Source organism: Pseudoalteromonas sp. RB2-MNA-CIBAN-0110, assembly GCF_040309305.1.
Taxonomy (GTDB): Bacteria; Pseudomonadota; Gammaproteobacteria; order Enterobacterales; family Alteromonadaceae; genus Pseudoalteromonas; species Pseudoalteromonas arctica.
Genome location: NZ_JBEOOQ010000004.1, coordinates 1 through 57,671 on the forward strand (window position 1 = coordinate 1; position 57,671 = coordinate 57,671).

Sequence of the window (57,671 nt, forward strand, 5' to 3'; positions counted from 1 at the left end):
CCTCTTAACCTCTTTGTGAATAAATTACTTAAAACCTTATTGCACAAAGAGAAGCAAAAGAGGAGTAAATGAGAAGAGACTAAAGCCTAGGAATTACGAGCTTTGCTCGCCTACAAGTAAATTTAACCACGGCGTCAAATTTTACCGGTAGGCGTAAAGCTTGCTCACGCGAAAAGCGCAGATTTTAATATTTATACTTAATAAACTACCTACTTTGCCTTCACTAAAGCGCAGCGCCCTCTTAACCTCTTTGTGAATAAATTACTTATAAATCTATTTTTTGTAGGTATAACTTATTAAATGCGTTAACCACCTGCTTTATAGCAAAACACTACATACAAAAATGCGCTCGAATTTAACGCATATTCTACCCCTGCGAATGATAGCTTACTCCTATATGTCCACACTAATATATCGCTTTTTCCTTCCTTACTTAGGCGTTTATTGCTAACCTCGCGTTAACGTTTTTACTTAAACAAATTTTTGCTAACGGAATAATTATGCTCAAAAAAATATCACTGTTTATCGGGATGGCAATCAGTGCAAATGCTGTTGCTAAAGGTGGCGTGTCACCTTATTTACCTTTAAATCAAGCCCCAGAACTTGAGCACCAAGTACAACGACTTTTAGCCGTAAGTAAAAACACACATATTATGAGTAAGCCTTATAAAGCTCATGATATTTATAGAGTGCTGCAAACAGTAAGGCATACTTACCCAGAACTATATCAAACACTTTCGTACCAACTTAGCCCTTATATTCAAAGTGATGCGGGTACATTTGCAAAAGTAACGCTTGCTGCTGGCACAAAAGATAAAACACTGCCTAACCAACGCGGCCAAACCACTAAAACCAACTTAATTGTTGAAGGCGGCGCTTACGCTAACTTCGGGCGTTATTTTGGTGTAAGTGTTGCTGGTATTGCCAACGAAGACGAAATATTACCTACACAAAGCTTTTTTTACCTTGGTAATAAATACGCGCAGTTAGATGTAGGTTATCGTGAGCATTGGTACTCACCTTTTAACGACAGTGCCATGTTATTAAGTACACAAGCTAAAACAACGCCTTCTATAACGCTTAGTAATGTAGAGCCAATAACCAGCTTTAATATTCGTTACGATATGTTTATTAGTAAAATGACAGAGCAAAGCGGAATTTTAAAAGAAGGTAAGCAAACAGGTGTGGCAAGAGTTTATGAACCAGGTAAGCCATATTTATTTGGCTTACATACTAGTTTTGCAGCAACCGATAACTTAACAATAGGCTTAAGCCGCTTAATGCAGTTTGGTGGCGGTCCGCGTAGCGTTACATTAAAAGACTTTGCGGAAGGTTTTTTTAGCCCTGGTAGCAAAGATAATGTAGGCAGTAATGATGCTGATGAGTTTGGTGAAAATTTTGAGCTTGGGGATCAACTAGGCTCAATTACATTTGCTTATAATAATAGTATTTATGCGCTACCGTTCGAGTTTTATGGTGAGGTAGCACTTGAAGACACCCTAGGCGGCTCTCGTAATAATGCATATAGCTTTGGCCTTTATTTACCATTTATTGCTAACAACCATAGCCTACGTTTTGAGCACAGTAATTGGCAATACCTTTGGTATGCCAATGGTCTATACCTAGACGGCAACCGTAACTCAGGCAATGTAATTGGCCACTGGGCGGGTGACGAGCACGACTACACGGATTACACTCCTGCTAAATCGATGAGCGTAAACTGGCATTGGCAATTAAGTAAAATAGAAGGCTTAAATACTACTATTCGTATGCTTGAAAATAAAAATGAAGGCTATAAAACAAGTTACGAACTGCAAACGGCATATACTCGTAAGTTAAGTAAACCTATAATGGGCGCAAAAAGTTGGGGAGCTGAGCTATATCAAGGAAAAGATGTATACGGGGAAACGTTTGCTAGGTTAGGTGTATTTGCCAATTTTTAACACCCTGTAGGTGCGAATTTATTTCGCGCCCATCTAACTTAACTTTACTAAAGCGAGGTATAAAACCTCACCTACAATACACTGAAGGTGCGAATTTACTTCACGCTCATGTGATTTAACTTTACCAAAAGTGAGGTATAAAGCCTCACCTACAATACACACCCGTAGGTGCGAATTTACTTCGCGCTCATCTAACTTAACTTTACCAAAGTGAGGCATGAAACCTCACCTAGGGAATATAAATTAACTATGTTATTAATTTTTACCATTAACAAAGGTATTTATATACTGAGTGAAATTTTTACCTAGCTTTTCATCTCGCATTGAATATTCAACAATTGCCTTTAAATAACCTAACTTATCGCCACAATCGTGCGAAGCGCCACTCATATGGAATGCTTCAACCGTTTCTTGTGTCATTAACGCATCAATAGCATCGGTTAATTGAATTTCGTCACCAGCGCCTACAGGCGTTTTAGCAAGTAATGGCCAAATATTTTTACTAAGTACATAGCGACCAACAACAGCAAGATTTGAAGGTGCAACATCTGCAGCCGGTTTTTCAACCATTGTTTTAATTGCTGCACTCATACCTGGAGCAAGTTGCACACCATTAATATCGGCAATACCGTATTTACTTACATCCTCCTGCGCTACAGGCTCAAGCATAATCTGGCTTGCTTGTGTTTCGCTAAAGCGCTTAATCATCGCAGCTAAGTTTTCAGTTTTTTGATCTGCTGTATATGCATCAAGTATTACATCTGGAAGTAACACTACAAAATCGTTATTACCTACAATGGGTTTGGCGCATAAAATTGCATGGCCTAAACCTTTCGCCTCACCTTGGCGTACACTCATAACGGTTACGTCTGGCGGGCAAATTGAACGGACTTCATCAAGCAGCGCACGTTTTACTCGTTTTTCGAGTGTGGCTTCTAGCTCGTAGCTTGTATCAAAGTGATTTTCAATTGCATTTTTAGAACTATGCGTTACTAAAACAATATCTTTTATGCCAGCAGCAACACATTCACTAACAATATATTGAATAAGTGGCTTGTCTACAATTGGCAGCATTTCTTTAGGAATTGCTTTAGTCATAGGTAGCATACGTGTACCAAGGCCTGCAACAGGAATAACGGCTTTCATGGGTAGTCCTTTATTTGTAAATTAATAATGTTTGAAGTTAGTAGGTTAAAAGTAGGTGGGTGGTAAATAAAAAGTAACTTTCAGCTCATCAATGGTTTAATGTGTTTAGGTTAACTAATCTAAGCACATTAAAAAACACTGCCTTAAATTTAAAACAGTGTTTTTAAATGACTTGAAAATTGTAACCTTTATTTATAAAAGTCTTTATACCACTTAATAAGCTCACTTACGCCTTGCTTAACCCCAACCTGCGCTTTATAGCCTGTTGCATTAAATAAATCTGTAGTATCAGCATAAGTTTTATAAACATCGCCAGCTTGCATTTCACGGAAGTTCTTTTTAGCTTCAGTACCTAGCTCAGCTTCAATAGCTTCAATAAACTTCATTAAGTTTATTGGGCTACCGTGGCCAATATTATAAACCGCATACGGAGCAGAGCTAGAAGCAGGCGAACGTGTTTCAACTCTCCAATCAGGGTTTGCAACTGGTATAACATCAGCAGCACGAACAACACCTTCGACTATGTCATCTATGTAAGTAAAGTCACGCCACATATCGCCATTGTTGTTTATATCAATAGTGTCGCCGGCAAGTATTTTTTTAGTAAAAATATACGGTGCCATATCAGGGCGACCCCATGGGCCATAAACGGTAAAAAAGCGTAAACCTGTTGTAGGTAAGCTATATAAATGAGAATAACTATGCGCCATTAGCTCATTCGCTTTTTTAGTCGCAGCATAAAACGACACTGGGTGGTCAACACTGTCGGTTGTTTCAAACGGTGTTTTTTCGTTTAAACCATATACAGAGCTAGATGAAGCATAAACCAAGTGCTTAACTTTATTATTACGACACCCTTCAAGCACATTTAAGTGCCCTACTAAATTAGAGTCTGCATAAGCATCAGGGTTTTCTATTGAATACCTGACACCGGCTTGCGCTGCCAAATGTATTACTTTATCAAACTGCTGTGCTTTAAATAATTCGCTCATTGCTGGGCGTTCACTTATATCAAGCTTAATAAATGTAAACGCTTCATGGCTTTCAAATTGCGCTAAACGAGCTAGCTTTAAATTTACATCGTAATAGTCGTTAAGGTTATCAATACCGACTACTACATGGCCAGCCGCTAACAATTTTTGGCATGTTGCCGCACCAATAAAACCAGCAGCACCCGTTACTAAATATTTCATAATTTCCTAATCTTTAAGCTGATAAAGTTGAAAGTTGAAAGTTGAAAGTTGAAAGTTGAAAGTTGAAAACTAAAAGCCTAATCCCAAGTTTCAATAGTTTTCATTAAGGCAGATATCATTTTTGATAACTGCCTAGACTCTTCTATCCAAGTCCGTACTTTTACCTCAATGCCTTTAACTTTTAAAGCTATGCTTATTTGCTAACGCGCCAGCAAGCAAGACGCCTACAACAATAACATCGTAATTATACGGCTGAGTCGTAGGCGTAAAGTTTGCGCACGCACGAAAAAAGCCTAAACGCGCCAGCAAGCAAGGCGTCTACAACAATAACATCGCAATTATACGGCTGAGTCGTAGGCGTGAAGTTTGCGCACGCACGAAAAAAGCCTAAACGCGCCAGCAAGCAAGGCGCCTACAACAATAATATCGCAATTGTTCAGCTGAGTCGTAGGCGTGAAGCTTGCTCACGCACAAAAAACACTAATTTCAACTATAAGCCTTTAACCTTTAGTCTTTAAACTTTGTTTATTAATCACTACCAAACAAGTCGCGAGTATAAACTTTGTCAGCAATATCACTCAACTCTTCAACCATGCGGTTAGATACAACAACGTCAGATATTTGCTTAAACTCGTTTAAGTCTTTAATTACACGAGAGTGATAAAACTCATTTTCTTCAAGCACTGGTTCGTAAACTACAACCTCAATACCTTTAGCTTTAATGCGCTTCATAATGCCTTGGATGGCAGAGGCTCTAAAGTTATCAGACCCTGTTTTCATTACTAAACGATACACACCAACCACTTTAGGGCTGCGCTTAATTATTGAGTCTGCAATAAAGTCCTTACGCGTCGTATTAGCATCAACAATTGCACCAATAATATTATTAGGTACGTTTGCATAATTTGCACGTAGCTGCTTAGTGTCTTTTGGTAAGCAGTAGCCGCCATATCCAAACGATGGGTTATTGTAATGATCACCAATACGTGGGTCTAAGCTAACACCCTGTATAATTTGCTTACTGTTTAAGCCATGTGCTTCAGCGTAGCTATCAAGCTCATTAAAATAAGCCACACGCATAGCTAAATAAGTATTCGAGAACAGTTTAATAGCTTCAGCTTCAGTTGAATCAGTAAACAATACTTCAATATCTTCTTTGATAGCGCCTTGCTTAAGTAAGTTTGCAAACACAGTTGCACGCTCACTTTGCTCACCAACAACAATACGTGATGGGTATAAATTATCGTGCAGCGCTTTACCTTCACGTAAAAACTCTGGCGAAAATATTAAGTTATTAATGCCAAGTTTTTCTTTAATATCTTTTGTAAAGCCAACGGGTACCGTTGATTTAACAACCATAACTGCGTTTGGGTTATGTGCTGTGGCATCTTTAATTACAGCCTCTACAGAGTTTGTATTAAAATAGTTGTTTTCAACATCATAATCGGTTGGTGTAGCAATAATTACAAAATCAGCATTTTTATAGGCTGCTACTTTGTCGGTAGTTGCTGTAAAGTTTAAGTCACTACGTGTTAAAAACTCACTTATTTCGGTATCAACAATTGGTGATTTTTTATCATTTAAAAGTGCTATTTTGTGTTCGTCAATATCTAATGCAACCACTTCATTGTGTTGTGCTAGCAACATAGCGTTAGAAAGGCCTACATAACCTGTACCTACTACGGCAATTTTCATATTAATCCTTTAAGATTAGTTAATAAGTAATAAAATGATTCTATCAGAGTTATAAATTAGGCTCTAGATAAAAACTTTACCTAGGCATAATACTAACGAGTTTTTGCCAAACACTAAAAATAAGAAAGGGATCAACATACGAAAGTTTAAACTAATCATTATATAGAGCTTTACCCACACTTATGTAATATAACTTAGTAGAACTCAAGGCATTAAAATCACCTATAGTTTAATCATCTCAAAAAAATTATGGGTATATACTTTATAATAAATATTACTGAGCTCTTCAACTTCACTGTTAAATACAAGTACCTTGGCTATTTACCTACACCAAATGCAGCCACTTAATTAAAAAGTGCTGGCAACATAGCATAAGTAAAAGTCTATACATTGAGTAATTATTATAGTCACATTCATTTTCGTTCTCTCCAAAAATTATTAATTCCAATTTTAGTTTTATTTATCCAAAAATCTTCTGTAGTCTTTGCCGCCATTTCAAAAGCGCCGCGCTGAACTGTTGAATAAACAATCGCATCACAAATTAATTCCATCATTTTTTTTAATTCGGTATATCTACCATCATAAATAAGGCCATTTCCCATATGCTTTACTAGGGAGTGAATCCCACCTACGTCTGAAACAATCACAGGAACACTACGAGACCAAGCCTCTAAAATAACACGTGGAAAGCCTTCATATTTATTCTTTGAAGGAACGATTAAACAATGAGAATCATCAATGTATTGATACAATAAGTGATTAGGTTTGGGGCCAATAAAGTCAATAGTTCGAGTGTCTTTATATTTATGTAGTAGATCATCCATAAGCACCCCTGAACCAATAATTTTCAACTCGAATTTACTTGAATCTAGCTCTGAAAATGCTTTAAGCAACTCATATAGCCCTTTATCCTCTTGAATTCTGCCAATAAATAAAAATTTAAATGGAGAATCAGTATGCTTAATATTCTCTTGTATATTTTTTATATTTGAGTCAACTAATTGCAGCGTATTATGATTTTTTTTAATACAGAAAGCCTCAAGTTCAGCCCCAGTGCATAAATTTAATGTATTAAAGTTTTTAGCTATGTTATGAACACAAAGTTTAAGAATCTTGGAGAATAAATATGCCGTAATTTTTGTAATACCTTTATACTTCTCGTTATCCCAGGCTTCCATTCCATTTGCACACATATGATTGTAAACTACTCTTTTTTTACGAAGAGCACATAGAGAAAATATTACAGCCCCAATTGTAGGATTACGAGCCCAAACTTGAGCATCTGGATAACGTTCTAATATTTGATTACAACGTTTTATATAAGTAAAAAAATAAGATGGCTCTCGAAGTGATCTCTTAAAAAAATCAGCTATGGAATCATAACTCGGGACAACTTCAAAGTTACTATCTTGAATACTAGCACTCGCTGCTAGGGGTTCGTTATTAGATAAACGCCCTACACAAACAACCCTTTCACTATGAAAGCATTTAGTTATAAAATTTACAGAAGCTTTCGATGAAATAAACAATTCATCTTTTTTAAAAAAAGGTTCAGCCAGAAAAGCGATTACAGTCATTTCGATCTCTCTATTGGCTTTGCCGGAACTCCAGCTATAGTACAGTTACTTCCATAGCTCTTAGTTACAACAGCCCCAGCGGCTACAATAATATTATTTCCTAAGGTTACTCCAGGCAATATAGTAACTCCATGTCCGATCCATACATTATCACCGATAGTGACTTTTTTTAGTATCTTAGGGCTTGTTCCAATCGAGGAGCCATTTTCAGCATGATTCATTGTAGCAATCATTATATTTGGACCTAAGCGGACATTACTACCAATAGAAATGCCTCCGATAGCATCTATTATATTATTTCTACCAAAGCCAGAACCATTCCCAACTTCTAAATTTTCAGGATGATATATTTCAACATTTTCTTTTACTGTAAACGACTTTCCACATTTTTTTATAAAAAAAGAAAAGGCTTTGCCTCTTACTTTATGCCCAATTCTTCCAGGTATAAAAAGAAAAAGCCACTGGTATAATGACCAAAGCTCTTCAAGCAATACTCTTTTAAATTTTTTCATAGAGCTCCTTTAAGTTTATAAAGAATAAGATACATGATAAAAACAGGATTAAGATTGAATTTGCCCTTACCCTTTGAGTAGAGAAATGCATTAAACTTACTTATTGTATAAAATGATAATTTATCCTTATGAATTCGCAGAAACATTCTAATTCCACCTAATTTTTTTTCAGAGGTGCTAATTCTAGAACGTTGAGGGCTTAAATCCATATAATATGATTCATCAAAAATATTTCTACCTGGACCATACTCTTCGACAAGGCGAAGCCATAAATCATAATCTTGCCAAGCAGCCAGCTTAGGCTCAAAACCTCCAAGGTATTTTAAGCGTTCAGTATATGTAAAAACTTGATTACCGATAACATTATACTTCGACAAGTTTTTTAAAGTAATATTAGATAATGAATTAAAACCCGTAGCAACTACTTTTTGGGAACTACCTAAATCATGAAAAAAAACAGTTGCTGAAGAAATAAAGCTATACTTTTTGAGTAAATAAGATTTTTCTATAAATCTTTCTATTCGCTCAAATAAAAAGTAATCATCGTCATCTAAACCTGTTATAAAAGTTCCTGTTGCTTGCTTAATTGCAATATTTCTTGCATTACAGGCTCCACTTGGGGAAGGTAAATTAACAACTTTCACCCTACAATCCTGACTTAATACTGTATCTAAGTACTCTTTTGTAGAATCAGAAGAGCCATCATTAACAATTATAAGTTCAACATTTGAGTAAGACTGATTTAATACAGAGTCAATAGCTCGTTTTAACAGCTCACAACGATTATGAGTAGGGATATATATACTTACTAAATCATTTTGATTCATACACATTCTCTTGTTCTTTCCCTAGATAGCAGATAAATGGAAAGATTATAAAAATAAAGGGTTCAAAAGGCCTTAAATATGAAAAGCCCAATATAAAGAATAGGCATAAAAAGATATAAAATCTTACATTTAACTTAAGGGGAATTATGAGAGCCAAGTAAAATAGAAGTGGTACTAAGCCAATGTAATAAATTAAAAACACTATCATGGAATGACCAAAGACACCATCAATCCCTGTATTCCAAGGATTAAATATATCAGATGCAAGGCCTTTACCTAACATTAAGTCATAGCCATCAGTTATAGATAAATACCTAATTAAATTAATAAAAACTTCAAATTTACTGTCGAATGAACCACCATAAAAAAAGAAGCCATATATACTGCCACCAAACAAAGTAGCGAGTAAAGAAAATAAGATAAGAAATCGTATGGAATAAAAAGAAACAATTAAAATTATACTAACTAAAATAGCAGCACGAGAAAAGCTTAAAACTACAATTACAAAAAGTATGATGGAAATAATCTTTAAGGCTTTTTGATCATATTTGCTGTTTAAAAATAATGATAAAGAAAATGCAAGAAATGCTATAACACCAACGCCGTTAGAATCGAATCTTAAGTATGAAAGAATTTTGTATATATAAAAGCCACCAGAATCAGAATCCATCATCCCCTGTAAACTCTCATACTTTGCCCCGGCTATATATTTAGCAAGTATAACCGGTGAGAATATCCTAGAAATAGACTCAAACAATAAAAAAAACAATATGACTACAAGAAGTTTAACGATAAGTGAACGTTTCTGGTCAATTGATAGTCGATCTATTAACGAAAAGATAGACAAAAAAATAATCAAAGGAGACATCAAAGAGAAAAAATAGCCAAAACCTCCTTCGGAGCCATTTAGCGTCCATGATATAAGTACGAAAATTAAAATAAAAAAAACTAATAAAATTCTTTTAAATTCATCTTTATGAAGAGAACCGTTAAATAATTTAGTTATGTATAATATGGAAAATAAAACCATGGATGTAACAAAATTTAATAACTGGAAAATATGCTCACCATAAGCCACATTAAATATATAACTTCCTGCGGTAAAGTTTAATATTACAATTATAAACAGCATGAAAACTGATAAATGACTAGTCACTACAATGATTCCAGCAAAAAACGTTCTTTGCTTTGCATATAATCAATATTAAACTCATCAGATAAATTAGGGCAAATGTTATTACACAGTTTTTCATATATTTTCTCTGCAAATCTTTTTTCGAAATCATCACCGAGAGGAACAATAAAGTCCTTTGGTAGTATTTCTTTAATACCTCCAGCGTCACTCGTAACAGGGGGGACCCCCAAAGCTAAAGCCTCAGCAATAATTAAGGGCAAGCCTTCATTTAAGCTTGGCAGAATCAATACATCAGTTTTCAACAAAAGTTTATTAACATCACAACTATCTATGTGACCTAAGAAAATTTTATTCTTCATCTTTGTATTTAAATACTCGAAAAGCTTGCCTTCACCTGCAAAAACAAAAATATAATCTTCGATCATAGATTGCAGATACAGTTCAACCATAGGTAAAACAGTCAAATTTTTAACGTTAGTAAAGTTACCAATAAAGGTTATAATTTTTTTATTTTTAGGGATATGTTTCGCATTACAAAACGATTGAATATCTTCTTCAGTACTTTTAACAGGCTTAGGTATTCCATTATAAATCACTTTAAAGTTATCTCCAGAGTAACCTAACTTTTTAGCCTTCTGATAAAGATCGTTGCTCACAAAAATATTAAAAGTGGAATTTCTCATAGCAACCAAAGTTGCCCTAACCAAATTTTTTCTATCCTCAGGTATAGAATGAATATCGCTGCCATGAAATGTTATCACGTTTTTAATTTTCAGTACTTTAGCTATGTGTGAAGAGAGTATTCCTGCAGTTAATCCCCAGTGCGCAGAAATAACTTTGCCATCGATTTTTGGTGCGATGTTTTTAGCGTTAATTTTGACAGCAAAGGAGTTTAACCCTAATAAAATGAGTAAGTAATGTAACAATCCTTTTTTTATGTGTAATGCAGAAAAAAGAATATCATTATAATAAAAAGATTGCTTTTTGTTATGTACTGCTACGCCAGCAATTTTTTTAAGTAGAACTATTAAAAAACTATCGTAGTAGGATATATTAAAAACTCTAGCTTGATCTTTAAAAGGAGAAATTCTAAACACTACAGAATAAAATAACCCTGCACGAACCCCTTCCCTTAAATCTACTAAAAAACTATATTTCTTTTGTCCACTCATAGTAAAACTCTTTTAAGTTAGGCATAGTAAAAAAATCATATAAAACATAAATCAGTAATAAAAACATTAATAACAAAGAAAAATAATAACTAATAAAAACATTAAAAAAGCTAATAATCAGAATAAGCGTACAGAGTACATATGTTTTTAACCCAGTCTTTATATTCTCAGGGGTAAATCTGTTAGATAGAATACTTTTTATTAGAAAATAAAAATAAAATGTTACAGCTAACGAAGCAGCAGCACCTAAAGCACCATAAACTGGCACAAACCACGCTAACGATGATAAATTAATAATAGTAGTACTTATCATTATTGGAATCATGAGCTTAGTTTTCTTTGATAGATTAATACCAATTCCTGAAACTTCTGTTATTGTATAAAATAATGGGTATAGAGAAACAAAAGATAACATCACTATAGAATCATAATAGCTTTCTGGAATGAAAAATTTAATTAAAGGTGAAAACAATAATATTAAAAAATATATAAAAATCAATATCAAAACGACTAATTTTTCTGTATATGAATACAAGAAACTCGCCGACTTTTGTTCATACCACTTATAGATAATAGGAATCCAAATAGTTGAAAAAATTGTTTGCACTATAATTATAATTGCTGCAAAACTTACTGCTAACGAATAAACCCCTAAGTCAGACATACTAGTAAAATAACTAATATAGAAACGATCTAAGCTAGTTAAACCCCAGAAAAGAAGCCCTGAGAATGTTAAAGGCCAACCAAATGAAAAGCATTTTTTAAATTTTTTACTTCTACTATATTTAAAGCTCTTAAAGAATGGGAATAAAACAAAAAAACTAAATATGGTTGTAATTAAAGCACTATATAATTGTAGATTAATTACATTTATTAAAGACTCAAAAAGGTTGTTTTTATACAGGTAGAAAGAAACAGACAGAGTAATTAAAATACTTAGCTTTCTGACTATTTGTGTTAGAGAGAAGGCTAAGGCATATTCTTCCATCCTCATAACAACCATATTAAACCTTATTAGGAGTAAAAGAAAAGCTGTTAGAAATACTTCAAACAATATATTTTCTGTAAAAATTTTATTTTTTAGTAAAGTCTCATTTTCAATACTGAATAAAATAAAATAGGTAATAATGAAGACTAAGCTAATATAGAATAAAATTTCCATGACTAATGGAAGAGCTTTACTCCTTTCATACTCTCTTATTAACCCTTGATCTAAACCAAAAGAAAAAACCAAAGTTATACCTGTGACTATAACTAAAAATAAATTCATTTCACCAAGCTGACTTGGTGAAAAAACCCAGCTAAGTAAAGGTATTGTGATTAGTCCCAATATAGGAGTTACAACTCCACCGATTGCATATCTAAAAAACTTACCTTTTGGCATTATTTTACCTGAAATGTTTATAGAGTATAACTCGGAGAAAATGAGGCAAAATACGACTAATTGCTCTGATAATAAAAAAACGATAGAACTCTTTTACATTAAGAAAGCTACACTCCCTTAATTTTTTTGCTATTATGAGGTCGTAAGAGATGTATTTTATCCCGCCTCGTCTTTTTATCATCTCAGGCGTTACTCTAAATGACAACAAACACTCAGATGTATTTTTTAATTTATATCCATTACTAGATAGCCGAGCCCATAACTCATAATCTTGGCCATTTTTTAGGTTTTCATTATACCCGCCACATGCCAACACAGATGACTTAGAATAAATAACTGATGGATGATTAATAGGGTTACGCTGTTTCATCATTTTTTTAATATCACTATAAGACTCAGGCACTGTTCTGATCCGCCTTTCATCATTAAACTCATTAAACTCCTGAACAGTACTACCAATAACTGCATAGTTACTTTCTTTAATTTCATTGTAAAGTACTTCAAATCTGTTATTGTGATTAATATCATCAGCATCACATCTGACAACAAGATCATACTTACATCGGCTGAGTCCCAAATTCAACATTGTCGGTAAGCCTAAGTTCTGTTTTTCATAAAACAATTCCAGCTCACTATACTCTTTTTGATAACTTATAATAATTTTATCTAAATCACTTCCTATTGGACCATCAACCATCATTACGACTTGTCGAGCTCTTAAAGTTTGATGAAATATACTTGATAACGCTTCATCTAAATGTTCTGCCCTATCGTTTTTATAGACAGATATTAAAACACTAAATTCATTCATCATACATCACTTTTAACTTTCTCATTATTAACGTCCCATACCAAAAAGTACCGTTTTTGCAGTAAGTAACAAAATCTTAAAGTCCAACAAAGCAGAATGATGTTTAATATAATGAATATCATATTTATGCTTCCAAATTGCATCCTCCACAGATGCTCCATATGGATAGCTGACTTGCGCTAGACCGGTCACACCTGGCTTTACTGCATGACGAAAGCGATAGTATGGTATTTCTTGTTCTAAATCTTCTATAAAAACTTCGCGTTCAGGCCTTGGTCCTACAATTGACATAGAGCCCTGTATAACATTTATAAGTTGAGGGATTTCGTCTATGCGGGTTTTTCGTATGAATTTACCAACTTTGGTCACACGAGCATCATTTTTTGAAGCCCATTGCGCACCATCTTTTTCTGCATCGTTACGCATTGAACGAAACTTATATACTTCAAATTCTTTATTGTACTGTCCTGTGCGCTTCTGCTTAAAAAGTATAGGGCCAGGGCTTTCAAGCTTTATTAATAAAGCTGTAATTATAGAGAAAGGGAATGTTAATATTAATAATACAATGGCACTAAAAACATCGACTAGGCGTTTAGCGATTTGTGTTCGTTTATTTGATAAAATTGAAAATGCTTTTTGATGCAAAAAATAACTGCTGTGCAGTAAGCGTACTTCTGTATATTGAAGCCTTTCATCTAAATAGCTTACTAATGGCTCAACCCACGCACCACATTCAGTAGCGCTTACTAAAAATTTGCGCTGCGCTTTAGTCAAATGTGCACTCTGATAATGACACACTACTTTATTAGTAAAGTCATTAATAGAGTAGTCATTCATGATTATATCAAAAGAATAATCGTCAATAATACTGCCTATTTCTTTGGCGCACTCAGGAGGGCAAAACACATAGATCACATTTTGCTTAAGCGCTTCTGATTTAGACTTAAAACTATTTGTGATAAAAATGGGCTCTAATTTATCTAATTTACTAACAGAAGAGTGATTTTCACTTCCTGCCATTTTTACTTCGAGGCTCATTATTCTACCACCCGATTATATGTATTATTCAACATAAAAATTGCAGCTATCATATATCTCTCGCTTTATTACCACGTTTTAATTCCATTTAACTTGCTCAAAACCATAAATGCGACATCGCCGCTGGATCGTTTTGTAAACTAAAAACCCATGTGAAATTAAGCTCCGATGGGTTAATGTATGTAAAAATTGACTAAAAACAATAAAACATCTCAGGTCTTCATTAAGCCATTGAGACACTTATTCCTATAGTGAGACAGTAATCTTTAACTATCTCACTGTAATACCTTGTTTGGTAATTCTATTTAAAATTGCCTAATAGGTCTTAATTTAAACTAAAGGCTATTTATCGCTTTTGTATTCGTAGTTGTAGTATCCATAATACCCATACGCGTTACTCGCTTTTTTAAGAACACCGTTAAATACTACGCCTTTTACATCTATGCCATTTTGTTCAAAACGGTTACGCGTTAGGTCTATCTCACGTACATGGTTTTGTCCAAAACGTGTAACAAGTAAAGTAGTACCAGAATGCGCACTTACAATCGCAGGATCGGTTACTGCTAGTATTGGAGGTGTATCAATAATTATAATGTCGTAAGCTGCGCTTACTTCTTCAACTAATTTGCTAAAGTTGCTATGCATTAATAATTCAGACGGGTTTGGCGGTATTTGCCCACGCGTAATAACACTTAAGCCTTCAACTTTGGTTGGTTTAGTAACTTGCTCTAGGTTTAAACGGCCTGATAAGTAATCACTTAATCCATCATCCCACTTTAACCCAAACTGGGTTTGTAAGTAGCCTTTACGCATATCGGCATCAATAATCAGTACTTTTTTACCGCTTTGCGCAAGTACTGATGCTAAGTTAACCGATATAAACGATTTACCTACGCTTGGGCTTGGACCCGATATAGCAATAATGTTGTTTTTAGCTTCCATCATCGCAAAGTGCAGGCTTGTACGTAAACTACGCAGTGCCTCAATTGCTAGGTCGGCCGGGTTATCGAGCGCTAATATGCTTTTAGGCTTGTTCGTTTTGTTTTTGCGGGCTCGTTCAGCAAAGCCACTTAGTTTATCTTGATAATCTGAGTGCGGTACACTTGCGTATACAGGTAAGCCTAGCGCTTCAATTTCTGCAGGGTCTTCAACGCCTTTGTGCATTGCTTTTTGTATAAGCACAATAGCCACGGCTAACATGCCACCAAGCATAGTAGCCATTACCACTATTAATGCTTTTTTAGGTTTAACTGGCTTGCTGGTATTTACCTCTGCGTAGTCAATAATACGTACGTTACCTACAGTGCCTGCGCGAACTATATCAAGCTCTTGTGTTTTACTAAGCAATAAAGTGTAAATTTGGTTACTTACCTCAACATCGCGCTTTAAGCGTAGTAGCTCTTGTTGAGTTTCTGGCAGATTACCTACCTCGCCTACAAGCTCTTGCTTTTGGCTTTCAACTGCTTCTATTTGCTCAAGTATACCTTGGTACGAAGGGTGATCTTTTTTAAACTTTCGGCCAATATCTAAACGCTTTAAGTTTAGCTCTTGTAACTTGGTTTCAAGCTTTACAACTTGCTCAAGCACGCCTTGTGTTTCGAGCGTTATGTTTATCGATTGGCGCTTTATTTGGTAGTCGTTAAAGCGTTGTTCTGCGTATTCAAGCTGCTTTTTAATTTCAGGTAATTGTACTTCTAAAAACTCTAGCGACTTTTGTGCCTCGGCGCTATTACGTTCAACATTGCGGCGTACATAAATAGCGGCTACTTTATCAAGCACTTTTTCAGCGTAGCTTGGTTTAATACTTTGTAAGCTTAGGTTAATTATGCCTGAGTCTTTACCTTTTTCGCTTGCGCCAATAGCTGTTTGCAAATCTAAAATAGTATTTAAGCGATCTTTACGGGTAATTGTAAATTCTGTACCAGGGCGTGCATTTAAAGTACGAATAGTTAAGTTAAACTTACCGTTTGTAAGCTCCTCACCCACTTTACCCGATAATATTTTCTCACCGTCACCATTTAAAAGTACAAGGCTATTATTAGCCTGTGCTATCAAGGTAAACCCTTGATTAATTGCAAAACGTGGTACATCAAATCTAAATACATTTATACTTTCACCGCCCCATGCGTAGCTGCTTGCTCCAAAACTAGGTTCAGCTAAGTCGCCATCTTCCATTGGGGTAAAAGTACGGTAAGCTCGGCTACCTATAAATGGGAATAGCTTTGGCTCTGCTATTACGTCAAGCTTTAAAGTGTCTACTGCCTCACCTATTATACTGCGCGATTTTAGTAGCTCTATTTCGGTTATTGCAGCCGATGTACTTTCAAACATTCCTGCCATATCGTCAAAACCAGGAACTGATGCGCCGCCGTCTTCAACTTGTATCATGGCTGTTGCTTGGTAAACAGGAGTACTTAATACAGCATAAATAACACCTACAAACATAAACAGCGCAGTTACGGCTACTATAAAATATTTGCGATCGAGCAAAGCGCCCAATAGCGCCATTAAATCAATCTCTTGCGTTGGTTGTGTGTTATTAGTACTTTTATTATTAGCGCTACTAGCGCTGTTATTCGGCTGGGTATTCATTAAATTAGCCATTCCTTATAAATACTTTTGCCAAGCGCTACATGCGCTGTCGATTAATGTATAAACGTGTTCAAAAGCCTCTTGGCTTTGGCGGTACGGGTCTGGTATTTCGGCGTTATTAATCCACTTACCGAGTAAAAACGTTTTACCGCGCGCCTCTGGGTAGCGAGCATGTACGTCGTTTAAATGGCGTTCTTCCATTACGAGTATTACGCTGTTTTGCGCTACTAAGCTTGATGTAAGCTGTTGCCCTTGGTGGGCATCCATATTAACGCCATGTGCGAGTGCTATTTGTTTTGCTTTTGCATCTGCTGGTTTGCCTTCAAGTGCTGTTAACCCAGCAGACGATACTTTAATATTTTTGCCTTCAAGCTTTTGCTTTAAAACATACTCACCGGTTGGGCTGCGGCAAATATTACCTGCACAAACCACTAAAACTGAATCAAACATTTTTAAAAACCCTTAGTTTGATGAAATATCGTCTAGGCTATCAACCGATGCTACCGACGGTAATAATAAACTTATTACACGGTTCCAACGGGCAAGTGGTGCCGATGTTACATATACAATATCGCGCGGCTGTAGCTCAAATTGCTCAGCTAATACCATTGCTGCTATATTTTTAGCGTGTAATTGGTATACGTTTGCAATAACACCGGTTTGCTCTAGGTCACTTTTACGCAGTACAAATACACCGTTAGCGTCGGCTGTATTTTCGTTTAAGCCGCCCGAGTCGCTTAGCGCTTCGGCCAAGTTTAAACCATAACGGTTAAGGGTTACTGAACCTGCTTTTTTAACATCACCTAATACAAATATTTTTTGTGCATCGTTACGGTTTACGTGCACTATGTCGCCATGTTGTAACAAGCGGTTTTGCGAAATGTCGCCATGGGCATAAAAGTCATCAAGTTTAATAACTTCTGTTTTATCGCCACGAGTAAATGTAACTGTGCGCCAATCGGCAGCTTCTGTTAAGCCGCCCGCTTGGTTTAGAGCATCAATTAAGGTAAGTGGGATTTCGGTAACTGGGTATACACCAGGCTGTTTTACCTCGCCGGTAACGTAGGTTTTTTGGCTTCTAAAGCCAACTACTTTTACATCAACTTGTGGGTCTTCTATTACTCGGCTTAGGCGTTTTACAAGCTCATTGCGTACTTGGCTTATTGTTTTACCTGCTGCGGGTATATTTGGTGCGTAGGCGTATGTAATGGTGCCGTCTCGTTGTACTCTAAAGCCGTCAAACTCTGCGGTACGTTGTACTGCTGCAGGTATTGTTAGCTCTGGGTGATCCCATACGCCTATTGTTAGTACGTCGCCAACACCTAGTTTGTATTCGTAGTTACTTACGTTTAAACCATCGGTGCTTGAAATTGGTTTAGCTGCTATACGCGCTTGATTTTGTTTATTTATTAGTAGCGAGTCGATTATTTGAATGTTTACTTTTTCGAGATCTTGTTCGAGGTTTTGTGTTTGCTCGCCTGAGTCTATACCTTCAAAGTGGCTGCCTGGTACTATTGTACAGCCTGTCATGCTTAGTATTGCGAGTATTGATGCGAGTGATTTACAGCTTAACGCCATTGTAGAATCCCAAAATTATTTTAATATTGCACTTACTCACCAACCTTGGTGAGCACTTGTATTTTAGCCGACTAATTAAAGCATGTGCACTATTGTGAAGCAATAGCCTTTGCTTTGTAAAAGCTTTGTTACTAAGTTTTTAATTAGCACTGAAATTATATCAGTATTTTCATAAGGTCTTTATGAATAAATTTAATTGATAGCCGTTTTCAGTAAAACACTTAACGCATTAATCACCAATTGCACAAAGAGAAGCGAATGATGAGTAAATGAGAAGCCATTTAAACAAGTACTTTATGGCTGTTTACTTCTCTGAAGCTCAGTGTGCTCGACCTCTTCAGATTAACCACTTAAAGCTTTATTGCACAAAGAGAAGCGAATGAGGAGTAAATGAGAAGCCATTTAAACAAGTATTCTATGGCTGTTTACTTCTCTAAAGCTCAGTGTGCTCTTAATCTCTTCGTAGATTAACCACTTAAAGCTTTATTGCACAAAGAGAAGCAAAAGAGGAGTAAATGAGAAAACATAAAACATAGTAATTATTTATTTTTACTTCTCTAAAGCGAAGCGCCCTCTTAACCTCTTTGTGCATAAATCACTTAAAGCCTTATTGCACAAAGAGAAGCGAATGAAGAGTAAATGAGAAGCCATTTAAACAAGTACTTTATGGCTGTTTACTTCTCTAAAGCTCAGTGTGCTCTTAACCTCTTTGTGAATAGACCTTATTACGAGCTTTGCTCGTCACGCCAGCAAGCTGCGCGTCTACAAGTGAACTTAACCACGGTGTTAAACTTTGCCGTTGGGCTTTCACACGAACAGCACTCTTGGTTTATTTTTGAATAAACTCATTGATAATTGCACAAAGAGAAGTGAATGAGGAGCAAATGAGAAGCCATTTAAACAAGTACTTTATGGCTGCTTACTTCTCTTGAGCGCAGCGCCCTCTTAACCTCTTTGTGAATAGACCTTATTACGAGCTTTGCTCGTCACGCCAGCAAGCTGCGCGTCTACAAGTGACTAACCACGGTACCAAACTTTGCAAGTAGGCGTAGAGCTTGCTCACGCGAAAAGCGCAGCTTTTAATATTTAAAGCTGATTGTTACCTACTTTTGGCTTCTCTAAAGCGCAGCGTCCTCTTAACCTCTTTGTGAATAAGTTACTTAAAGCCTTATTGCACAAAGAGAAGCGAATGAGGAGTAAATGAGAAGCCATTTAAACAAGTACTTTAGGCTGTTTACTTCTCTAAAGCGCAGCGCCCTCTTAACCTCTTTGTGAATAACCCTCATTACGAGCTTTGCTCGTCACGCCAGCAATGAACTTAACCGCGTAGCTTTAAGTGCTTTAGGCACGCTTCCGCCCTTAGGTCACAGTTCCTACTTACTGATATAAAGCTATTTTTTCGCGGCATAAAGCCGCTGCTACATTTTTGTTTTTCGCGGTGTAAAACCGCTGCTACATTTTTGTTTTCGCGGTGTAAAACCGCTGCTACATTTTTGTTTTCGCGGTGTAAAACCGCTGCTACGCTTTTGTTTTTCGCGGCATAAAGCCGCTGCTACGTTTTTAGTTATTATTGCTTAATATATTTATTATCTACACTTACTTCAATTTTTTGATTAAGTAAGTTAATTAGTAAAATACTGCGCAAGTCGCCATCAGGCTCTTTGTATATTGCTTGTATATTACTAAATGAATCGTTATTTACGCTTACTACATCACCTGTTTTTGGTATTTGTGATTCAGTAGTGTGTGAACGTTCATTTTTTAACTGGTCAATTATGTGCTTAGAAACCAACTGATAATTTGCTCCATAAGAAACAAAACCGCCTATTCCACGGGTGTTTTTTACAGCAGAAAAATTACCATTTTTTAATTCAAGGCATACAAATAAATAATTAGGGAATAAAGCAGTGTGTTTGACGGTCCGACAACCTTTAACCAACCTTTCGGTAGTTAATTTGGGGTAAAACGCTTCAATCCCTTGATTTTGCAAGTTAGTTTTAGCTCGCTCTTCTTGCTTAGGTTTGCATACGACTAAATACCAACATTCCATAATAGCCCTTAATACATGACTAAATTGCAAAAAATACAATATTAAACTAAATAAGCTTGGCATTATAACCAACATAAAGCTCCTATGTAAATAAGCCTTAGTGGTTAATAGTCGCTCACTTTAATAAATATTATTATTGAGTTTAAGGGAGTGGGGAGCTGGGGTTGGTTTGGTGTTAACAAACAATATTTATAGTTGTCTAAACAAATAGTTTATCCACGAAAGTTTATTAAAAAATTTAATTAATATTTTTTAATAAATATACAAGTAAGAGTGCGAAGTAAATTCGCACCTATCGGTTGGTACATGTTTGTAGGTGAGGTTTTATACCTCTCTTGTTGTTAGGTGTTAAAGCATGAGCGCGATGTAAATTCGCACCTACAGGTTGGTGCATGTTGTAGGTGAGTTATTAATTTAGCCAAGCATTAGAACCTTGAATAATTATGGCTTTACTTCTACCTTAAAATTCAATGTAACAAATTGATGACAAGGAAGCACAATGCAAATACTTCACCACGGAGCGGTTAACGGCGTTACTGGTTCGTGCCACGAGCTGGTAGTTAATGAGCAAACAAGTGTGCTTATTGATTGCGGATTATTTCAAGGAGAAGACTCTAAAGCCGACCTTTCAATTGAGTTTAATATTACCCATGTTACTGCCCTTATTGTTACCCATTGCCATATTGACCATGTTGGCCGAATTCCTTACTTATTTGCAGCTGGTTTTAAAGGCCCTATTTTTACAAGTATTGCATCGGCCAGCTTATTACCTTTGGTAATTGAAGATGCTTTAAAAGTGGGTGTAACCCGCGACCCTAAAATTATAGCTGCCTGCTTAAGCTTATTGAATAAGCGCATAGTAGCTGTTGATTATAAAACGTGGTTTGAACTACCTTGCAAAGGGCTCAACAAAGCTAAAGCGAGGTTTCAGCGTGCTGGGCATATATTAGGTTCTGCATACGTTGAAATTGATATTACAAATAACGATAACGACAAACACCGCGTTGTGTTTTCGGGAGATTTAGGTGCGCCATACACCCCACTACTCCCTTCGCCTAAGCCGCCCTATAAAGCCGATACTCTAGTTATTGAATCAACCTACGGTGATAAAAATCATCAAGGCCGTAAAGAGCGTACAAAAACGCTAAAAAACATTATTGAACGCGCCGTAGCCGACAATGGCGTTGTTTTAGTACCTGCTTTTAGTATTGGCCGCACACAAGAGCTGCTATACGAGCTAGAGCAACTCATACATAGCTCATCTAAAAAGTCTAAGTGGCGAGACATTCACGTAATACTCGACTCCCCTATGGCAGCCAATTTTACTGAGCAATACAAAAAATTTAAGCACCTATGGGATAGCGAAGCCAAACGCAAAGTTGCAAACGGTAGGCACCCGCTCGATTTTAAAAACCTAACTACGGTTGATTCACACAAAGAGCATTTGGCTATTATTAATTATTTAAGTTCGCGGCAAACACCAGCCATAATCTTAGCGGCAAGTGGCATGTGTACTGGTGGCAGAATAGTTAATTATCTTGAGCGATTTTTAAATGATAAAACCACCGATGTATTATTTGTAGGTTACCAAGGTAATAAAACGTTAGGCCGCGAAATCCAAAAATATGGCCCAGGGAATGGATATGTTTTTATAAATAATGCTCGCATTACTATAAACGCCAAAGTACATACAATTAGTGGCTACAGCGCCCATGCAGATCAAAACGGATTAATTAAGTTTGTTACGGGTATGCATAAAAAGCCAAGCCTGATAAAAATAGTGCATGGCGATGATGATGCAAAAAACGCGTTAGCCGCAAAGTACAAAGAGGTTTTAGGTAATGATGTTGAAGTTGAGATAGGTAGATCGTAGGCGTGAAGCTTGCTCACGCAATTTAATAAATGCGTAAAAGCTGCGCTTTTAGTGCGCCAGCAAGCAAGACGCCTACATGGGCACATACACAAAGGATAAAAATACACGTAGGCGTGAAGCTTGTTATCGCAATTTGATGAATACGTAAAACGGTACTTTAAATGCGCCAGCAAGCAAGATGCCTACATGATCACATACACCGAGGGTAAAAACCCACGTAGGCGAGAAGCTTGCTCACGCTATTTGATAAGTACGTAAAAGCTGCGCTTTTAGTGCGCCAGCAAGCAAGGCGCCTACATGGTCACATACACCGAGGGTAAAAATCCACGTAGGCGTGAAGCTTGCTCACGCAATTTAATACATACGTAAAACGGTACTTTAAATGCGCCAGCAAGCAAGGCGCCTACATGGTCACATACACCGAGGGTAAAAACCCACGTAGGCGAGAAGCTTGCTCGCGCTATTTGATAAGTACGTAAAAGCTGCGCTTTTAGCGCTTTTAGTGCGCCAGCAAGCAAGGCGCCTACATGGTCACCTACACCGAGGGCAAAAACCCACGTAGACGTGAAGCTTGCTCACGCAATTTAATAAATACGTAAAAGCTGCGCTTTTAGTGCGCCAGCAAGCAAGGCGCCTACATGACCACATACACCAAGGGTAAAAATCCGCGTAGGCGTGAAGCTTGCTCACGCAAATTAATAAATACATAAAAGCTGCGCTTTTAGTGCGCCAGCAAGCAAGGCGCCTACATGGTTACATACACCGAGGGTAAAAATCCGCGTAGGCGTGAAGCTTGCTCACGCAAATTAATTTATTCAAATGGAAATTAATTATATGGCTAACACACATAAACGTTTAAAAGGACGCTGCACTTCGGTAAACGCTTATTACTCTATTACAATTTGTTGTGATTTTCGTAAGCCATTATTTGCTAACTTTTTATGTGCTCGGTTAATTGCGAGTGAACTCATTAAATTTTCAAGAAACAATTCACTTAATACTATCTGCTACGTAATCATGCCTGATCATATACATTGGATTTTACAGTTAAATAGTAGCCTTGACCTTTCAAACCTAGTTAGGAATTTTAAAAACATTACAACTTATAGACTTAATAAACATAGCGGTACACACGGAAAGATATGGCAATCAAATTACTATGACCACAAAATAAGAAATGATGAAGATTTAATAGGTCAAGCGAGGTATATAGTGGCAAACCCTTTACGTGCAGGCTTAGTGGACAACATAAGGAAATACCCATATTGGGATTGTGTTTACTTGTAAAAACGGTGGCTTTAAAGCGCCAGCAAGCAAGGCGCCTACATGGTCACCTACACCGAAGGTAAAAACCCACGTAGGCGTGAAGCTTGCTCACGCAATTGGGTAAATACATAAAAGCTGCGCTTTTAGTGCGCCAGTAAGCAAGGCGCCTGCATGACCACATACGCCGAGGGTAAAAATCCACGTATGCGTGAAGCTTGTTATCGCAATTTAATAAATACGTAAAAGCTGCGTTTTTAAAGCGCCAGCAAGCAAGGCGCCTACATGCACACCATACACCAAGGGTAAAAATACACGTAGGTACGTCATTCCCTACAAAAAGCAAACTATTGTAATCTATTCGCTTTAGGAGCCACTTACGTTTGGTAAAACTGTAACGTTAGTCTGCTTATTAAATTTTTGCTTCCAATTCAAATCACAAATGCCATCAGTGGGTGAAAAAGCGGTAGGTGCGGTTAAAAATAACCTACGTATTTCTTGATGATCAGACTCGTCACATGCAATTTTAAGTTTATCTAAAAATGGATCGAGCTCAGACCAAGGCATTTTAACTTCTTGTGCACTTAGGATTCTTGGGTGGTCTGTTCCAATAACGTTATCTCCGATGAGTAGCTCTTCAAAGAGTTTTTCACCTGGGCGTAATCCTGTGCACTTAATTTCTATATCGCCATTTGGGCGTTTTGCATGTTTAACTTCAAGCCCTGATAAATGAACCATTTTGACAGCTAAATCTTTGATTTTAACAGGCTCTCCCATATCAAGTACAAACACGTCACTACCCACTCCCATTGCACCCGCTTGAATAACCAACTGGGCAGCTTCTGGTATTGTCATAAAGTAACGGGTTATATCTTGATGAGTAAGTGTTATTGGGCCGCCTGCTTTAATTTGCTTTCTAAACAACGGCACTACAGAACCTGACGATCCTAAAACATTACCAAATCGAACCATAGTAAAGCGTGTTGTGTCTTGGATTTCAGATAGCCCTTGCAGTACTAATTCAGCCATGCGCTTAGTTGTGCCCATTATATTTGTTGGGCGTACTGCTTTGTCAGTGGAAACCAATACAAACGTTTCTACATTTGTATAAATTGCAGCGGTTGCTACATTGTAGGTGCCATAAACATTGTTACGCACGCCTTCAACTACATTATGCTCAACTAAAGGTACATGTTTATATGCGGCAGCATGATAGACAGTTTGAATATTGAAGGTAGAAAATGTAGATTCAACAAGTTTTTTATTTTGAATTGAACCTAATATTGGTAGTACTTCTATATTTAAATTATTGGTATCACAGTACTCCGACAACTCTTTTTCTATAGCATATAAAGCAAACTCAGACAGCTCAAATAACACTATTTTAGTCGGGCTGTTCTTAATTATTTGCCTACAAAGCTCAGAACCTATAGAGCCGCCAGCACCGGTTACCATTACCGCTTTATTGGCTATATTTGCCGACATTAAATCTTGTCGTGGTTGGACTGAATCGCGGCCCAACAGATCTTCTATTTCAACATCTTTGATTTCATCAAGATTCGTTGTCCCTGCAACAATATCGGCCATGCCAGGAACTGTCATAACTTGTAGTTTAAACTTTTCTATTGCGTTAAGGACTTCTTTTCGACGACTTCGAGATGTACTTGGTAGTGCCAACAATATTTTATTTGCACATTTTTGCTTTGCAATTTCAGCAATTTGCGACGGTGCATGTACACAAATACCTTGGATTAACGATAAATGCTTTTTAGGGTCGTCGTCTATAAAAGCGACTGGTGAATATTCTGGCCCGTTTGCTAAGGCGGTGGCTAATTGACGACCAGCAGAACCAGCCCCATATATAATTACACCTTCTTTACGGCGCATAGTTATTTGACCAACTACAGCTCGTACCGTTAGCCTTGCACCACCAACAAATAAAATACAAAAGCTGGCATAAATAAACGGCACTGTTCTTGGTACTGGCGCACTTAGAAAGAAGGATAAAATAGTTAAATAAACAGTTGAAAGTAAAACACCGGCAATAATTGCCCACATCGCTTGTGTGTTCATATAACGCAATACAGCTCTATAAAGCCCAAGTTTTACAAAGCTAAATAAACTTAGCGGCAATACGGCTGATAATAAAATCCAAGTATGTGTGTTTTTTAAAACTGCTGTGCTGTCTAGCCTTAGTAAAAAAGCAAGCCAAAAAGCCACTATTATAAATACGCTATCGATGAGGAGAGAAATAATTCTTTTTTGAGGACGAGGTAAATTAACTAAAAATTTTAAAGGCACAATACATTTCCCTGAATCTAGCAGTGATACTACTATTCTATTGATTACAATTTTACTACAAGATGAACAACCATTGCACTTAATAGTTAAAGACTATATGTAAATATTTATATAGTCTTTATGTATTTGGTTGTTTTTTGTAAGTAAACGTTATCGTTAGGTATATGTTTTTATTTTAAAGAAGCTAAAACAAGCACTTCGTTGATTATTTGAGCTGTTTTACCTATTTCGCTTTCAGTCAAAGTTGGATGCACTAAAAACATAATTGACGTTTCTCCTAACTGTACGGCATTAGGTAAACGTTTTTTAGGTCTCCATGGGGTATCGTCAAATGCTTTTTCAAGATAAACCTCTGAACAACTGCCTTGAAAACACGGTACACCACGTTCCACAATTTCGTTTACTATACGATCTCGATTCCAATCATTAGCCAAATATTCGGGGTTTATAAACATGTAATGTTTATATTGAGCATGTTCGATGTGTTTTGGTACGTTAACTAATCTTACGCAATCAAAGCTATCTGCGGCATTATCGAGCAATGCACCATAAGCTTGACGTTTTGCGGTCCATTTAGCCATACGCTTTAGCTGAATACGCCCTATAGCAGCTTGCATTTCGGTCATACGCCAATTTGTGCCAAAACTTTCATGCAGCCACCTAAAACCTGGTGGGTGCTCTCTATTATAAATAGCATCAAAGCTTTTACCATGATCTTTATAGCTCCACATGGCTGACCATAGCTCTTTTGAGTTAGTTGTGACCATTCCGCCTTCGCCACCAGTAGTCATTATTTTGTCTTGGCAAAAACTCCATGCACCTATGTGACCAATACTTCCAACAGAACGACCTTTATATTTAGCACCATGGGCTTGTGCACAGTCTTCAATTACATAAAATCCATGTTCTTTACTGAGCGCCATTATTTCATCCATTTCAGCTGGCATACCCGCTAAATGAACAACAATAACTGCTTTAGTTTTTGGCGTTAATACTGCTTTTATAGATTCGGCGGTTATAGCTTGGCTATTTAGATCAACATCCGCAAATACAGGGGCCGCACCAGATGTAACAATACTTGAAGCAGATGCTAAAAAAGTACGCGGAGTAGTTATTACTTCATCACCAGCGCCTATATTTAATGCTTTTAAAGCAAGATCAAGTGCTAATGTGCCATTACCTAGCGCTATGGCATATTCACTATCAGCCCAGCTTGCAAATTCTTTTTCAAATTCACGGCCTTCAGTGCCGGTCCAATAATTTACTTTGTTGGATAAAATAACGCGGCTAACTGCATCGGCTTCTTCTTGTGTAAAGCTAGGCCATGGGGAAAATGGGGTATTTAACATGCAATTCCTATAAAATTTAAAAAAAGCTTAACTATTATCTGAAACTTTAGTGCAAGGAGAGCCATAAGCAATTACACCAGATGGTATATCTTTGACAACTAAACTACCTGCACCAATTAATGTATTGTCGCCAATATTAATAAGTTGTTTTACTTTACTTCCAATACCTACCCAGCTACTTCGTCCGACGCAAACTCCGCCAGCTAATGCTGTACCTGGACAAATATGCGTAAAGTCATCTATTTTGCAATCATGCTCAATTATAGCTGAAGTATTAATTATACATCCACGGCCTATTACTGCAAAAGCGTTAATAACAGCATTAGCAGCTATAACAGACCCTAAATCTATTTGAGCATATTTACTTATAACCGCACTTGGGTGTATTAGGATTGGAAGTGTATAGCCATTTTTGGCTAACGTTTTTATTTTTACTTCTCGAGTATTATTGTGACCTATAGCAACAGCAACATTTATGTTGGTGATAGGTACATTAAGTAAATCTGAAAATGTACCTATAACAGGCCAATGCTCTATATTTTTTTTATTAGGATAGGCATCGTCATAAAAGCTAACACTAAAACCTAGTTGCTCCGCAATATCAGCTATTATTTTACCGTGGCCGCTAGCCCCTAAAATAGCCAACGTTTTTACAGCTGGCTTAGTCATTGTTAGAGCCTTTAAAAGGCTCAATAGTTACGTGCCCATCAGCACTGATGCCTTCTCTTATAAAAACTTTTTTTACTGTTAACAGTAATATTTTCATATCGAGTAAAAAGCTTTGATTTTCTACATACCAAACGTCGAGCTTAAACTTTTCATCCCAGCCAATTGCATTACGCCCGTTAACTTGTGCCCAACCTGTTATACCAGGTCTTACATTATGGCGTTTAGCTTGTTCTGAGTTATACAGCGGTAAATATTGTACTAATAGTGGCCGAGGCCCAACTAAGCTCATATCGCCTTTAAGAACATTAAACAAACCAGGTAGCTCGTCTAAACTAGTTGAGCGTAAAAAAGCGCCAAACTTAGTCATTCTTTCGTTATCTGGAAGCAAGTTACCGTGCTTATCTTTGGCATCGAGCATGCTTCTAAACTTCATCATTTTAAATACTTTACCGTGTAAACCTGGGCGGTTTTGCGTAAATAAAATAGGTGAACCTAATTTAGTACGGATTAATATCGCTACAATAACAATAATGGGTAACAACATAGCAAAGACACTCAGTGCCACTATAAAATCAAATAAACGTTTCATGGTTTAACCAACTGTAAATAAAAGTTTTCTAGCTTTTTTAGATAAGTATTTCTTTCGAATCTTTCTACAATTCTTGTTCTTGCATTACAAGACATCAAACTAAGTGAAGATGCAGTGGCATTAGTAGCATTTTGCATTGCTTTAGCTAAACTATCTTCATTTTTAGGTTTCACTAACCACCCATTAAAATTAGGAGTTATTATCTCATTACAACCATTAATATCTGTTGCTATAACAGGTAATGACATAGCACCGGCTTGTAAAACAACATTAGGAAACCCTTCTCGATAACTCGAAAGAACCACTACATCGCTGGCTCTTAATGCTGGACGTATATCTGACTGAAAACCTAACATATGAATTCTTGGATGGTTTTCAATTATAGTCATAATATCAGGCTGTATAGGTGCTGTATGATCAATATCACCAACCAGTAGTAAGTGATTTTTTTCTGTTTGCAATATAAAAGCATTAACTAGCTCTTTTATTCCTTTATCTATATTTAAGCGCCCTACAAATGTAAAAATAAAATGCTCAGTGGGAATAGATAATTCACTTTTTAGGTTAGTACTAATACCATCATTATTTTTGTTAAAATACCCAACATCAATGCCTGCTATGTTGCCATTACCAATTAAGTTTAGCTGTTTGGATGTAATTTTATAACTTAATAGATCGCGTTTAACACCTTCTCCCTCTGGTACTATATGAGTAGCTGATTTACAAATAAGTCTATCTATAAAAATTAATAAGCTTTTTTTAAAACCCGTTTGAGTAGGGAAAATAAGACCCGTAAACGTATGTATTTTAATTGGTACAAAACATAGTCTTGCAGCTAGCATGGCGATCAATCCAGCTTTTGGGGTATACGAATGCACTATATCTGGTTTGTGAATTAGAAATAATTTGATCATAAAAAATAGTGAAATAATATCTCTAAATACATTTATACCTCGGCTCATTAGCACTGGATATACTGAAACACCTTCATTTTTAGCTACTCGCTCTAAAGCCGGTGCAGGAGAGCTTACAATAGATACATCAAATGTATTATTTAAAAATTTAGGCTGATTTTTTAAAATAGTGTCTAGAGTTTCAGGTACAGTCGTGACTATAAATAATGTCTTTTTGTTCATAAGGCTTAAGAGTTCCAGATCTCATTATATTTACTTACCATGGTTTCTATCTTGAAGTTATTTTCTATTCGCTCTCGCGCTTTAAGCTGCCTTGCTTCCCATGCATCTTTTGAATGGGCTTTCATATTTATAGCTTCAACTATTTTACTTGCTAAATCTTGAGAATTTTGCGGTTTAGCCACCCATCCAGTATCACCAACAATATGTGCAGCATCACCTACATCTGTGGTAACGCATGGAGTACCACACGCCATAGCCTCATTTAATACATTCGGGAACGCTTCACTCGAACTTGACAGAAGGTGTATATCAAGCCCATTCATTACTTTTGGTATATCACTTCTTTTTCCTGCTAAAATAACATTATCGAGTACGTTATTTTGTTGTAACCATCCCATTAGTTGCTGGTTACTGTCACACATATCTAGACCAACTAATAAACATGAAAAATTAATTTTCTGCTGCTTTACTAAACCTAAAGCTTTTATTAAATTTTCGTGATCTTTAAACGGATGGAAACGACTTACCATACCTATAAAAACAGTGTTATTTGAAATACTAAACTCTTTTTTAATTTGTTCTTTAGCATTATTATCGGCTTTAAAATCGTTAAGGTCATAACCATTGTAAACCACGTTAAGTTTTGCTTCACAATAGCCAATCCCTTTATTAGCTTCTGCAGCTTTATCAGCACAACAAATAATTTTTTTAGGAATGATGTAACTTAAATAGCCACATAATTTCGCAACCAGTATGGTGGACTTTTTAGCAGCACCTGGTGTTAAATTAGACTGATGCAATCCCCATGTTATATTTTTTATACCCGCACAACGAGCCACTAGGCCACCAAGAAGGTCTGCATGATACATCCATGTTTGTACTGCATCAGGCTTAATGCTTTTAATCAGTTTATATAGCTTTAATAGGCCCCTGAATGTAAAGCGTCCTAATGGCATATCCAATGAATACGCAGTAACACCTTGTTGCTGCAATAACGGACCATATTTAGATAAGCCCATTAATGAAATAACTGTATGGCTATTTTTTGAATCGGTTGTGCATAAGCGATATAAAACAGCTTCAGCACCACCGTCAGCTAACCCTGTAATAATGTGTAATACTTTCAATTAAAATACCTTTAAACGATAATTAGCTAACAAACCAACCGAAACCTTCAAGCCTAAAGTGTAAACTCCAAACTAGAAAAAAATATAAACAGAAAACCAATTGAAAAATACGTTTATATTTTACTTTAAAACGAAGTGAAGCTAACAACACTAGCAATACAACACTTTCAAATATCCTTGCTGTAACAGGTAATAAAAAATAAGTTGAAAGGTACAGAATTAGAAAGAATATAATTTGCGTGTTATATCTTAAAAAGACTTTGCCTTGCATAACAAATAACATGAAAACAAAGCTCCAATAAATAAAGCCTAGGCCACTTGCGCTTTGCGAAGCCCCATTACTATATTCTTCACCCTGCCTTGCGCCAATAAACTGCGCTAAGTAAAGTCCCATAGCTCCAACAACAACTCCAACAAATACGTACAATATACTTCTGATACCGTGTGAAAGTTTTAAGTGCATTAAGAAATTAACACCCAAAATACCTAGCAAAATTATAATGAATGATGAATGTATGAGTGCAGCACAGATATAAAAAAAATACTTTACTTTATTTGAAGCGCTAAACCACCCAATTAAAAAGATTGCTACCCCAAAACCTTGTCGTAAATGAATTAAATTGTTTTTTAGCACCAAAGGTAGTAATAAAAATAGCATTACCATATAAAAATACTTTTTATTGGTATTTTTTAATACCAAGTAAAACGTAGAGAATGTAGAAAAAGCAATTATTATTCTCACGATATTTTCAGGAGAAATAAAAAACGAAAGTAATGAGTTAATAACCAACCACAAAGGCTCGTTAACCAATAGCGGCAACACCCCAGATGAAAAGTTTTTTACTAATAAGATTGGTGAGCTTTCTGGGTATAATAAATAGTTTCCTCTATCAACTAACCCATCTATAGGTAATGCAGTTAAAAATATACAAAAAAATAATGCTATAAAAAAACTTAATAGCTTATGTGATTTAGGGTTAATCCTAAAAGAGCGATCATAAAAATTGTATTTTTTGATATTAGTACTCATTTAACAAAGCTTCCCAACTTTGGATTATATTTTTAATTTTATATATCTCTGATGACTTTAAAACATCATCGCCATTAAAAGGAGATTTAAGAGCTTTGTCTAAATAATCCTGTAGGCTATTTATATTTTGATACTCAACCAGGTAGCCGTTCTTACCTTGTTCTATTATTTCGCTTGGACCACTTTTACAATTAAATGCAACGACAGGTGTGCCTAGGGAAATAGATTCAACTAAAGTATTGGGGAAACCTTCGTACAAAGAGGTTAGTAATGTTAACTTAGCATGCAAGTAATAAGGTATTACGCTTTCCTGAAAGCCTTCAAAATCGACTTTTTCACTCAAATTAAAGTCTGATACAAGTTGCTTTAACTTCTGCTCCAAACTTCCTTGACCAACTATTTTAAGCCTTAAACTAGGATGATTTTTTGATAAGACAGAAAAAGCCTGAATTGCAAAATGAAATGCTTTTTGATCTTCGAGTCTGCCCACACATAAAATATAATCGCCTTTAGACACTTCGCTTGGTTTTATATTAACAGCTTCATTTTCGACTGTTGTGTTTACAGGGTTATATATAACACTTGTTTTATTTTTTAATTTTGGAAACACTGATAATAAATCAGTTCTCATGCCTTCACACTGATTAACAATATGGTCAGATCTTTTGTAAATTTTCATGAGTAAGAAAGAAAATACAGAAGTACGAAAACTCCTTTTAACACTTTTTGAATTTTCAGAAAGTGAGTTTATATTCCTACTTATAATTTTTACATTAACTCTCATGAAAAGCTTAATAAGTAACAATATAAGGCTAAGTTCATAATTAAAAACAACTACTTTAGTTGGTTTGTGTGTTTTTAAATAATTATATATAGGCAAAATAGAACTACGGGCATTTGGTAAATCTAATACAACTAAATTTACTTTTTTGCTTAATCGAGTGCGATAAGCAGCATCTTTCAATGTAAGTATTACAAGCGTTACATCCCAACCTGCTTCAGCTAAACCACTTGCGACAGTAACACACACACCCTCAGCACCACCACCTGCGAGTGAACTGATAAAAAGCGTTATTTTCTTTTCAAAGCATTTTTTTATCAAAGCATTACATCCTTGGATCTTGCTGCCATAAATCACCTAACCACTTATCGTAAGCATATGAGTTAAAGCCTGCATCGCCCGATTCATGAGCAAAAGTAAGCTCACCAAAATATATTTTTCCATCTACATTATAAAAATCAACACGGGCATAGCTAAAATCTTTTGCTAAACTTTTAGCAAGTTCTAGCATAGTCTCAAAGTTTTTTGGCCTTTCGATTTGAGTAATTATTGATGGATATACACTCGTCATAGGAATCCAATTTAGGTTCTCATCAAAAAAAGAACGATGATGTGCTGCATCCCTTTCAAAGTCGATGTGTAAGATAACTTTTGCATCGCCATCTGATTGCTTGAAAACATGAAACTTGTAGTCTCTTAAACTTGACTCTCCAAGGTGAGGTAGCAACCTTTTTTCAACTAATATTGAAGGAGGAATATCGCTATACCATGGCTCATTTTTGAGTTTCCCATAATCAACTTTTAACTGCTTATTTACATCGTCACAAGCGTATTTAATTTGTTCATCACTACAAGACTCTGTTAATAAATAAACGGGCCCAGAGTTATGATTTGCTTTGAGTAATACATCACCATTTTCATGGATAATATTTTTTAACGTATCATAAGTAATAATTTTACCGGAATAGTAAGTTTCGATTACAATTTCAGATAGCCCTTTTTCAGTAATCCACGTTTTAACGGCAAGCTTATCTGAACATATAGAAAACAGCGGGTTAGAAGGGTTACTCTTTCTGATATGAACTTTCTCATTAAATGTTGTTGGGTTTAAAGCTGTTAAAAAATACCCATTTCTTCTATAAAAACTTAAGTAAAACCAACACCTACGTAATAAATTTGAATTACTATAAAGATTACTTCTGATTTTTCTAATTATACTCATACTAAAAACCTTTAATTAATTTTTATACCATTTTTCATTGCATATAGAGTAAATTTAAAAAGTGAGTATCAATACTTTATTAAAACTGCTATATATTTATAAGCTAATAATTATAATCGTAAAAATGTCTTAAACATTTTAAAATAAACACCTACAGAAAGTATCAATTCTTTTTCACTTCTAACAACCTAACTTATTACATACTTAAGTATAATTTTCACTTCTAAATATGTCGTATTTAATCAAGTTAAAGTTAGTTTTTCTCAAAACCTTCAAAACGAGTTAAATAAGGATGCCTTTTATTAAAACGCATGCTAACTCTGTCTAATATTCTTGAAAATTCATAAATCCAGCGGTTATATTTTAATTTTTTAGCTGGCATAGTTATATATTTCAATTCATCCATTGATTTTTGACAAGACTCATTAGTAAAACTATCAATGCACTCTAAATGACTAGATATTAGGGTTTTTCTTTGCTGAGTATTCATATTGATATAATCTTCAATAATTGTCTCAACCGATATCATTTCTAAATCCAATCCCTTTAGATTGTATTCATATTGGTTAACATCGCTAAAATACCCATATGTTTCAGCTTCTATAACATTTTCAACGCCTACAATACTTGGCAAACCTAATGCTGCAGCTTGGATTATAGCAGTACCACTACCTATGAATAAATTATAATTACTCACTGTTTCATCAAACTTTAGATAGTCTAATGTCCCTTTTAAATGAATAGATTCACTCAATCCAGCCTTATTTATTTCATCAGCTATTTGTGCTTTTAAAGGGCCATCACCATAAATGTCAAATTGAACATTAAACCCTTTCGTTTTTAAATTTTTTAAGACCTTAATCATATAAAAATTATATGTTTTAAAATCAACTAGTCGCCCTATTGCTACGATTTTTATTGGTAAGTTTACTTCACCTGAAACTTTAATATCTTTTTTATCGATAACACCTAGTCTAAAAGTATTTGCATCAGTCAATTTTTTACGCTTATGTTTTATATATAATTGGCGATTGCCTTCCGAGAAAAAAAGTAGCGATTTTTCGGGTAAAAAATCAAATATAAATTTGCGATTAACTTTCTCATGCCAAGCAACATCATCACCGCCCCACAAAAACTTTATGTAATGATAAAAACCAACCGTAACAATTATATTTTTATTTAACATATTTGATAAGCGATATCCCACTAGTGCATGCATTCCATCGCTTGCATGTATCTGATCTACATTTTCTAAAATGCGCTCTAATGCTCTTTTTTTCACGGGCACGAGTAGGGGTAATCTGCGTGTGAATTTTCCTAAATTTAAAAATATATCATCAGGAAATAATACGTTTGCATACTTTTTCATTTCGTTTAATAATTCAGGGTTACTTTCGTGTGGTAATGACAAAAGAAGAATGGTTGTATGCAACCCTAACCTGTGACGCTCTTTAGCCATTCGCATAAAAAACGTTTCAATACCACCTACTGGTAAAGCACCATAAATAAATAACATTCAAACCCTTTTCATTAAATAGTTTTTTAAATAAAAATATGTTTCTGCTAATCTTTTAAAAAATAGAACGCAGCTCAAAATTAGTAGGAAAACCCAAATCCACATTAGCGCCGGTTCATTTGCTTTTGTAATGACCATAATGCATGTAGCAGCGACATAACCAATCATCAATACATAAATTTTAACTCTTGGTATGGCCTTCCATATATGCGCGCTAGATTCTGTCTTTACTGTAAAAAAAATAAAAAATGCAAAGATTGAAGCTAATGCAGCTCCAGAAGCCCCATAATGAGGTATTAGTAGATAATTTAGAATTGCATTAACTGCAAATGCTATAAAAGACGCTAACATAGAAAAGTTAGTTCTGCGGGTTATACCAATCCCTACTCCTGTCACCTCGCTTAATAAGTAAAATAAAGGCATAGCTACGCACGCTACTATTAAATATTCTATAGCGGAGTATTCCTGAGGTAAAAATATAGGAATAATGAAAGATAATAAACCAAATAAAGACCAAATCAGCACAACAAATAACACCATATTTTCTATAACACACTCGATTTTACTTTTCTCAGAGCCCTCTTTGACCCAACGATAAAGAAGGGGGTGCCATATGCTAGAAAAAATAGATGTAACAACCGATACAACTCCAGCAAGAGCTGCTGCCAATGAATAAATACCGAGTTCCTCGAAGCCTGACAAACTTCTAAGGAAGAACCTATCCATTGTACTCACCCCCCAGTAAGCAATGCCCCCAGCGACCAGCGGTAAGCTAAATGTTAGCATTCCCTTTAATAATACGGTGTCAATTCGCTTCGTAAAAGCTGCAATCCAAGATTTTCGGGTTAGCCAAGCAAATATAATTAATGAAAACGATATCGCTAACGTATTCATCAACATAAGCGTATAAAATTCAGCTTTTAAGCCAAAAAGCATTATTAAGCTTATTAATATAAGTAAAAATAACTTAGGAGCAATCTGCGTTATAGAAAATGCTAAACCACGTTCTTGCATACGAATTACGTGTGCTAAGAAGTTAATAAAAAAACTAGCTAACAATCCCACAAATAACAAAACCGTTAACGAATTTGAATTTATCCCGAATAATAATTTAGAAATAGAGTAAGGCTGTAATAAGGCTATCAATGCAACAATAGTAATTAAGACTAAACCGGGAAGAATACTTAATTTTAATAAAGCTTCCTTATCAGTCTTTTCATGATATTCACGAACATAAGCTTGATGCATTGATAAACTAAATAAGGATACAGCTAACCCTAAAACCACTTGCAGCATAGTCAAACGGCCGACATCTTCAACTGTAAAAAACCAAGCGACAAACGGCAGGGTTATAAACCCAAGAAGTGCTGCACCAATTGGGCCTAAAGCAAATTGTAAAATTATTTTAGCTTTCAAGGAAGAAATCCAAAGACGCTTTTATTACCTTGTCTTGATTTTCTGTAGTCATTCCATAATACAGCGGCAAACGTACTAGCCTTGAACTCTCTTGCGTTGTATAAGTATCTTTGCCTGAAAACTCGCCAAACTGTTTTCCTGCAGGGCTTGAGTGCAGTGGGATATAATGAAAAGGTGTCGTAATATCCTGCGTTTTCATATAACTAATAAATTCATTTCGCTCTTCATTTGAGCTCAATTTTATATAAAACATATGCGCGTTATGCGTTAATGAATCCGGAATATGAGGTAGCTGTTCAGCCTTTAGTTTTAGGCTCAGTTTATTGTAATAACGTTCCCATATTGATAAACGGAAATTATTTATCGTGTCTGCTGCTTCAAGTTGAGCATATAAATATGCAGCTTGTAACTCGCTTGGTAAAAAGCTCGAGCCTATGTCTTGCCATGTGTATTTATCGACAATACCATGTAGGAATTGGCTACGGTTTGTTCCTTTCTCACGTATAATCTCAGCTCGTTCAACTAGCTTAGGGTCATTAATTAAAATAGCCCCACCTTCACCACCCGATGAGTAGTTTTTAGTTTCATGAAAGCTATAACAACCTATATGACCAAGAGTTCCTAGTGCTTTACCTTTATAGGTAGACATTACGCCTTGTGCTGCATCTTCTACTACCCACAAGTCATGTTTTTCTGCGATGGCGAGTATTGTATCCATTTCACAAGCTACACCTGCGTAATGTACTGGCACTATTGCTTTTGTTTTAGCCGTAATCGCAGCTTCAATAAGTGTTTCATCAATATTCATTGTATCCGGACGAACGTCAACAAATATAATTTTTGCACCACGTAATACAAACGCATTCGCTGTAGATACAAATGTATAGGAGGGCATTATAACTTCATCGCCTGGCTGAATATCTATCAAAATAGCGGCAAGCTCTAACGATGCTGTACATGAGGGAGTTAGTAATGCTTTTGTTGTATTGAAGCTGTCTTCAAACCATTTTTCGCACTTTTTAGAGAAGTAACCATCGCCGCATAACTTGTCTGATGCAATCGCTTGTTCGATATACGCTAATTCTGTGCCTACTTTAGGAGGAATATTAAAAGGGATCATTTTTAAACCTGTTTATAAAACCAATATGATATATCAGCAATGCTAAAACCATTTTTACTGTATAAATTTGCTGCGGGGGTATTGCTAGTTTGTGTTGCAACTTTTATCTTGCTAACGTTATTTGCTAAACAGTAGGCCTCTATTAGCTTTAGCAGTTCACTACCTATTCCCTGCCCCTGAAAACGACTAGCTACTCCAATAAGCCCTATAACGGCTTCTTTATTTCTAATCCGAATGGTAATAAAACCAGAAATATTACCTTCGTTCTTTAAGACTAAGCAACAGTCATCGAATTTAGATAAAACTGCATTTTCGATCCACGTTTGATAAAAGCAATCTCTTTCACTTGGAGAAAACCACGGCTCTCTAAAACGACTATTCACATATAAATCACTTACTGTACGTTTAAGTTCATCAATATCGCTTTCTAGCGCTAGATAACAATTAAAACTTGGTAGTGAAACTACGTCATTGCTGTCTAGTAAGCTTTTTTGAAATACAACTTCTCCCTCAACAAAGCTAAAGCCGTACTTATTCATTTTATCTAAATCGTGATAGTTATTTGAACTAACTTTAGTTGTTACTAGTGAGTTACTAGGCCAATTTTTATTTTCTATATCATCACTTGTTAGCTCAAGTGAAAATATTGTCTTGTTAAAAAAGTGGCTATCCCACTCCTTCAAAGTAAAATGATTATGCATTACTTTTTACTAAGCCCATTAGGTATTGGCCGTAACTATTTTTAAGCATTGGGGCTGCAAGCGCTTCAATTTCAGATTTAGTTAGCCACTTATTATTGAATGCAATTTCTTCTAAGCAAGCTATTTTATACCCTTGTCGCTTTTCAATTGTTTCTACAAATTGAGCCGCTTCAAGTAAGCTTTCATGCGTGCCAGTATCAAGCCAAGCAAAACCGCGACCCAATATTTCAACATTAAGCTTATTTTGCTTTAAATAAATTTCATTTAAGCACGTTATCTCTAGCTCACCTCTATGCGAGGGCTTAACTTGTTTTGCTATTTCTACAACAGAATTATCGTAAAAATATAAACCGGTTACTGCTAAATCAGACTTTGGTTTAGCTGGCTTTTCTTCAATGGAAATAGCCTTTTGGTTCTCATCAAATTCAACAACACCAAAACGTTCCGGATCTTTTACTTGATAGCCAAATACAGTCGCCCCTAGTCCGTTCTTAGCATTCTCAACCGCATGCTTTAACTTAGGTGAAAACCCTTGCCCATAAAAAATATTATCGCCTAGCAATAAACAAACGTCGTCAGAGCCAATAAACTCTTCACCTAAAATAAACGCTTGAGCCAAGCCATCTGGGCTTGGTTGTATCGTGTAACTAAGCTCAATGCCAAAGCGTGAGCCATCACCTAATAATCGTTTAAATGATTCTTGATCTTCAGGTGTAGTAATAATTAAGATTTCACGTATTCCCGCTAACATCAACACAGAAAGCGGATAGTAAATCATTGGCTTATCATAAATTGGGAGTAACTGCTTGGATACACCCATAGTAATAGGATAAAGGCGTGTACCGGAGCCTCCGGCAAGGATAATTCCTTTCATGCTATTTTCCTTTAGCTGTCATATTTATTTCGCCCAGACGCTCACGCTGATATGAACCATCTTGTACGTTTTGACACCACGTTTGATTATCTAAATACCATTGAACGGTTTTACGTAGGCCTGTTTCAAAGGTTTCGACCGGTGTCCAGTTTAGCTCTGCACTCATTTTTGATGAATCAATAGCATAACGTCTATCGTGACCAGGGCGATCTGCCACGTACGTTATCTGTTCTGAGTACGGGGAGTCCTTAGGCACTAAAGTATCTAGAATACTGCAAATACTTTTAACAACTTCAATGTTTTGCTTTTCGTTATGGCCACCAATATTATATGTTTCACCAATTTTACCTTCAGTTACTACCTTATATAAAGCTCGAGCATGATCCTCAACGAATAACCAATCTCTAATCTGATCACCTTTTCCATAAATCGGTAGTTTTTTACCTTCAAGGGCATTAAGTATTACTAATGGTATTAATTTTTCAGGGAAATGATATGGCCCATAGTTATTTGAGCAATTGGTTACAACTGTAGGAAAGCCATACGTACGTAGCCATGCACGAACTAAGTGATCACTAGATGCCTTACTTGCTGAATAAGGACTGCTTGGTGCATAAGATGTTTGTTCAGTAAACAGAGGTAGCGCTTTACTCAACGCATTACCCGCTTGCTCATCTGGGTGAGGTAAATCACCATACACTTCATCAGTAGATATATGATGAAACCTAAAAGCGAGCTTTGCGCTATCTTCGAGTGAATTCCAGTACTCGCGAGCAGCTTCTAATAAAGTGTAAGTTCCTACAATATTGGTTTGAATGAATTCAGCGGGGCCTGTAATTGAGCGATCAACATGGCTCTCTGCAGCTAAATGCATTACAGCATCTGGCTTGTGCTCGGTAAACACACGGTCTAGGGCTACACGGTCACAAATATCAACTTGCTCAAATGCATAACGCTCATTACTATCAACTGATCTTAGTGACTCTAAATTACCTGCATAAGTCAGCTTATCGAGATTGATAACCAAATCTTGAGTATTATCTATTATATGTCGGATAACAGCAGAGCCAATAAACCCTGCACCACCTGTTATTAGTATTTTCAATTTAATTACCTTTAAAACTTTACTGCTCAAAGCGGATTATTTGAGTCTTCTTTTTTTAGAAAATACAAAGTTAAAACGCTAATTGTTGCCAAAATAAACCCTAGAATTGCCGCAAATATACAGATAAAAGCTCGTTTGGGGCCTGACTTAATTTCAGCGACGATTGCTGGATCTACTGTTTTAAATACGTATTCATCACGAACATTAGCGAACATAATCGTTTTTGCTTGCTCTTCTATAAGCTTGTATAAAATTGAACGTATATCTGCAATTTTTGTTTTATCTAACTGTTTAACTAGAAAATCTGTACTACGATTGGCTTCTGCTACATCTCGTTTTTTCATAACCGAATTGATGTCGGCAATTAACCAGTCTACCCACTGCTTGGCAACGACAGGGGAAACATGTTCAATTGAAATTGTAATCATCCCTGTATCTTTTAGAGTATTTATAGATACGACTTTGCTGAATGCTCTATATGCTTCTTGCATTGAAGGCTTTGGCTTGAAAGGTGCAGATATTTCACGAACCCACTTTTTTTGTTCTGCGAGATAAACATCTTCATTGTATAAAATATCATTAGTACTACTATTCCATGACTTTACTGCCATTAAATTGGGTAGGATATTATGATTTTGTATAAATTCGCTCGTAAATTGACGTGACTTCAAAACTTCAATTGCTAGCTGTGTTTTATTATCTGAGCCTGCACCCAAATTAATTCCAGCCAAGCTAGCCAAACCACCAAACTGCCCTGATAAGCCACCTAAGCCGCCAGACTCTTTCTGTTCTGCTGCAGTTAATAATGCTTCAGACTTATAAGTATCGGGTAAACTTAATGCATAAAATACAGCTATAAAAGTAAATAATATCGATGTGAAAATAATTATAAATTTACGCTTCCATAGTACTGATAATAACTCCTTTAAATTTATCTCTGCATCAAAGTCTTGCTCTAAATAGTTTAACTCGTTGTGATATTCTTTAATTTTATTACTCATGTAATTCTCTTATCAGCCAGTTTTCTGAGATATATGATTCAATTTTCAACAAAACATTGAATTTAAGTTTTTAGCTACAGATAACTGGGAAGATATGAAACTACAAAACTTAGTAATCTTAACTTATTAAAAATAAATACTCTTACGGAGTAAATAACTTAACTGAAGTAAACAACACAGTTAATTCAAGTTTCGATTTATATTTCTATCAATATTTTAGTCAAAATAAACGCAACAATAGTTTTACTCACTGCGTTTATTTATTTTCTTTTTATAAGCTACCAATAGCTGCCACAGCTACGCCTAGCTGATAAAGAATCTGCGTTGCAGTGCTCCAAAGCGTTAGCTTGTCCATGTGTCCTGCGTCCATTGGTATTACTATTGTGTCGCCTGGTTCTAACTGATCAGCATTATTTGCTGCAAACCAGCCACCTGTGTTTGGTATTTTCACTGAACCATTGGCTTTAATAATGTAAATTCTGTCTTCAGCGGCACGCTCTTTAAGGCCACCACTCAAAGCAAGATAATCATCAACACTCACCCCAGTTTTGTATAGGTGCGATGTTGAGTAATTAACTTCACCAATTACGCTAATTGAATCACGCTTGCTTGGTACATAAAGTGTATCACCATCTTGTAATACTAAGTTTTGTTGGTTATTTACAATTAAAGGTAAATCAATTACTAAACGTCCTACGGCTTCAACACTCGCGAGGTCGTTTAACAGCTTGTTCATTTCTTCATATGAAAGTGTGCTACTGCTTACAGAGTTTTGGAAGCTCTTAGAAGCTATATCACGGCGAAGCTCTGTAGATAAACGTGCTAACTGCTTTTCCTCTTGCTCTTTAATCGACGTACGGGTAAATACAGCTGCTTTTTGCTCTGCAAATTTTGAAAAGCCACCCGCACGTTCTAGCAATTCAGTAAGCGTTTCTCCTCGGCGTATGGTGTAAGTGCCCGGAAATTTAAGCTCGCCTTTTAATTCTACTTTTACATTTTCTTGCCAATTTGGAATTGCAAAAACGTTTATGCTGTCTTTACTTTGTAGCGTAATGTTACTTTGAAGATCGCCCTTCATGGCGCTTTCAAGGTCAAATCGTAAGTGTTCTATTTTAGAACCATCACTCGCTACTATTCGCGTAATTTCAGCTTGTTTTATGTATGCAGACTCCAGCAAGCCACCTGCTGCTGTTATTAAATCACTTACCTCACCACCAATCATTAGTGGATAAATACCTGGGAAAGTAACGTTTCCGCTAATCTCAACTAATTGCATAGCTTGCTGCACTGATGCTTGCTGCTTAAATTTAGCAATAATTGGCGCTAATAAATTATGGCGGCTAAATAACGCGTAATCTTCAGGTTTGAGTTCTTGGTCTTCTTCTTCTTTTGCTTTGCGCTTAGAAATTTCAGCAATAGTGAGTATTTTATTGTCTTCAAGAACAAGTTCTTCGTCTTCTTGATTAACGCCAATGTATTTTTCGAACTCTTTTTGCTCAAACTTATGCCATTGCTCTGCTTTTTGTTGCTGCTCTTGTTGCTCTTGACTAAGGGCCATATTTGCTAGAGTTGATTGCTCTAATTCTTTTTCTTCAAAACGGCTAAATACAACAATTTTGTCATTAGCTTGAAGTTGTAAGTTATTTTCAGGATTTTTAATAATCGCTTGAGCAACGTCGAATTGGTGTGCTTCTATATCGCCGTTTATATTTATTTCGCGGATTACGAGTCCATAGCTTAAATCGGCTTGCGGTAGTAAATCACCACGTACTGATTTAAGTACATCTGAAATGCGCTTGCCTTGATGCCACTGATAATTGCCTGGGCGCGCTACAGCACCAATTAAGCTAACTGAGTTTTGATATTGCGAGCTAACTGAATTAAAGCGAATACGGTCGCCATCTTGTGGAATATAGTTAATTTGCGATTTTGAAAAATCTACCGATAGCACTTCTTTGCGATCGAAGTTAAAGCGCTCTACAATTGCGCTTTTGGCATATGCATTTGGTTTAAGGCCTCCGGCCATTGCTAATAACTGCTTAGCAGACTCACCTTTTTTAAGTTCAAAGATAGCTGGGCGTTTAACCGCACCTTCAACTCTTACTTGAGCGCCAACTGATGGAATAAATACAGCATCGCCCGGCTTTAATACGATATCGTTACTGCTATCGCCATTAATAAGTAAGTCGTAAAGGTCAAAGTTTGCAACTACGTTGCCTGCTCGTTTAACTTGAATATTACGAAGAGAGGCAATGTCAGACACGCCACCGCTTACGAATAATGCGTGCGAAACGGTTGTTAATGAAGAAACACTGTAACTACCTGGCTTATACGCTTCTCCTAGCACTAAAATACGCATGCTACGAAGTTGGCCAAGCGATATAAAGGCTTTTACACCAATAACTTCCTGCTCTACTTTTACTTTTATTAGTTCTTTAATTTCAGCAAAGGTTAAACCAGCCACTTCTACAGGGCTCAGGTCAGGAATACTAATACGTCCTTCACGGTCAACTATGACTTCAAAACTGTCACTTTCTTTACCATAAAAGTTAATTTTTAATTGATCGCCAGGGCCTACAATATAAGTATCGGGTACTGCGGCATTTTCGCTTGGCATAAATGTAGTGGGTTCACCTGCAAACAACTCATAACCATATGGTTTTAATTCGTCTGCTTTTGGTTTGAAGCGCTCTTCATCTGTTAGCTGCTCTTTCTCTGGCTCTGCGCGCTCGCCAATACTGTTTTGTTGCTCTGTATTATTTTGATTATTGGATTGGTTTGTACCGGTGATTGTTGAAACATCAACACCATACTGTTTTGCTAGGGCTTCTTGCTGGGCTTTGGGCAGCTTTTTAAATTGCTCAATTTGAGATGCTGTTGGCGTAAAAGCCAAAGTACTAAAACTACAAAGTAGAATAAAAGCACTAATAAATTGTGTAAAAACTTTCACGAGTAGGTATATCCCTAGGTCTACAACCAAAATTGGTGGCTATAATACCTTAATTTTGAGCAAATAAAAAAGGGACTTTCGTCCCTTTTGTCACTTTAGTGTCATTAACTTAGTTACATTGGTTAAAAACTGTAAACCAGAGTAAATGATGTTTCTGTGTCAGTGCTTTCTTTGTCGTCAGCAACATCTGAGTTGTTAGTGACATTAAAAGCGACTTTCATTTGTAATGAGCCGTTTATTTTTGCAAGCAATGCAGTTTCTGAACGAGTTTTAGTGTTTGTATCACCATACTCTACAGCAACTAATTGAGTAAAACGTGCACTCTCAGAAATTTGCCAGTTGTAATCTAATTTACCTAAGGCAATTACTTCGCCTTCAAACTCGCCAGCAAGAGAGTTACCGTTATCATCAATTTCAGAGCTGTCATCTGGGTATTCAAAATATTTATAACCAGGACCAACTTCGGCACTTAACCACATTGTTTTTTCGTTTAATAAACGTAGACCGTAACCTGCAGAAATTACTGACTCACTTCTATATGCTCCAAAATAATCTGAAACGTGTGAACCATAAATGAATAGATGAGAATGATCTTCATTTAATTTGTAATTACCTTGCGCTGAAATCGAGTACTTTTCATTTGTGCGCTGCTTATTTTTGTCGCCATTCGCATCTTCAACTTCATCTTCTTTGTAGATACCATCTAGTTTGTATTCGTTGTTCCAGTGTTCAAGGTTGTGCTGTACTTTAATACCACCTTTGAGTGTGGTCGTTTCTGTATTACCACTTGTGATAATAGCACCAAGTTCACTGGTAACTTCCCACGTTTTTTGATCTGCGTCTGCAGCGAATGCATTTGTTGCAGCAGATGCTGCAACTAAAACTGATAAAAGCTTTAATTTCATTAAAAAATAACCTTTGTATAAATGTATATCTATTTTATTAAAGCGTTACTTGTTAGAGCAAGCAAAACAGCTAAGTAATAATGTAAAAAATTTCATGCAGCAAATACTGCATGAAATTTTATGTCTAATAGCCGTTTTATCACTACAACAATTAAAAATAACTTTAATTAAATAACTATTTAAAATTAGTCTTGCTTGTGTAAATGAACATCCATTTGTGGAAATGGGATTGCAATATTTGCATCATCTAATGCAATTTTAATATTTTCCATTAATGACCAGTAAGTAGGCCAGTAATCAGCAGCGTTAACCCAAGGGCGAACAACAAAGTTTACGCTAGAATCACCTAGCTCAGATACAGCGACTGTATAAGCTGGGTCTTTAAGTATGCGTGTTTCTGCATCTAATACAGATTTTAATACTTCTTTTGCTTGACGTAAATCAGCATCGTAACTAACACCAATAACTAAATCGATACGACGAGTAGACTCTCGTGAGAAATTTGTAATAGCGCCAGACATTATTTGAGAGTTTGGTACGATGATTACTTTATTATCTGGTGTACGAAGTTCAGTTGAAAATATTTCGATTTTCTTAACAGTACCCATTTTATTACCTGCTTCAACAAAGTCACCAGACTTGAATGGGCGAAGTAAAATAATAAGTACGCCTGATGCGAAGTTAGATAATGAACCTTGTAATGCTAAGCCAACAGCTAAGCCTGCAGCACCTAAAATAGCAATGAACGAAGTTGTTTCAATACCAATTTGCGAAAGTGCCATTAAAATAGTAACAGCAAATACAAGTGTGTACACAATGCTTGAAACAAACGACCCTACAGCTTTATCTACTTTCTTTTTAGCAAAACCTTTTTCAGTTAAGTTAGAACAAAACTTAGCGATACGACTACCAAGTAAAAAGATAACAAGCGCAACAACAGCTTGTATACCGTAGTGTAAGATTAGGCCTGAGTTATCGTTAAGCCAATTAAGTACTGAATCCATATTTACTCCAAATGTTTTTTATTAAGCGTTTTCCGAGCATTATTATACATTAATTTACAATTTATTCTCATAGAATAATGAATTAATACTATTAAAGTCGCCTGTATTCGATTTTTCGCGAAGGTTATGCGACAAATATGTTACCTAATCCCCGGAAATACTAGCTGTCCAACACTGATTAAATTTGTTTATTTAAATTATTTTAATTTATTTCACTTTTAGACTTCACAACATTTATTATTTTATGTATTATGCGCGCCACACCAAACAAGGTGTGTGTAGTGGCGGTTGTAGCTCAGTTGGTAGAGCCCCGGATTGTGATTCCGGTTGTCGCGGGTTCAAGCCCCGTCAATCGCCCCACTTTTTCTCCTAGTAATACCCTTATTTATATTTTAATAATTCCCCTAAATTATATTTTTTAATATTCTATACAGCATACCCAAGCTTTGTTACCCAAATTAATATTTTAAGCTAAATTAGTTTATCAGCAACCTCTCCCCTTTAATTAGTTTAACTTGAAGATTTATTAAGCAAGTATTTAGCCTGCAATTAAATAACATTTATTTAACTAATGTGATTACATTGGCTGTACTTAAGTACAAAAAGTGCTAGATTTCTAGTACTAATACCAACCTGCATAAATATTTGAGCAACTTAACAAATTAAATCGCACTAAAACGTTGTTAAAATTTTTTATTTATAACAACAAGATACAAAAATTTTCGCCTAGTTTTAGCGTGATTTTCTTAACGTTAAATAGACCTCACATATAAGCAGATTGGTATAACATCACTTTATTACAAAACATCAAACTTCCTATGGGATATAAAATTAAGCATGATTAAACAGCTTTTAAGAAATTTACTATGTAGTTATTTGGCCTTAATAAGTTTTAGCTCATTGGCTCAAAGCAATGATGAATATGATAATCTATTGATTGAACTGCAAAAATTAGTTTCTGAAAAGAAATATACTCAGGCTTACGAAAAAAGTAACAGTGAATTTCAATACTTAGGTGAGCCTGTTTATGATTTTTTACTTGGGGTCTCTGCGCTTAAAACAGGAAATGCGGCACCTGCTGTATTTGCTTTTGAACGCGTGCTTGAAAACAACCCTAGATGGTATGAAGCTCGCTTGTACTTAGTTCGTGCTTATTTAACCGTTAATAATTTACCTGCTGCCGATACCCAAGCTTTAATACTGATTAACTCACCTAATACACCTAATAACATAAAGTCTTTAGCACAGTCCTTACTTGATACAACCACACTTAAAAAGCAAGATGCTGGGCGTTCTTATAAGCAAAATATTGAGCTTGCCCTTGGCGTTGATGGCAACGTAAATGCTGGTACGGCAGAAAATACGATTATAATCCCTAATATTGGTGAATTTTTATTATCGCCAGAAAGTAAAAGTACGCAAGACAACTATGCGCGACTAAATTACAGAGGAAAGCACTCTCACCCTATAGATCAAAAAAGTTTAATCACTTTGAGTGTTAATACCGGGTGGTACAAGTTTGCAGAACTCAGCCAATACGATCGTATAAATGCGCATATTAATGCTGCCTATCAATATAAACAAAATGACATAAGTTGGTTTGCACAAGTATCGACGACTCCATTAATGCTTGATGGCGATCTTTATCGTACTGAATCAGCTTTAACAGCAGGTGCTAGTTATAAGCTGAATAAACAAGTTAATTTATTTAGCTCTGCGACTGCGGGTGTTTTAAATAATAGATTTGATGAAAAGCTCAATAATTCGTTTTATGCAATAAACGCAGGAGCTAGCTATGCAACTAAGCAATGGTTTCAAAGTTTAAGTGTTAACGCTAAAAATGAAGAAGCCGATATTACTGAAGGTGAATTTAATAGCCGTAATATTACGAGTTTGTACTACCAAGTGAACACTCAACTAGCTCAACATTGGCAGTTGTTATCTCTTGCTGGATACCAATGGATTAATTATAAAGATGATCACCCTTTATTTTTACAAGAACGTGCCGATAACCTCTTTATGCTCTCAACGTCTGTTCGCTACTTAGTTAATCGTGATTTAGCAATACAGTTGGCTGCCAACTATCAAGATAAATCCAGTAATATTTCTTTATTCGAATATGACCGTTTAGATATCAATTTAAGCGCTTCTTACTCATTTTAATTTAAGGTATTTATGAAACATTTACTCCCTGTAATTACCACTTTACTTTGTGTAAGTTTTTATACACAAGCAAATGATCCTGCTGGTAAAACTATTTTAGCGCGAGGCTCTGTACTAGCGGTTGATGGAAGCTCTGAACAACAACGGCAGTTGCAGCGCAGAGATACCGTTTTTGGTGTAGATCGCATTACGACTGGAGAGAAAAGCAAAGCGCAATTTTCAATGTCGGATGGTGGTTTAATCGCTTTAAAAGAAAATTCAGAATTAAATATTGCTAACTACGAATTTGATGATAATACCCAACAAGGTTCTGCTTCTATTGAGTTACTTAAAGGTGGCTTACGCTCTATTTCGGGTGTGATTAAAAAAAATGGCGGCTCTTATAGTGTAAAAACCCCCGTTGGCTCTATTGGTATACGTGGAACACATTTTGAAGTTCAGCTCGTTGAAGGCAATGTGTTTTTAGCTGTATGGGATGGCGCAATAGATCTAACACTCGAAAATAATAGTGTGGTTTCTTTGGGTGATAACGAGGCATTTTCGTTTGCACAAATTACAGCCTCTGGTGAAGTATTAAAAACGACGCGTGCGGCACGTGTGTTTGATCAAAATATAGTAACGATCGACCCTAAAGATGACAACGAAGAAGAGACTGAACAAGCATCTGTAACTGAAGTTGAAGTAAATGCTTTTGAAGCAGATACAGATACTATGGATATATATTCTGAACAACAATTTCAAACAGTTAGTAGCGCATCTTTAGTCGATCAAATAGCTCAGCGCCAAGGTGTATTTAACTATGAAGCATCAAGCTTTAATGTAAATTCGAGTGTGGGTGCTGTTACTGACTTTGCTATGACTATGGCTGTTGATTTTGATAATGGCACGGTACCTGATGGCGAAATTAGTTTTAATGACGCGGGCGGAAATTGGTATGCGGCTTACAGCGGTTTAATAAATTTAAGCGAACTTGACTTAGCCGTTACATTTGCATCCCACGGCAACAACAAAGCCGAGGGCGATGTTGATGCAATATTTTTGAATGACTTAGACAACATTACTGGCAACTTTAATCTTAACGAAATAAATAATCCTGATGTAAATGCTAGCGGTTCTTTTAAATTAGAACCATAAACACATTGGATACAAAGCTTTTATTATGGAGTATTTAAAATGACAGCAAAAAATATATTTTTGCTTGGTTCTATGGTGTTTTTGTTAAGTGCCTGCGGAGGCTCAGAAGAAAGCCCTGCTCAAGAGACAATACAATCACCTACGGCTGAAGTAGTACCGCCAACGGTGACTAGCTATATAAATTTGGCTGGTGTTATAGCGAGTAATCAAACCAAGAATACAAAAGTTTTAGGTGCTGTCACTTCAAGTAGAGGAGTAGTTGGATCAAGCATAGCTAATACACGCGCTAATATTGTTTTTTCACAAACAAACGAAACTGTGCAAGGCAACGTTTCTTTTTTACTTGAAGCTTCGGATACTGATGGCATTGCTGAAGTTAATTTAGTGCTCCCTAGTGTCAATAAAAGCATATCACTGTGTTCTTCTGATTGTGGTTTTGACTACGAAAAATCAATTATAGGCCTCAGCCCTGCACTTTATGGTGTAACTCCAGGAGAGATACGCCTAGAAATATGGATAACTGACACTTTAAATAATCAAGTCCTTGCTGATGCAATTACTTTTAACTGGCAACCATATCAAATTGAAGGTGTTACAGCTCAGCGAGACGAAGATAATATTAATCTTTCGTGGCAAGCAAACCCCGAACTTAATCGTTATAACGTTTATATTGCAACTCAAGCTGGAGTTTCATCTACTAATATTAATGAATTAGAAAACGGGCAACAATTTTTAAGTATTCAAGATACTGCATTAAGCATTACCGAGTCACTTACAGATAAAAGTTATCAAGTACTTATTACCGGTATTGATGGCAGTGGTGAAAGTGGCTTTGCTAATATAATAAACATAGCACCAGTGGGTGGAGAGCTTGCATTTGCACCAGAAGCTAATGCCGATCAGTTTCAGATAAATGAAGATCAAACTCTGCAAGGCAACGTTCTAACAAATGATACGAATCAATACAGTGGCGATTTACGTGTAAATGCAGATGCATTAATTCTACCGCAGCATGGCACCATTGATATAAATGAAAATGGGGATTTTACTTATATCCCTATTGCAAACTTTAATGGTGAAGATGCCTTTAGCTATCAAGTTGCTAACGAGCTAGGTATGACAGATACCGCAGTTGTAGAGATAACCATTTTAGCTGTTAACGACGCCCCTATTGCGCTTGATAATACTTATAACATTACAAACAATGGAACCTTAGTTGTCCTATCGCCTGGCTTACTTATTAACGATAGCGATATTGATTTAGATAACTTAACTGTTGATACAACGCCTGTTAGCGAACCGACAAGAGGACAATTAACCCTTTTTGATAATGGTAGCTTTGAATACCAAGGCGAGCAGAACATGCAAGGCCAAGACAGCTTTCAGTATAGAGTTGTTGATGCACAAGGTGCTCAGGCTATTGCAAATGTAACTATTGTAAGCTCAAACACTAACGTAGCCCCTGTAACAAAAAATGATAGCTATAGTTTAAGCGAAGATGAAACACTTGTGGTTACAGCAGCCAATGGTGTGCTTAGTAACGATACTGACCCAAATAATGACAGTTTTTCAGTTGATGAAACATTTATTGTGGCACCAACACATGGCCAACTATTATTAGCAATTGATGGCAGCTTTAGTTATGTGCCGGATGCTAATTTTAATGGTGTTGATCAATTTCGATATCAAGCTATCGACTCATTAGGTGCAACCTCTACAGCCACAGTAACTTTAGTAATAAACAGCGAACCTGATAGCCCTGTCGCACAAAATGATGCCTATCAATTTAGTAAAAATAAACTATTTGAAGTAACAGTACAAAATGGCTTATTAATTAACGATTTTAATATTGAGGCTGGCGATTTATCAGTTAACACCACGGCAATCAATGCAACTCAAAATGGCGAGCTTACATTAAAAGTTGATGGCTCATTTACCTACCAGCCAGACTTAGGTTTTATTGGTGTAGATAGCTTTACTTATTCAATTTCAAATGAGCAAGGCTTAACTGCAACAGCTCAAGTAACATTAAGTGAAAGCGGCGTTAATACTTTTCCAGAAGCCAATAACGATCAATTTACGTTAGACGAAGACAGCTCTGCATCTTTATTAGACGTGCTAGCTAACGACACTGATGCAGATGGCGATACGATTAGTATTTCGAACATAGAAGATATTGCTGGAGAAGCGACTATTGTCGCCGGAAAAATACAGTTTACTCCACCAGCAAACTTTTCAGGTGAGATAGTACTAACTTACACCATTACGGATGGCTATAGTACTGGTAATGAAGGTATAAACGACAGAACAGCAAGTGTGACGATTACCGTGACACCCGTTAATGATGCCCCTACTGCAAATACTGATTCAGCAACGATGAACGAAGATGCTCCTGCGTTATTAGTTAACGTACTAGCTAACGACTCCGACATTGATGGCGATACTCTTACAATAACAGCTGCTACTGCAGATATAGGTTCTGCATCTGTTGTTGATAATAAAATCCAATACACGCCTGCTGCTAATACAAATGGAACAGCAATTATTAGCTACACAATAAGTGATGGTAATGGCGGTACTGCAACTACAAACTTATCAATAATTATTACTCCTGTAAACGATACTCCTATTGCAAACGCAGACTCAGCGACAGTAGATGAAGATGCAGCGCCAATACTAATAAACGTATTGGCAAATGACTCTGACGTGGATGGTGATAGCCTCACTATCAGTGCTGCCTCGGCAAATACTGGTTCAGTCGCAGTGGTTGGCAATCAAATTCAATATACACCGGCAGCCGACGACAACGGCGTAGCAACAGTTACTTATACTGTAAGCGATAGCAGCGGTGGTACCAGTACAACAACGTTAACTATCACTATTAACTCCGTAAACGATGCCCCAATAGCAAACGCCGATTCGGCTACCATGGCTGAAGATGCAGCGCCAATACTAATAAACGTATTGGCAAATGACTCAGATGAAGATGGTGACAGCTTGACGATCAGTGCTGCCTCCGCTGATATTGGCTCAGCCTCAGTAGTTGGTAATCAAATTCAATACACCCCGGCGGCCGACGACAACGGCTTAGCAACAGTTACTTATACCGTTAGTGATAATAATGGCGGAACAGATAATACCACGGTCACTATTACTATAACTGCAGTGAACGATACACCTGTTGCCAATAACGATACTGCTACTATGGCTGAAGATGCAGCGCCAATACTGATAAACGTATTAGCCAATGACTCAGATGAAGACGGCGACAGCTTGACGATAAGTGCAGTCTCAGCTGATATTGGCTCAGCCTCAGTAGTTGGCAATCAAATTCAATACACACCGGCAGCTGATAGCAATGGCTTAGCAACAGTTACTTATACCGTTAGTGATAATAATGGTGGAACAAATACTGCCACGGTCGCTATTACGATAACTGCCGTGAATGATGTACCTGTTGCCAATAACGATACCGCTACTATGGCTGAAAATGCAGCGCCAATACTGATAAACGTATTAGAAAATGACTCAGATGTAGATGGCGACAGCCTGGCGATCAGTGCAGCATCAGCTGATATTGGCTCAGTCTCAGTAGTTGGCAATCAAATTCAATACACACCGGCAGCCGATAGCAACGGCTTAGCAACAGTTACCTATACTGTTAGTGATAATAATGGTGGAACGAATACTGCCACGCTCGCTATTACGATAACTGCCGTGAATGATGCACCTGTTGCCAATAACGATACCGCGACCATGGCTGAAGATGCAGCACCAATACTGATAAACGTATTAGCAAATGATACTGACTCTGATGGAGACAGCTTGGTGATCTCTTCAGCCTCAGCTGATATTGGCTCGGTCTCAGTAGTTGGCAATCAAATTCAATATACGCCTGAAGCCAATACCAATGGTCTTGCCACAATAACTTATACGATTAGTGATAATAATGGCGGAACCAATACAGCCACAGTGGCCATTACCGTAACTGGTGTTAACGATGCACCTGTAGCATCGGTTCAAAGTTTTAGTATTAATGAAAATGCTACCGATGGCGACATCATAGGGACTGTTAGCGCGTCAGATATTGAGAACCAGACTTTAACTTATAGTTTAACTGGCGGTAACACTGCTTTATTTAAAATTAATAGTAGCTCTGGTGTTTTATCAACCGCAGGTGAAAGCCCATTTGATTTTGAAACAACTAATCAATATATCTTAAATGTCACTATAACTGATGATGGCACACCTAATGAAAGTTCAAACGTTAACATAACCGTTAATATTACTGATGAAATTGAGCTTCTTATTCCAACTGAAGATGTGACATTTGGCCGCCCGATTACAGGTGAGCTTGATCTTTCAAACATTTTTTCTGGAGGTGAGTTTAAAGACAGTATTGAGCTTAATGGCAACCTTTATTTTGTTGGTTTTGTTGATGGCGACGATAAAGATATTATTGTTGTGTCTTACACCAACGCTGGCATAACAAATAATGCTTTTAATAGTAATGGAATAAAAATATTAGATTTAGATGATGATGAAGAAGCCACAGCTATTATTTCTGACGGTACAGATCTCTTTATTGCTTATTCTAGTTTTGACGGCACAAATACTGAAGCCTGCTTATTGGAAATGAATACTGCTGGCGTTGTAAGTACTGACTCTGGTGAGAATGATTCAGGAGTTCGCTGTACTTCACAAGCGAGTACTCTTGTTATTAATGACCTTGAAATTGATGACGATAAGATACTGGCTGTAGGTAAACGCTTTGATGGCACTCAAAACGATAGTTTATGGATACATTATAAAAAATCAGATCTAGATTTTGAGAACTCTACTCCAGCTATTGTCGATGTTAGCGGCGCTAATCGAGATGATGAAGGCTTTGCAGTTAAGAACTTTGATGATTCCGATTACTTAGTGGTTGGGAGTGTTACCAATGCAGAGGGAACAAAAGACTCTCTACTTCGTTATTTAAAATCTGATGGCGATAATGACAATAGCTTCAATGGTGGCGCAGCACTAACAATTGATATATCTGATAATGATAAAGACGACGAACTTTTTGCTGTAGGCGGAGTTAGTGATTCTGAATTTACTGCTTTTGCAGGTGGTTACATAACTCGTAACAGTGGTGAAAAAGAAGCCGTGGTTTTGGCTATTGATAAAACGGGTACTCTTATAACGAGTTTTGGTGATGCTGGTATAGCAATTTATGATATTGATGGTAATGGTGGAAATGGTAATGGCGGCGCTAAAATTACAGGTATTAAACACGAGCCTAGTAACAATGGCATTAGTTTGTCGGGGACGACTGGCGTATCAGCCTCAGAAAAATTATTTTCAGCACGGATTAATAATGAAGGTACTTTAGATAGTGCCTATGGCACCTCCGGCATTAATATAATTGATGGTATAAGTGGTAAGCAATTTGCCAACACTTTAGCTATCGACTCTAATGACACTCTTTGGGTAGCTGGTGTTAATGATGATTCAAATACAAAACCGTTTATTGCAGCAATAGACAGTCAAGCCACATTATTTAGTAACTTTGAAACGAATGGTTACTTTACCCTTAATAATTTAGTAGATGCGACAAACGACGAATCAATGCACGTTTTACAACTTAGCAATGACCCTCATGCCGGTAAGTATATTCTTGCATCAACGGCTAAATCGGACTCAATTACTAAGTTAGTACTAACACGCTTTACGAGTGCGGGTGATATCGATACTAGCTTTAGCGAAAGTGGCCATAAAGAAATTGCCATAGATTTGAGTAAATCGCGTGTTGCTCTAACCGAGCAAAGCGACGGCAATTTAGTTATTACAGGCTCTAAAAATAGTGAAAATGGTGAAGCGGGCTTTGTAGCTAAAGTTGATCAGTCTGGTAATTTAGACACTTCATTTGCAACAGACGGTGTATACACAACCTCTGTCAGTGGCGCAGAATTGGTAAACCTGACAGGTATTGCACTTGATAATAGCGGTAACATTATTACTGTTGGGTCAATCGTAATAAGTGGCACTCCTAGCCCAATCGTTATAATGTTGACGCCAGAAGGTACCCTTGAGCCTAACTTTGGCACTGGCGGAAGTATCATAGGCTCAGCTTTTGAGTACTATAACCGTGTACATACCGACAATGCGGATATTTTCATTGGCGGTAAGGCAGTATTAAGTGGCACTTCAAAGCTAATCGCATTGAAGTTAAGCTCAAATGGTACTGAAGTCTTTAAATATGTAGGTGAAGAAACCACAGATACCAACAATAAAATAGCGCAGATTTTAACTGACACAACGGGTAAGTTATATTTAATAGCAAACCTTATTGATTCGCCAAATAAAGCCAATGTTATTAGGTTGCTCGTTACGGGTGCGCTTGATACTAGCTTTGCCGTAAATGGTGTTGGTGAATATACTTTGGCGTCAAGCGGTAACACTGAGCTAAGTGGTGCAGCGCTCGATAGTAGCAATCAACTTATTTTAGCCGGCATGGCTAACAATAAAGGAATGTTAGCGCGTATTTTAACTGACGGTACTTTAGATAATACGTTTGGAGCCAGTGGTGCCGGATTTTATGAAGCAAGCCAATGTACCAGTACACATGTATTTACTTCAATCATCTTACAAAATGACACCCAAGTTGTTGTAAGCAGCACCTGTAATGACACTAACTCTAACAATGTTAGTATTTCTAAATTCAATTTTGTAGAAGATGGAGCTTAGCCTTAAATTATGAAAGTTGAATTCTTTGGTGTTAGAGGCTCAATGGCTTCAGCAGGAAGTAATACACACATTTTTGGAGGAAATACCTCATGTGTGTACATCGAACAAAATAATGGCAAAGATCTCATTTTAGACTCTGGTACCGGTATTGTAGAGCTCGGTACACGTTTACTAGAAACACAAAGTCCTATCAATATTTTGCTAACGCATAACCATTGGGACCATATTCAAGGGTTTCCTTTTTTTAAACCTATTTACCAACCCAACCGCGATATAACTATTACTGTGGGTAACGTTGATGATAAAAAAAGCCAAGATGCCATATTAAAGCAAATGAGTGGTTCGTACTTTCCGGTGTGTTATCAAGATTTACCTGCCAGCATTACGCTTAATACTGATTTATCGTCTCAAAAGCAATTTACACTTAATGATTTTTTGGTTTCGACTGCTCCACTAAATCACCCTGGTGGTGGTACTGCTTATTGTATTAAAGCAGATGAAAAAAAGGTGGCTTACGTTACCGACAATGAGCTAAATCCGCCAGAAAAAGCAAACACAAGTATTAGCGAATGGGTCAACTTTATTGAAGGCGCTGATTTACTAATTCATGATGCTCAATTTATAGATGCAGACTTGCCTCTTAAACATGGTTGGGGGCATAGCACCATAGATCAGGTGGCTGAGCTTGCTATAAAAGCGAGTATTAAAAATGTGGTTATTATTAGCCACGATCCATCAAGAACCGATGAACAGTTATTGGCTATAGAAAAATATTTACACACGCAGTACGCTCAACAGGTAAAAATAGAGTGCGGCCGAGAAGGACGAGTTTTTGATTTTTAGTCTATCAAGGAGCGTTACTCATTAGCTCCTTAAAACCAATTACTTCAAAGCACTTTTTCATTGGCGCTGTTATTACATTATTAATTGCATCAATAGAGCTATTTTCAACTGGGTCGCTTGCAAAGTTAGTGAACCGCGTAGAAGGTATAATATACGACTCTCGTTTATTACTAACACTTTCAGAGACGCCTAGGCGTATTGATGAAACCGTTGT

Annotated in this window: 45 protein-coding genes and 1 tRNA gene (1 of these 46 running past the window's edge); 10 read left to right on the top strand and 36 right to left on the bottom strand. The window is 36.5% G+C overall.

The features are described from left to right. The first annotated feature begins 500 nt into the window (after positions 1-500). Complete coding sequence (locus AAEY68_RS03820) at positions 501-1,943, top strand: capsule assembly Wzi family protein (protein WP_350585506.1); 1,443 nt, start codon at positions 501-503, stop codon at positions 1,941-1,943. A 33-nt stretch (positions 1,944-1,976) separates the two neighbouring features. Here the strand turns inward: AAEY68_RS03820 and AAEY68_RS03825 are convergent, their stop codons facing one another. From AAEY68_RS03825 to AAEY68_RS03895, 15 genes are all read right to left on the bottom strand, one after another. After that, positions 1,977-2,162: a hypothetical protein gene (locus tag AAEY68_RS03825; RefSeq protein WP_350585507.1), complete on the bottom strand. Its 186-nt coding sequence runs from the start codon at positions 2,160-2,162 to the stop codon at positions 1,977-1,979. Positions 2,163-2,198: 36 nt separating this feature from the next. Beyond that, positions 2,199-3,089: a UTP--glucose-1-phosphate uridylyltransferase GalU gene (gene galU, locus AAEY68_RS03830; protein ID WP_350585508.1), complete on the bottom strand. Its 891-nt coding sequence runs from the start codon at positions 3,087-3,089 to the stop codon at positions 2,199-2,201. A gap of 188 nt (positions 3,090-3,277) precedes the next feature. After that, positions 3,278-4,282, bottom strand: a complete 1,005-nt coding sequence (locus AAEY68_RS03835; protein WP_350585509.1) for an NAD-dependent epimerase — start codon at positions 4,280-4,282, stop codon at positions 3,278-3,280. Positions 4,283-4,810: 528 nt separating this feature from the next. Further along, a complete protein-coding gene (locus tag AAEY68_RS03840) occupies positions 4,811-5,977 on the bottom strand; it encodes a nucleotide sugar dehydrogenase (RefSeq protein ID WP_350585510.1) in 1,167 nt (388 codons plus the stop codon). Positions 5,978-6,390: 413 nt separating this feature from the next. Beyond that, entirely contained in the window at positions 6,391-7,554 is a 1,164-nt protein-coding gene (locus AAEY68_RS03845; protein ID WP_350585512.1) for a glycosyltransferase, read from the bottom strand. Continuing rightward, positions 7,551-8,066, bottom strand: coding sequence for an acyltransferase (locus AAEY68_RS03850; RefSeq protein WP_350585513.1), 516 nt, complete (start codon positions 8,064-8,066; stop codon positions 7,551-7,553). The genes AAEY68_RS03845 and AAEY68_RS03850 overlap by 4 nt, the downstream gene beginning before the upstream one ends. Further along, on the bottom strand, positions 8,063-8,893 hold the full coding sequence (locus AAEY68_RS03855) for a glycosyltransferase (RefSeq protein WP_350585514.1): 831 nt from the start codon (positions 8,891-8,893) through the stop codon (positions 8,063-8,065). The genes AAEY68_RS03850 and AAEY68_RS03855 overlap by 4 nt, the downstream gene beginning before the upstream one ends. Further along, positions 8,880-10,049 (bottom strand): hypothetical protein, encoded by a 1,170-nt coding sequence (locus AAEY68_RS03860; protein WP_350585515.1) that lies wholly within the window; start codon positions 10,047-10,049, stop codon positions 8,880-8,882. Before AAEY68_RS03860 ends, AAEY68_RS03855 begins: the two co-directional genes overlap by 14 nt. Then, positions 10,049-11,200, bottom strand: a complete 1,152-nt coding sequence (locus AAEY68_RS03865) for a glycosyltransferase (protein ID WP_350585516.1) — start codon at positions 11,198-11,200, stop codon at positions 10,049-10,051. The genes AAEY68_RS03860 and AAEY68_RS03865 overlap by 1 nt, the downstream gene beginning before the upstream one ends. Then, positions 11,178-12,584, bottom strand: coding sequence for a lipopolysaccharide biosynthesis protein (locus AAEY68_RS03870; RefSeq protein WP_350585517.1), 1,407 nt, complete (start codon positions 12,582-12,584; stop codon positions 11,178-11,180). Before AAEY68_RS03870 ends, AAEY68_RS03865 begins: the two co-directional genes overlap by 23 nt. A 4-nt stretch (positions 12,585-12,588) precedes the next feature. Next, positions 12,589-13,398 carry a glycosyltransferase gene (locus tag AAEY68_RS03875; RefSeq protein WP_350585518.1) on the bottom strand — a complete coding sequence of 270 codons (810 nt, stop codon included), beginning with the start codon at positions 13,396-13,398 and terminating at the stop codon, positions 12,589-12,591. 24 nt (positions 13,399-13,422) lie between these two features. Further along, on the bottom strand, positions 13,423-14,415 hold the full coding sequence (locus AAEY68_RS03880; protein ID WP_502935707.1) for a sugar transferase: 993 nt from the start codon (positions 14,413-14,415) through the stop codon (positions 13,423-13,425). Positions 14,416-14,775: 360 nt separating this feature from the next. Beyond that, positions 14,776-17,025, bottom strand: coding sequence for a polysaccharide biosynthesis tyrosine autokinase (locus tag AAEY68_RS03885; protein ID WP_350585520.1), 2,250 nt, complete (start codon positions 17,023-17,025; stop codon positions 14,776-14,778). 15 nt (positions 17,026-17,040) lie between these two features. After that, on the bottom strand, positions 17,041-17,475 hold the full coding sequence (locus AAEY68_RS03890; protein WP_007582278.1) for a low molecular weight protein-tyrosine-phosphatase: 435 nt from the start codon (positions 17,473-17,475) through the stop codon (positions 17,041-17,043). A gap of 12 nt (positions 17,476-17,487) precedes the next feature. Next, positions 17,488-18,603, bottom strand: a complete 1,116-nt coding sequence (locus AAEY68_RS03895) for a polysaccharide export protein (protein ID WP_350585521.1) — start codon at positions 18,601-18,603, stop codon at positions 17,488-17,490. 639 nt (positions 18,604-19,242) lie between these two features. On the opposite strand from AAEY68_RS03895, the gene AAEY68_RS03900 reads away from it, so the two are divergent. After that, positions 19,243-19,446, top strand: a complete 204-nt coding sequence (locus AAEY68_RS03900; RefSeq protein ID WP_350585522.1) for a hypothetical protein — start codon at positions 19,243-19,245, stop codon at positions 19,444-19,446. Between the two features lie 724 nt (positions 19,447-20,170). Here AAEY68_RS03900 and rfaH read toward each other — a convergent pair. Beyond that, complete coding sequence (gene rfaH, locus AAEY68_RS03905; RefSeq protein WP_350585572.1) at positions 20,171-20,653, bottom strand: transcription/translation regulatory transformer protein RfaH; 483 nt, start codon at positions 20,651-20,653, stop codon at positions 20,171-20,173. Between the two features lie 499 nt (positions 20,654-21,152). Here rfaH and AAEY68_RS03910 point away from each other — a divergent pair, with 499 nt between their 5' ends. After that, on the top strand, positions 21,153-22,526 hold the full coding sequence (locus AAEY68_RS03910; protein WP_350585523.1) for an MBL fold metallo-hydrolase RNA specificity domain-containing protein: 1,374 nt from the start codon (positions 21,153-21,155) through the stop codon (positions 22,524-22,526). 293 nt (positions 22,527-22,819) lie between these two features. Here the strand turns inward: AAEY68_RS03910 and AAEY68_RS03915 are convergent, their stop codons facing one another. Continuing rightward, positions 22,820-23,044 (bottom strand): hypothetical protein, encoded by a 225-nt coding sequence (locus AAEY68_RS03915; RefSeq protein ID WP_350585524.1) that lies wholly within the window; start codon positions 23,042-23,044, stop codon positions 22,820-22,822. Between the two features lie 316 nt (positions 23,045-23,360). Here AAEY68_RS03915 and AAEY68_RS03920 point away from each other — a divergent pair, with 316 nt between their 5' ends. Beyond that, entirely contained in the window at positions 23,361-23,813 is a 453-nt protein-coding gene (locus tag AAEY68_RS03920) for an REP-associated tyrosine transposase (protein ID WP_024593732.1), read from the top strand. 342 nt (positions 23,814-24,155) lie between these two features. On the opposite strand, the gene AAEY68_RS03925 is transcribed toward AAEY68_RS03920, so the two are convergent. The 19 genes from AAEY68_RS03925 to AAEY68_RS04015 form a co-directional block, all read right to left on the bottom strand. Continuing rightward, positions 24,156-26,090, bottom strand: coding sequence for a polysaccharide biosynthesis protein (locus AAEY68_RS03925; RefSeq protein ID WP_350585525.1), 1,935 nt, complete (start codon positions 26,088-26,090; stop codon positions 24,156-24,158). Positions 26,091-26,260: 170 nt separating this feature from the next. Beyond that, positions 26,261-27,439 carry a DegT/DnrJ/EryC1/StrS family aminotransferase gene (locus AAEY68_RS03930; RefSeq protein WP_350585526.1) on the bottom strand — a complete coding sequence of 393 codons (1,179 nt, stop codon included), beginning with the start codon at positions 27,437-27,439 and terminating at the stop codon, positions 26,261-26,263. 27 nt (positions 27,440-27,466) lie between these two features. Next, a complete protein-coding gene (locus tag AAEY68_RS03935; RefSeq protein ID WP_197208911.1) occupies positions 27,467-28,108 on the bottom strand; it encodes an acetyltransferase in 642 nt (213 codons plus the stop codon). Further along, the gene (locus tag AAEY68_RS03940) at positions 28,101-28,697 is read right to left on the bottom strand and encodes a sugar transferase (RefSeq protein ID WP_350585527.1); all 597 of its coding nucleotides are present in this window, start codon (positions 28,695-28,697) and stop codon (positions 28,101-28,103) included. Before AAEY68_RS03940 ends, AAEY68_RS03935 begins: the two co-directional genes overlap by 8 nt. Further along, complete coding sequence (locus AAEY68_RS03945) at positions 28,694-29,833, bottom strand: glycosyltransferase family 4 protein (protein ID WP_350585528.1); 1,140 nt, start codon at positions 29,831-29,833, stop codon at positions 28,694-28,696. Before AAEY68_RS03945 ends, AAEY68_RS03940 begins: the two co-directional genes overlap by 4 nt. A 5-nt stretch (positions 29,834-29,838) precedes the next feature. Next, positions 29,839-30,960 (bottom strand): glycosyltransferase family 4 protein, encoded by a 1,122-nt coding sequence (locus AAEY68_RS03950; RefSeq protein ID WP_197175716.1) that lies wholly within the window; start codon positions 30,958-30,960, stop codon positions 29,839-29,841. 22 nt (positions 30,961-30,982) lie between these two features. Then, positions 30,983-31,990 (bottom strand): EpsG family protein, encoded by a 1,008-nt coding sequence (locus tag AAEY68_RS03955; RefSeq protein WP_350585529.1) that lies wholly within the window; start codon positions 31,988-31,990, stop codon positions 30,983-30,985. Next, positions 31,980-33,128 carry a glycosyltransferase gene (locus tag AAEY68_RS03960; RefSeq protein ID WP_350585530.1) on the bottom strand — a complete coding sequence of 383 codons (1,149 nt, stop codon included), beginning with the start codon at positions 33,126-33,128 and terminating at the stop codon, positions 31,980-31,982. Before AAEY68_RS03960 ends, AAEY68_RS03955 begins: the two co-directional genes overlap by 11 nt. Then, on the bottom strand, positions 33,097-33,993 hold the full coding sequence (locus AAEY68_RS03965) for an ATP-grasp fold amidoligase family protein (protein ID WP_010555588.1): 897 nt from the start codon (positions 33,991-33,993) through the stop codon (positions 33,097-33,099). Before AAEY68_RS03965 ends, AAEY68_RS03960 begins: the two co-directional genes overlap by 32 nt. 253 nt (positions 33,994-34,246) lie before the next feature. Continuing rightward, on the bottom strand, positions 34,247-35,509 hold the full coding sequence (locus AAEY68_RS03970) for a glycosyltransferase family 4 protein (RefSeq protein ID WP_350585531.1): 1,263 nt from the start codon (positions 35,507-35,509) through the stop codon (positions 34,247-34,249). Continuing rightward, a complete protein-coding gene (locus AAEY68_RS03975) occupies positions 35,510-36,925 on the bottom strand; it encodes a lipopolysaccharide biosynthesis protein (RefSeq protein ID WP_197175724.1) in 1,416 nt (471 codons plus the stop codon). Continuing rightward, positions 36,915-38,045 (bottom strand): dTDP-4-amino-4,6-dideoxygalactose transaminase, encoded by a 1,131-nt coding sequence (gene rffA / locus AAEY68_RS03980; protein ID WP_350585532.1) that lies wholly within the window; start codon positions 38,043-38,045, stop codon positions 36,915-36,917. The genes AAEY68_RS03975 and rffA overlap by 11 nt, the downstream gene beginning before the upstream one ends. Positions 38,046-38,047: 2 nt before the next feature. Continuing rightward, positions 38,048-38,746: a dTDP-4-amino-4,6-dideoxy-D-galactose acyltransferase gene (gene rffC, locus AAEY68_RS03985; protein WP_282114479.1), complete on the bottom strand. Its 699-nt coding sequence runs from the start codon at positions 38,744-38,746 to the stop codon at positions 38,048-38,050. Further along, positions 38,739-39,620, bottom strand: a complete 882-nt coding sequence (gene rfbA / locus AAEY68_RS03990) for a glucose-1-phosphate thymidylyltransferase RfbA (RefSeq protein ID WP_350585533.1) — start codon at positions 39,618-39,620, stop codon at positions 38,739-38,741. The genes rffC and rfbA overlap by 8 nt, the downstream gene beginning before the upstream one ends. Before the next feature lies 1 nt (position 39,621). After that, positions 39,622-40,725, bottom strand: coding sequence for a dTDP-glucose 4,6-dehydratase (gene rfbB / locus AAEY68_RS03995; protein ID WP_350585534.1), 1,104 nt, complete (start codon positions 40,723-40,725; stop codon positions 39,622-39,624). A gap of 26 nt (positions 40,726-40,751) precedes the next feature. Further along, positions 40,752-41,726, bottom strand: coding sequence for a Wzz/FepE/Etk N-terminal domain-containing protein (locus AAEY68_RS04000; protein ID WP_350585535.1), 975 nt, complete (start codon positions 41,724-41,726; stop codon positions 40,752-40,754). A gap of 271 nt (positions 41,727-41,997) precedes the next feature. Next, the gene (locus AAEY68_RS04005) at positions 41,998-44,676 is read right to left on the bottom strand and encodes an SLBB domain-containing protein (protein WP_350585536.1); all 2,679 of its coding nucleotides are present in this window, start codon (positions 44,674-44,676) and stop codon (positions 41,998-42,000) included. A 122-nt stretch (positions 44,677-44,798) separates the two neighbouring features. After that, positions 44,799-45,581 (bottom strand): DUF481 domain-containing protein, encoded by a 783-nt coding sequence (locus AAEY68_RS04010; protein ID WP_350585538.1) that lies wholly within the window; start codon positions 45,579-45,581, stop codon positions 44,799-44,801. A gap of 185 nt (positions 45,582-45,766) precedes the next feature. Further along, positions 45,767-46,585: a mechanosensitive ion channel family protein gene (locus AAEY68_RS04015; RefSeq protein WP_007582322.1), complete on the bottom strand. Its 819-nt coding sequence runs from the start codon at positions 46,583-46,585 to the stop codon at positions 45,767-45,769. 284 nt (positions 46,586-46,869) lie between these two features. On the opposite strand from AAEY68_RS04015, the gene AAEY68_RS04020 reads away from it, so the two are divergent. The 6 genes from AAEY68_RS04020 to AAEY68_RS04045 all read left to right on the top strand — a co-directional run. After that, positions 46,870-46,945: transfer RNA gene (locus AAEY68_RS04020), tRNA-His, on the top strand. Positions 46,946-47,422: 477 nt separating this feature from the next. After that, a complete protein-coding gene (locus tag AAEY68_RS04025) occupies positions 47,423-48,748 on the top strand; it encodes a hypothetical protein (RefSeq protein ID WP_350585539.1) in 1,326 nt (441 codons plus the stop codon). 12 nt (positions 48,749-48,760) lie between these two features. Continuing rightward, positions 48,761-49,882 (top strand): FecR family protein, encoded by a 1,122-nt coding sequence (locus AAEY68_RS04030; RefSeq protein WP_165728148.1) that lies wholly within the window; start codon positions 48,761-48,763, stop codon positions 49,880-49,882. 39 nt (positions 49,883-49,921) lie between these two features. After that, complete coding sequence (locus AAEY68_RS04035) at positions 49,922-56,614, top strand: Ig-like domain-containing protein (protein WP_350585540.1); 6,693 nt, start codon at positions 49,922-49,924, stop codon at positions 56,612-56,614. Positions 56,615-56,623: 9 nt separating this feature from the next. Beyond that, the gene (locus tag AAEY68_RS04040; RefSeq protein ID WP_024593754.1) at positions 56,624-57,457 is read left to right on the top strand and encodes an MBL fold metallo-hydrolase; all 834 of its coding nucleotides are present in this window, start codon (positions 56,624-56,626) and stop codon (positions 57,455-57,457) included. Between the two features lie 128 nt (positions 57,458-57,585). Then, positions 57,586-57,671, top strand: partial view of a CHASE2 domain-containing protein gene (locus AAEY68_RS04045; RefSeq protein ID WP_350585541.1) — the 5' end (the start) only. 2,026 nt of this gene lie beyond the right edge of the window; only the first 86 of its 2,112 coding nucleotides appear in the window; it begins with the start codon at positions 57,586-57,588; its stop codon lies off the right edge, out of view.

Bases quoted from the DNA above. Each gene is read 5' to 3' on its own strand.
- galU (WP_350585508.1), bottom strand. From the start codon at position 3,089: ATGAAAGCCGTTATTCCTGTTGCAGGCCTTGGTACACGTATGCTACCT.
- rffA (WP_350585532.1), bottom strand. From the start codon at position 38,045: ATGATCCCTTTTAATATTCCTCCTAAAGTAGGCACAGAATTAGCGTAT.
- AAEY68_RS03820 (WP_350585506.1), top strand. From the start codon at position 501: ATGCTCAAAAAAATATCACTGTTTATCGGGATGGCAATCAGTGCAAAT.
- AAEY68_RS03885 (WP_350585520.1), bottom strand. From the start codon at position 17,025: ATGAATACCCAGCCGAATAACAGCGCTAGTAGCGCTAATAATAAAAGT.
- AAEY68_RS03850 (WP_350585513.1), bottom strand. From the start codon at position 8,066: ATGAAAAAATTTAAAAGAGTATTGCTTGAAGAGCTTTGGTCATTATAC.
- rffC (WP_282114479.1), bottom strand. From the start codon at position 38,746: ATGCATAATCATTTTACTTTGAAGGAGTGGGATAGCCACTTTTTTAAC.
- AAEY68_RS03835 (WP_350585509.1), bottom strand. From the start codon at position 4,282: ATGAAATATTTAGTAACGGGTGCTGCTGGTTTTATTGGTGCGGCAACA.
- AAEY68_RS03970 (WP_350585531.1), bottom strand. From the start codon at position 35,509: ATGTTATTTATTTATGGTGCTTTACCAGTAGGTGGTATTGAAACGTTT.
- AAEY68_RS04035 (WP_350585540.1), top strand. From the start codon at position 49,922: ATGACAGCAAAAAATATATTTTTGCTTGGTTCTATGGTGTTTTTGTTA.
- AAEY68_RS04015 (WP_007582322.1), bottom strand. From the start codon at position 46,585: ATGGATTCAGTACTTAATTGGCTTAACGATAACTCAGGCCTAATCTTA.
- AAEY68_RS03825 (WP_350585507.1), bottom strand. From the start codon at position 2,162: ATGCCTCACTTTGGTAAAGTTAAGTTAGATGAGCGCGAAGTAAATTCG.
- AAEY68_RS03895 (WP_350585521.1), bottom strand. From the start codon at position 18,603: ATGGCGTTAAGCTGTAAATCACTCGCATCAATACTCGCAATACTAAGC.
- AAEY68_RS03935 (WP_197208911.1), bottom strand. From the start codon at position 28,108: ATGACTAAGCCAGCTGTAAAAACGTTGGCTATTTTAGGGGCTAGCGGC.
- AAEY68_RS03845 (WP_350585512.1), bottom strand. From the start codon at position 7,554: ATGACTGTAATCGCTTTTCTGGCTGAACCTTTTTTTAAAAAAGATGAA.
- AAEY68_RS03840 (WP_350585510.1), bottom strand. From the start codon at position 5,977: ATGAAAATTGCCGTAGTAGGTACAGGTTATGTAGGCCTTTCTAACGCT.
- AAEY68_RS03940 (WP_350585527.1), bottom strand. From the start codon at position 28,697: ATGAAACGTTTATTTGATTTTATAGTGGCACTGAGTGTCTTTGCTATG.
- AAEY68_RS03920 (WP_024593732.1), top strand. From the start codon at position 23,361: ATGGCTAACACACATAAACGTTTAAAAGGACGCTGCACTTCGGTAAAC.
- AAEY68_RS04010 (WP_350585538.1), bottom strand. From the start codon at position 45,581: ATGAAATTAAAGCTTTTATCAGTTTTAGTTGCAGCATCTGCTGCAACA.
- rfbA (WP_350585533.1), bottom strand. From the start codon at position 39,620: ATGAAAGGAATTATCCTTGCCGGAGGCTCCGGTACACGCCTTTATCCT.
- AAEY68_RS03900 (WP_350585522.1), top strand. From the start codon at position 19,243: ATGAGAAGCCATTTAAACAAGTACTTTATGGCTGTTTACTTCTCTAAA.
- AAEY68_RS03855 (WP_350585514.1), bottom strand. From the start codon at position 8,893: ATGAATCAAAATGATTTAGTAAGTATATATATCCCTACTCATAATCGT.
- AAEY68_RS03930 (WP_350585526.1), bottom strand. From the start codon at position 27,439: ATGTTAAATACCCCATTTTCCCCATGGCCTAGCTTTACACAAGAAGAA.
- AAEY68_RS04000 (WP_350585535.1), bottom strand. From the start codon at position 41,726: ATGAGTAATAAAATTAAAGAATATCACAACGAGTTAAACTATTTAGAG.
- AAEY68_RS03870 (WP_350585517.1), bottom strand. From the start codon at position 12,584: ATGCCAAAAGGTAAGTTTTTTAGATATGCAATCGGTGGAGTTGTAACT.
- AAEY68_RS04025 (WP_350585539.1), top strand. From the start codon at position 47,423: ATGATTAAACAGCTTTTAAGAAATTTACTATGTAGTTATTTGGCCTTA.
- AAEY68_RS03880 (WP_502935707.1), bottom strand. From the start codon at position 14,415: ATGGCAGGAAGTGAAAATCACTCTTCTGTTAGTAAATTAGATAAATTA.
- AAEY68_RS03865 (WP_350585516.1), bottom strand. From the start codon at position 11,200: ATGAGTGGACAAAAGAAATATAGTTTTTTAGTAGATTTAAGGGAAGGG.
- AAEY68_RS03875 (WP_350585518.1), bottom strand. From the start codon at position 13,398: ATGATGAATGAATTTAGTGTTTTAATATCTGTCTATAAAAACGATAGG.
- AAEY68_RS03890 (WP_007582278.1), bottom strand. From the start codon at position 17,475: ATGTTTGATTCAGTTTTAGTGGTTTGTGCAGGTAATATTTGCCGCAGC.
- AAEY68_RS03945 (WP_350585528.1), bottom strand. From the start codon at position 29,833: ATGAACAAAAAGACATTATTTATAGTCACGACTGTACCTGAAACTCTA.
- AAEY68_RS03965 (WP_010555588.1), bottom strand. From the start codon at position 33,993: ATGAGTATAATTAGAAAAATCAGAAGTAATCTTTATAGTAATTCAAAT.
- AAEY68_RS04040 (WP_024593754.1), top strand. From the start codon at position 56,624: ATGAAAGTTGAATTCTTTGGTGTTAGAGGCTCAATGGCTTCAGCAGGA.
- AAEY68_RS04030 (WP_165728148.1), top strand. From the start codon at position 48,761: ATGAAACATTTACTCCCTGTAATTACCACTTTACTTTGTGTAAGTTTT.
- AAEY68_RS03955 (WP_350585529.1), bottom strand. From the start codon at position 31,990: ATGAGTACTAATATCAAAAAATACAATTTTTATGATCGCTCTTTTAGG.
- rfaH (WP_350585572.1), bottom strand. From the start codon at position 20,653: ATGGAATGTTGGTATTTAGTCGTATGCAAACCTAAGCAAGAAGAGCGA.
- AAEY68_RS03910 (WP_350585523.1), top strand. From the start codon at position 21,153: ATGCAAATACTTCACCACGGAGCGGTTAACGGCGTTACTGGTTCGTGC.